The sequence below is a fragment of the Sphingomonas sp. Leaf4 genome (assembly GCF_920939515.1).
Classification (GTDB): Bacteria; Pseudomonadota; Alphaproteobacteria; order Sphingomonadales; family Sphingomonadaceae; genus Sphingomonas.
In genome coordinates this window covers 284,271-337,978 of sequence record NZ_CAKLBB010000005.1, presented here as the reverse complement: position 1 = coordinate 337,978, position 53,708 = coordinate 284,271, and the positions used below count along the sequence as shown (strand labels likewise).

38 protein-coding genes (1 of these 38 only partly in view) are annotated in these 53,708 nt (G+C 67.1%); 17 read left to right on the top strand and 21 right to left on the bottom strand.

Annotation, left to right across the window (positions count from 1 at the left end; all coding sequences use genetic code 11):
- Window positions 1-87: 87 nt before the first annotated feature.
- The 3 genes from cas3 to LRA89_RS09790 all read left to right on the top strand — a co-directional run bounded on the left by cas3 (window position 88) and on the right by LRA89_RS09790 (window position 6,308).
- A complete protein-coding gene (gene cas3, locus LRA89_RS09800) occupies window positions 88-2,307 on the top strand; it encodes a CRISPR-associated helicase Cas3' (RefSeq protein ID WP_329958511.1) in 2,220 nt (739 codons plus the stop codon).
- A 165-nt stretch (window positions 2,308-2,472) separates the two neighbouring features.
- Window positions 2,473-5,907: a S8 family serine peptidase gene (locus LRA89_RS09795; protein ID WP_230770001.1), complete on the top strand. Its 3,435-nt coding sequence runs from the start codon at window positions 2,473-2,475 to the stop codon at window positions 5,905-5,907.
- A gap of 5 nt (window positions 5,908-5,912) precedes the next feature.
- Window positions 5,913-6,308, top strand: a complete 396-nt coding sequence (locus LRA89_RS09790; protein WP_230770000.1) for a hypothetical protein — start codon at window positions 5,913-5,915, stop codon at window positions 6,306-6,308.
- Window positions 6,309-6,322: 14 nt separating this feature from the next.
- On the opposite strand, the gene LRA89_RS09785 is transcribed toward LRA89_RS09790, so the two are convergent.
- From LRA89_RS09785 to LRA89_RS09770, 4 genes are read right to left on the bottom strand one after another with little or no spacing between them, the layout of a single operon-like run.
- On the bottom strand, window positions 6,323-7,204 hold the full coding sequence (locus LRA89_RS09785) for a type 1 glutamine amidotransferase (protein ID WP_230769999.1): 882 nt from the start codon (window positions 7,202-7,204) through the stop codon (window positions 6,323-6,325).
- Complete coding sequence (locus LRA89_RS09780) at window positions 7,204-8,559, bottom strand: ABC1 kinase family protein (protein WP_230769998.1); 1,356 nt, start codon at window positions 8,557-8,559, stop codon at window positions 7,204-7,206. The genes LRA89_RS09785 and LRA89_RS09780 overlap by 1 nt, the downstream gene beginning before the upstream one ends.
- A 51-nt stretch (window positions 8,560-8,610) precedes the next feature.
- Window positions 8,611-9,357 (bottom strand): glycosyltransferase family 2 protein, encoded by a 747-nt coding sequence (locus LRA89_RS09775; RefSeq protein ID WP_230769997.1) that lies wholly within the window; start codon window positions 9,355-9,357, stop codon window positions 8,611-8,613.
- 38 nt (window positions 9,358-9,395) lie between these two features.
- On the bottom strand, window positions 9,396-12,287 hold the full coding sequence (locus LRA89_RS09770; protein WP_230769996.1) for a TonB-dependent receptor plug domain-containing protein: 2,892 nt from the start codon (window positions 12,285-12,287) through the stop codon (window positions 9,396-9,398).
- A 177-nt stretch (window positions 12,288-12,464) separates the two neighbouring features.
- On the opposite strand from LRA89_RS09770, the gene LRA89_RS09765 reads away from it, so the two are divergent.
- The 3 genes from LRA89_RS09765 to LRA89_RS09755 are packed head-to-tail and all read left to right on the top strand — an operon-like array spanning window position 12,465 to window position 15,453.
- Entirely contained in the window at window positions 12,465-13,730 is a 1,266-nt protein-coding gene (locus LRA89_RS09765) for an extracellular solute-binding protein (protein ID WP_230769995.1), read from the top strand.
- Window positions 13,727-14,608: a carbohydrate ABC transporter permease gene (locus LRA89_RS09760; RefSeq protein WP_055756087.1), complete on the top strand. Its 882-nt coding sequence runs from the start codon at window positions 13,727-13,729 to the stop codon at window positions 14,606-14,608. Before LRA89_RS09765 ends, LRA89_RS09760 begins: the two co-directional genes overlap by 4 nt.
- Window positions 14,605-15,453: a carbohydrate ABC transporter permease gene (locus LRA89_RS09755; RefSeq protein WP_230769994.1), complete on the top strand. Its 849-nt coding sequence runs from the start codon at window positions 14,605-14,607 to the stop codon at window positions 15,451-15,453. The genes LRA89_RS09760 and LRA89_RS09755 overlap by 4 nt, the downstream gene beginning before the upstream one ends.
- On the opposite strand, the gene LRA89_RS09750 is transcribed toward LRA89_RS09755, so the two are convergent.
- A complete protein-coding gene (locus LRA89_RS09750) occupies window positions 15,414-16,523 on the bottom strand; it encodes an ABC transporter ATP-binding protein (protein ID WP_268934909.1) in 1,110 nt (369 codons plus the stop codon). The genes LRA89_RS09755 and LRA89_RS09750 overlap by 40 nt on opposite strands.
- Before the next feature lie 157 nt (window positions 16,524-16,680).
- On the opposite strand from LRA89_RS09750, the gene poxB reads away from it, so the two are divergent.
- Entirely contained in the window at window positions 16,681-18,435 is a 1,755-nt protein-coding gene (gene poxB, locus LRA89_RS09745) for a ubiquinone-dependent pyruvate dehydrogenase (RefSeq protein ID WP_230769993.1), read from the top strand.
- Between the two features lies 1 nt (window position 18,436).
- On the opposite strand, the gene LRA89_RS09740 is transcribed toward poxB, so the two are convergent.
- Window positions 18,437-19,285 carry a glycoside hydrolase family 16 protein gene (locus tag LRA89_RS09740; protein WP_230769992.1) on the bottom strand — a complete coding sequence of 283 codons (849 nt, stop codon included), beginning with the start codon at window positions 19,283-19,285 and terminating at the stop codon, window positions 18,437-18,439.
- A gap of 173 nt (window positions 19,286-19,458) precedes the next feature.
- On the opposite strand from LRA89_RS09740, the gene LRA89_RS09735 reads away from it, so the two are divergent.
- The 3 genes from LRA89_RS09735 to LRA89_RS09725 are packed head-to-tail and all read left to right on the top strand — an operon-like array spanning window position 19,459 to window position 24,046.
- Window positions 19,459-20,796, top strand: a complete 1,338-nt coding sequence (locus tag LRA89_RS09735; RefSeq protein WP_230769991.1) for an MFS transporter — start codon at window positions 19,459-19,461, stop codon at window positions 20,794-20,796.
- On the top strand, window positions 20,793-22,901 hold the full coding sequence (locus LRA89_RS09730; protein WP_230769990.1) for an alpha-galactosidase: 2,109 nt from the start codon (window positions 20,793-20,795) through the stop codon (window positions 22,899-22,901). Before LRA89_RS09735 ends, LRA89_RS09730 begins: the two co-directional genes overlap by 4 nt.
- Window positions 22,898-24,046 (top strand): glycoside hydrolase family 68 protein, encoded by a 1,149-nt coding sequence (locus LRA89_RS09725; RefSeq protein ID WP_230769989.1) that lies wholly within the window; start codon window positions 22,898-22,900, stop codon window positions 24,044-24,046. The genes LRA89_RS09730 and LRA89_RS09725 overlap by 4 nt, the downstream gene beginning before the upstream one ends.
- A gap of 152 nt (window positions 24,047-24,198) precedes the next feature.
- Here the strand turns inward: LRA89_RS09725 and LRA89_RS09720 are convergent, their stop codons facing one another.
- Both LRA89_RS09720 and LRA89_RS09715 read right to left on the bottom strand, forming a co-directional pair.
- Window positions 24,199-26,739 carry a TonB-dependent receptor domain-containing protein gene (locus LRA89_RS09720; protein WP_230769988.1) on the bottom strand — a complete coding sequence of 847 codons (2,541 nt, stop codon included), beginning with the start codon at window positions 26,737-26,739 and terminating at the stop codon, window positions 24,199-24,201.
- Window positions 26,740-26,848: 109 nt separating this feature from the next.
- Window positions 26,849-28,369, bottom strand: a complete 1,521-nt coding sequence (locus LRA89_RS09715; RefSeq protein ID WP_230769987.1) for a tryptophan halogenase family protein — start codon at window positions 28,367-28,369, stop codon at window positions 26,849-26,851.
- Between the two features lie 193 nt (window positions 28,370-28,562).
- On the opposite strand from LRA89_RS09715, the gene LRA89_RS09710 reads away from it, so the two are divergent.
- From LRA89_RS09710 to LRA89_RS09700, 3 genes are all read left to right on the top strand, one after another.
- Complete coding sequence (locus tag LRA89_RS09710) at window positions 28,563-30,965, top strand: glycoside hydrolase family 2 TIM barrel-domain containing protein (protein WP_230769986.1); 2,403 nt, start codon at window positions 28,563-28,565, stop codon at window positions 30,963-30,965.
- 77 nt (window positions 30,966-31,042) lie between these two features.
- Window positions 31,043-33,469 carry a prolyl oligopeptidase family serine peptidase gene (locus LRA89_RS09705; RefSeq protein WP_230769985.1) on the top strand — a complete coding sequence of 809 codons (2,427 nt, stop codon included), beginning with the start codon at window positions 31,043-31,045 and terminating at the stop codon, window positions 33,467-33,469.
- Between the two features lie 107 nt (window positions 33,470-33,576).
- The gene (locus LRA89_RS09700) at window positions 33,577-36,084 is read left to right on the top strand and encodes a putative bifunctional diguanylate cyclase/phosphodiesterase (RefSeq protein ID WP_230769984.1); all 2,508 of its coding nucleotides are present in this window, start codon (window positions 33,577-33,579) and stop codon (window positions 36,082-36,084) included.
- 10 nt (window positions 36,085-36,094) lie between these two features.
- On the opposite strand, the gene LRA89_RS09695 is transcribed toward LRA89_RS09700, so the two are convergent.
- Complete coding sequence (locus tag LRA89_RS09695) at window positions 36,095-37,045, bottom strand: 2-hydroxyacid dehydrogenase (RefSeq protein ID WP_230769983.1); 951 nt, start codon at window positions 37,043-37,045, stop codon at window positions 36,095-36,097.
- A gap of 140 nt (window positions 37,046-37,185) precedes the next feature.
- On the opposite strand from LRA89_RS09695, the gene LRA89_RS09690 reads away from it, so the two are divergent.
- Window positions 37,186-37,929: a glycine-rich domain-containing protein gene (locus tag LRA89_RS09690; protein WP_230769982.1), complete on the top strand. Its 744-nt coding sequence runs from the start codon at window positions 37,186-37,188 to the stop codon at window positions 37,927-37,929.
- A 68-nt stretch (window positions 37,930-37,997) separates the two neighbouring features.
- Window positions 37,998-39,281, top strand: coding sequence for a serine hydrolase domain-containing protein (locus LRA89_RS09685; protein ID WP_230769981.1), 1,284 nt, complete (start codon window positions 37,998-38,000; stop codon window positions 39,279-39,281).
- Window positions 39,282-39,286: 5 nt separating this feature from the next.
- Here LRA89_RS09685 and LRA89_RS09680 read toward each other — a convergent pair whose 3' ends face one another.
- Both LRA89_RS09680 and asd read right to left on the bottom strand, forming a co-directional pair.
- A complete protein-coding gene (locus tag LRA89_RS09680; protein WP_230769980.1) occupies window positions 39,287-39,976 on the bottom strand; it encodes a hypothetical protein in 690 nt (229 codons plus the stop codon).
- Window positions 39,977-40,016: 40 nt separating this feature from the next.
- Complete coding sequence (gene asd, locus LRA89_RS09675) at window positions 40,017-40,868, bottom strand: archaetidylserine decarboxylase (RefSeq protein WP_230769979.1); 852 nt, start codon at window positions 40,866-40,868, stop codon at window positions 40,017-40,019.
- Between the two features lie 233 nt (window positions 40,869-41,101).
- On the opposite strand from asd, the gene LRA89_RS09670 reads away from it, so the two are divergent.
- Window positions 41,102-41,422 carry a hypothetical protein gene (locus LRA89_RS09670; protein ID WP_230769978.1) on the top strand — a complete coding sequence of 107 codons (321 nt, stop codon included), beginning with the start codon at window positions 41,102-41,104 and terminating at the stop codon, window positions 41,420-41,422.
- A gap of 69 nt (window positions 41,423-41,491) precedes the next feature.
- Here LRA89_RS09670 and LRA89_RS09665 read toward each other — a convergent pair whose 3' ends face one another.
- Window positions 41,492-42,226, bottom strand: coding sequence for an SDR family oxidoreductase (locus LRA89_RS09665; RefSeq protein ID WP_230769977.1), 735 nt, complete (start codon window positions 42,224-42,226; stop codon window positions 41,492-41,494).
- A 130-nt stretch (window positions 42,227-42,356) separates the two neighbouring features.
- On the opposite strand from LRA89_RS09665, the gene LRA89_RS09660 reads away from it, so the two are divergent.
- Window positions 42,357-42,668: an ArsR/SmtB family transcription factor gene (locus LRA89_RS09660; protein ID WP_230769976.1), complete on the top strand. Its 312-nt coding sequence runs from the start codon at window positions 42,357-42,359 to the stop codon at window positions 42,666-42,668.
- A 55-nt stretch (window positions 42,669-42,723) separates the two neighbouring features.
- Here the strand turns inward: LRA89_RS09660 and LRA89_RS09655 are convergent, their stop codons facing one another.
- From LRA89_RS09655 to LRA89_RS09615, 9 genes are all read right to left on the bottom strand, one after another.
- Window positions 42,724-43,779, bottom strand: coding sequence for a LacI family DNA-binding transcriptional regulator (locus tag LRA89_RS09655; RefSeq protein ID WP_230769975.1), 1,056 nt, complete (start codon window positions 43,777-43,779; stop codon window positions 42,724-42,726).
- Window positions 43,779-45,260, bottom strand: a complete 1,482-nt coding sequence (locus LRA89_RS09650) for a tryptophan halogenase family protein (RefSeq protein ID WP_230769974.1) — start codon at window positions 45,258-45,260, stop codon at window positions 43,779-43,781. The genes LRA89_RS09655 and LRA89_RS09650 overlap by 1 nt, the downstream gene beginning before the upstream one ends.
- On the bottom strand, window positions 45,257-46,264 hold the full coding sequence (locus LRA89_RS09645; RefSeq protein ID WP_230769973.1) for a cupin-like domain-containing protein: 1,008 nt from the start codon (window positions 46,262-46,264) through the stop codon (window positions 45,257-45,259). The genes LRA89_RS09650 and LRA89_RS09645 overlap by 4 nt, the downstream gene beginning before the upstream one ends.
- The gene (locus LRA89_RS09640; RefSeq protein WP_230769972.1) at window positions 46,257-46,964 is read right to left on the bottom strand and encodes a SapC family protein; all 708 of its coding nucleotides are present in this window, start codon (window positions 46,962-46,964) and stop codon (window positions 46,257-46,259) included. Before LRA89_RS09640 ends, LRA89_RS09645 begins: the two co-directional genes overlap by 8 nt.
- On the bottom strand, window positions 46,957-48,474 hold the full coding sequence (locus LRA89_RS09635; protein WP_230769971.1) for a tryptophan halogenase family protein: 1,518 nt from the start codon (window positions 48,472-48,474) through the stop codon (window positions 46,957-46,959). The genes LRA89_RS09640 and LRA89_RS09635 overlap by 8 nt, the downstream gene beginning before the upstream one ends.
- A 61-nt stretch (window positions 48,475-48,535) precedes the next feature.
- The gene (locus tag LRA89_RS09630) at window positions 48,536-51,550 is read right to left on the bottom strand and encodes a TonB-dependent receptor (protein ID WP_230769970.1); all 3,015 of its coding nucleotides are present in this window, start codon (window positions 51,548-51,550) and stop codon (window positions 48,536-48,538) included.
- A gap of 295 nt (window positions 51,551-51,845) precedes the next feature.
- On the bottom strand, window positions 51,846-52,682 hold the full coding sequence (locus LRA89_RS09625) for an alpha/beta hydrolase (RefSeq protein WP_230769969.1): 837 nt from the start codon (window positions 52,680-52,682) through the stop codon (window positions 51,846-51,848).
- 285 nt (window positions 52,683-52,967) lie between these two features.
- Entirely contained in the window at window positions 52,968-53,375 is a 408-nt protein-coding gene (locus LRA89_RS09620) for a response regulator (protein WP_055756145.1), read from the bottom strand.
- Window positions 53,376-53,573: 198 nt separating this feature from the next.
- Window positions 53,574-53,708, bottom strand: the 3' portion of a protein-coding gene (locus LRA89_RS09615; protein ID WP_056494999.1) for a hypothetical protein. The gene runs 45 nt beyond the window's last position; only the last 135 of its 180 coding nucleotides appear in the window; the start codon falls outside the window, past its right edge; it ends in the stop codon at window positions 53,574-53,576.

Below are 53,708 nucleotides of genomic sequence, written 5' to 3'. Positions count from 1 at the left end.
CGGGGTCAGTCCGCTTGCCCAGGCAATGCGGCTCGATCTTTGCCCATTGGGCGTCCGTCAGTACGTCACGATCCATCCATAGCGTGAATCACATCCGCACAACTTTGTGAATCCCCACAGACCCTAGGCCAAGGTGAAGCGGCGACGACGATCAAGGCGCTGCTCCGATCGTGGAACGCGGCCGATCTGTTCGTGGCGGCGCTGGCGCATCACGGCCGGCCGATCGAGGCGTTCTGTAAGCATGCAAGTGTCGACTCTCGGGTCGGCTTGGTCGATTATTGGCATTCCGACGCCGGCTATGATCCGATCGCGGAGCTGCTGGACGTCCTTGCCGCCATTCGCGACCGCTACCCGCAGGCATGGGCGGAAGGCCCGCCGCTTCCCGCCGCGCCGCAATTCACCGCACTGTTCGCCGGGCTGGTGACGCTGGCCGACTGGGTCGGATCGGACGCGCGCCGTTTTCCGGTCGGCGCGCCGCACGGGGCCGAACGCGAAGCGCTGCGCCGGACCTCGGCGCAGGCGGCGGTCGCGACGCGCGGCATGACCCCACGGCCGACGCCCGAAGCCGACTTCGCCCAAGCGTTCGGGAATGACCCCTATGACTTCCAGCACGCCGCAGCCGCCGACGATCTCGGCCCGATCGCCCTGATCGAAGCCGAAACCGGGTCGGGCAAGACCGAGGCGGCGCTATGGCGCTGGCTCGCACTGCGTCGGCGGGGCCTTGTCGACGGGCTGTATTTCGCGCTGCCGACGCGGTCCGCGGCGGTGCAGTTGCACGATCGGGTCGACCGGATGTTGCAGCGGGTGTGGGGCGATGGCGCGCCCGAAGCGGTGCTGGCGGTGCCCGGCTATCTGCGCTCGGGCGATGCCGAGGGGCAGCCGCTGCCCGATTTCGCCGTCCGCTGGGACAGGGGCGAACCCGATGCGGAGGTGGATGCGCGTTGGGCGGCGGAACGATCCGACCGGTATCTCGCGGCGCGGGTGGCGGTCGGCACGATCGATCAGGCGTTGTTCGGCGCGATCCCGATCCGCCACGCACTCTTCCGCGCCAGCGCGCTGTCACGCAGCCTGCTGGTCGTGGACGAGGTCCATGCGTCGGACGCTTATATGACCGGCCTGCTCAAGCAACTGCTGGCCAATCATCGCGCGGCGGGCGGTCATGCGCTGCTCCTGTCGGCCACGCTCGGCGGAACGGCGCGCGCCGACCTGTTGAACCCGGCCGGCCCCAAGCCGACGCTGGCCGAGGCCGAAGCGGCCCCCTATCCCGCGCTGACCGGTGGCGACGGCGTTCCGCGCGCGGTGCGGACCGGCGGGCGAACGAAGCAGGTCGGCATCACGACGGTCGGCTGGATCGACGATGTGGAAGCCATCGCCGCCGCCGCGATCGACGCCGCCCGTGCCGGGGCATCGGTGCTGGTCATCCGCAACAAGGTCGATGATGCGGTAGAGGTTGCGCAGGCGGTCGCGGCGTTGGCACCCGATCTTGCCTTCACGGTCGACAATGTCGCCACGGTCCATCACGGCCGGTTTGCGCCCAATGATCGCCGCAAGCTCGATCACGCGGTGGAGGGGGCTTTCGGCAAGAAGCGCGCGGCAAAGGGGCGGATACTGGTCGGCACGCAGACGCTCGAACAGTCGCTCGACATCGATGCCGATTATCTCATCACCGATCTCGCGCCGATGGACGTGCTGCTTCAGCGGATCGGCCGTCTCCATCGGCACGATCGCAACGATCGCGGCGCCTTTGGTGCGGCGCGTGTCCTGGTCCTGCGGCCGGCCGATCGCGACCTGACGCCGATGCTGCGCGGCGGCAATCCGGTCTACCGCAACGTCGTCGTGCTGGAGACGACACTCGCCCTGATCGAAGCGAATCCGACCATCGCGATTCCGCACGACAACCGCCGGCTGGTCGAGCATGCGCTGCACCCGGACGCCATCGAAGCGGCCGCGACCGCGCGAGCAAACACCTGGCAGAACCATGCCAACGAGGAAGCCGGTCGCGAAGATGCAGAAGCCAAAAGAGCCGAGGCGCTCTCGATTGATCTGACGCGGGACTATCGCCTGCTGAGCTTCGCCCCCGATGTGGAGGTCGCGGTCGCCACCCGCCTCGGCGGACGCGACCTGATCGTCGATCTTCCCGATGGTCTTGCCGGACCGTTTGGCGGATCGGTCACACGGCTCAAGATCCCCGACTGGATGGCGAAGGGGATGAAGCCCGACAGTCCGGTAACGATCGTCGACACCGCCAGCTTCACCCTCGGCGAGCACCGCTACCGCTACGATCGATGGGGATTGCGTGCGGACTAGGCGCTGCACCGATTGTCACCACCGACCAAAATCGTATCGGGTGTAACGTAAATGTCGCACTCGCCGGTTTCGTATCCGGTTCCGTCGATGGCTGATGGACAGCCACCAAACCCTTCCATAACCTTAACAGGGATTTAGATTGATCCGTCACCGGTGGGGTATCGTATGACTGTTGTTTCGCGTCGCAATCGTCTTGCAATGCTGCTGGGGGCGGCGTGGCTGGGATCGACCGCGCTGGTCGCGATGCCGGCCGCCGCGCAATCGACCAACCTGCCCGCACCCCCGGCACCGACCGGCGGTTATTTCATGGCCAACGGACAGCGGACGACCGACTATGCCGCCGCGTTAGATTCATGGCGCAAGGACGCGCAGTTCGCGGTCGATTATACCAAGAGCTATCTCGGCCTCGAATATGCCTATGTCCTCGGACTGAACGGCAACGGTCAGACGATCGGCATCAACGATTCGGGCGTCGCCTTCGGCCATCCGCTGTTCGGCGGCAGCGGTAAGATCAGCGGTATCCGCACCGTCGCCCCCGCCGGCTATGGTAACGATGGGCAGGTCAATCCCCGTCGCCCGTGGGAAATCCACGGCACCCACGTCGCCGGAACCGCCGCCGGCGCACGTGTCGCTGGGCAGCGGATGTTCGGCAATGCCTATGGCGCGAACATCCTGTCGGCGACGATCAACTTCGCGGCGGGCGATTTCCTGTGGTGGAAGGATCAGGTCCTCGACGGCACGACCGTGTCGACCCCGCGCGACAACATCGTCGACCTTGCCAATACGGGGAAGGTTCGGATCATCAACAATAGCTGGGGATCGGGCACTTCGCTGCCCTATACCGCGTCGCTCGCCACCGCGCAGGCGCAGTTCCGCCAGACGCTGAACGGCTTCTACGATCCGGTCCTGAAGAACGACGTGCTGGTCGTCTTTTCGGCCGGCAACGGCGGCGGGGTCCATGCCAGCATCGATGCGGTGACGCCGCTCAACGACATGCGGCTGCGTTCGAACTGGCTGTCGGTCGCCAATTACCAGGCGAACGGTACCGCAGCGCCGAGCACCAGCTTCTGCGGCCAGACCGCAACGTGGTGCGTCGCCGGCCCGGGCAGCTCGGTCATCTCCAGCGTCACGACCTATACGGTCGACACCGCCGCGATTCAGGCGAAATATACCCGTGCCGCCTATCCCGGCATCTATGCCGCGACCACGCTGGCCACGTTGCAGAATGCCGCGACCAACGCATGGCTGACCGTCCTCAACGGCTATCTCAACCGTCGCGCCGCCGCCGCTGCCGCCGGCACGACCTTCGACGAGGCGGCCGAGCGGACCTTCGCCGCGCAACAGGCGGTCGGCATCTCGCTTGCCTATGGCGCGCGCTTCGTCGGCGGCGATCCCGACGGCTATACCAGCACGCTCGCCAACATCCTCACCGTGCCCGGCAACGTCGCCATCATCGGCCGCGATTTCTCGGCATCGGTGCTGACGCAGGCGAACACGATTATCACTGCCGAGTTGCAGCAGTTCATCCGCTTCGGCGGTCCGGGCTATGGCGCGCTGACCGGCACGTCGATGGCCGCGCCCAACGTGTCGGGCTTCGCCGCGCTGCTGATGCAGGCGTTTCCCGAATATAATACCGGGCTGATCGCCGACATCCTCGTGTCCAGCTCGCGCGATCTGGACACGCCGGGCGTCGATCTGAAGTCCGGCTGGGGCGCGCCGCAGATGGGCGTGGCGCTGGCCGGGCCGACCGCGCTGCGCCAGACCCGCGAGGTGACGGTCGCGTCGGGCACGGTCGATGTCTGGACCAACGGCATCACCGACGCGCGCGACCGCTATTCGGCGGAAGTGCTCGCCGGCTTCGGCAACGACATCGGCGGCCTGACCAAGCGCGGCGGCGGCGAACTGATCCTCGCCGGGGTCAGCAGCTACAGCGGTCCGACCCGGGTCGAACAGGGCCTGCTGACCGTCAACGGGCAGCTCACCCGGTCGGCACTGACCGCCGCCGGTGGCGGCACCATTGGCGGCAACGGCACGCTTGCCACGCTGACCGCCGCATCGGGTGGCATCGTGTCGCCCGGCAGCGCGAATGCGATCGGCACGCTCTCCGTCGCCGGGGCGGCGGCATTCGGCAGCGGCAGCCAGTTGCTGATCGACATCGGCGCCAGCGGCACGTCGGACCGGCTGGTCGCCGGCACCGCATCGCTCGGCGGCACGCTGACGCTGCGTCCGCTCGACCGGCTGCCGCGCTTCGGCGATGCCTATACGGTGCTCAGCGCCAATGGCGGTGTCACCGGCACCTTCGCTGCCGCGACCTCGTTCAGCGCGATCCTGTTCCCCGAACTGCGCTATTCGGCGACGCAGGTCGCCGCGACCGTCGCCGCGCGCCCCTATGCCAGCGTGGTCGCGGCCACGCCGGTGCAGACGTCCTACGCCCGCCTGCTCGACAACAACCGCGCGGCCTATGCCTCGCTGCGCGGGACCTATGACCTGCTCGACCTGCAGGATGTCGCGACGATCCGCGCCTCGCTCGAAGGGCTCGCCCCGCGCGCCGAAACCGCGCGCCGGGCGATCGGGACGGTCAGCCTCGACAATATGGCGCGCTTCTATCGCGAGCGGACGGCGGCGATGCAGCCGGGCAACTTCGCCGGCGGATCGGTCGCGATGATCGGCAAGCCACTGGAATTCGCCGCGACCGCCGTGGTCGCGCCGGGGCAGGCGATGAGCGTCGGCGATACGCCGATCACCAACGTCCGCGAAAACGTGTTGCCCGATACCGTTTCCGCCTATCTGGCGGGCGGCTATCTCAAGGGATCGGGTGCGTCGATGCCCGGCACCTTCGGCAGCGACACGCGCGATCCGTTCGACGGCTTCTATATCGCCGGCGGCGTGGAAGCGGCGGTGACCGACACCGCGATGCTCGGCTTCGGCCTGTCCTATTCGGACATCGACGGCGAGCGCCGCTTCGGTCAGGTCGCGAACGGCGAACTGATCCTCGGCACGCTGTACGGCAAGATCGGGACCGTCACCGGGCCGGCGCTCGACGCGCAGTTCGGCGCGGGCGTGTTCCAGTCGCAGACGCGGCGTGCCGGCACGCTGGTCGGCACGGCGGTCGACCTGCGCGGGCGCGACAATGCGCTGGCGCTGTCGAGCGAGGTCGGCGCGAGCTATAGCCTCGGTAGCGAGGCGCTGCGCATCGGGCCGCGCGTCGCGATCCGCGCGAGCCGGATCGACTTCACGCCGATCGCCGAGCGTGGCACCGGGCCGGCATTGCTGATCGCCGAGGACCGCTTCACCAGCGTGCAGGGTCGCGCCGGACTGTCGTTCGACGGACAGGCGAACGGGCTGCGGCCATTCGGTTCGGCATATTTCGTCCATGACTTTCACGACCGGCCGGGCGTGTTCGACGCCGGCTTCGTCGGCGGCACCGGGGTGCGCGCACCGTTCGCGGTGGCGGGGCAGGACCAGAACTGGGGTGAGATCGGCGCGGGGCTTGCCTATGGCAGTGAGCGTGTCGAATTCTCGATCGCGGCCGATGCCTCGGTCGGGCGCGACGATGTGCGCAACCAGTCGTACCGTGCCGGCGTGAAGGTGCGCTTCTGATCGCGTTGCTGCTGATGTTGGCGGGACCGGAAGCGGTTCCGCCGACGTTTCTCAACCGGCCGGGTGCGTCCGCCGCCTTGCTCGATCGCGAGACGGCAATGTGTCGGGTGATCGCCACCGGCCCGGCGGCGACGATCGACGGGAGGCAGTTGACGCCCGCTGTGCCGGAAGCGTTGCCACGCGCGATCGAACCGGTCCGGTCATCGACCGACGCCTGCATGATCGCGCGCGGTTGGCGGCGCTTCGTCCTGTCCTCCGGCGAACGTCGCGCGTTGGCGCGAATGTCCGCAGCGCGGCGGATGCGGACCTTGGCAGCATTGCGCAGTGCAAGGCAGCCTGCGATGGGGCGACTGGTCGACGCTGGTAAACCGATTCTCCGTTCGCCATCTGCCCCGGACTGAAGCCGCTGTGCCGATCAGTCCGCTGCGACCGCGATCGGCAAACGCGGACTCGCCTCGGCCTTCAGTCTCGGCGCATGGGTCAGGAAGTTGCGCAACTCGGTCCGGCGGAGGTGCTCGTCGGCGAACTGATCGTCGACGCCCAGCATCCATCGCGGTGCCAGTCGCTCCGGCGTGCGATGCAGCGCGGTCAACTGCTCGGCGCGATCACGCACCGCAGCGGTGTCGTCCGCCAGCCCGGCGTCAACCAACTGGTCGGCCTGCCGCTCCAGCGCGACGGCGATCTCGCCGGGGGCCAGTTCGGGGTGATATTGCACGCCCCAGAACACGCCGCGATCATGGCGGATTTCCGCTGCCTGCACCCGCGTCGCGGCATTGCCGGCCAGCAGCATCGCGCCATCGGGCAGGGTTTCGACCTCGTCGCCATGGATCGCCGGCGCGTCCCAGCAGCAGGGCCGCCCGTCGAGCAGCGGATGATCGCGGCCATCGGCGGTCGCGGCGATCCTGCGCGCGATGCCGGCCTCCATCCGTTCCGGCATCTTGCGGACCGTGCCCCCCGCTGCCGCCACCGCGACCTGTAGCCCGGCGCATGATCCGAACGCCGGCGTGCCCGAGGCGAAGACCGCGCGCATGAACGCGATCTGCCGTTCGACCTCCGGGGTCGGGTCATAGACGTGCAACGGCGATCCGGTCAGGAACACCGCATCGAAACGCTCCAGCGCGTCGATCCCGATCGGTTCGGCATCGGCATCGGCGGGCGCGACGATCGTGATGTCGGCATGCGGTGCCAGTTGCCGCAAGGTCGCGGCATAGCTTTCGCCCGAACTCTTGCCGGCATGGTCGCGGCGGGCATCGCGTTCTTCCCGCGTTTCGCTCTCGGCGATCAGGAAACGGGGCATCACGATCCTTCGGCAAGCGCGGGGGAAGCCCCGATCGCCCGGCTGGCGAGGCCGCGGACGTCGACCCGCGCCTTCAGTCGGGCGGCAAGCAGCGCGGTGCCGCTGACCTTGCGCTGGACGAACAGCGTTTCGACGTCGGGGACGTGCCATGTCGCACGATCGGCAACCAGCGCCTTTGCTTCCTCGCGCACGACCGGTGCGAAAGCGCGATCGCCGAAGTCGAACGGGCCGGAGCGGTTCATCGCATCGTCGATCGCCGCGATCATCCGGTCGACGGCGGGACGATGCGCCTCGGCCGCCGCTGCTCCCAGAAACCCGGTCGCGACCGCCGTTTCGCGAATGCGGTTGCGGTCGCGCGCCAGCCCGGCCTCGATCAGCGAACGATAGGCATCGGCGGTCGTCGCCGGCACAGTTCGCGCCGCGCCGAAATCGAGCAGCACAATCGCGCCGGTCGCCGGCTGCCAGCGATAATTGGCGAAGTTCGGATCGGTCTGCATCACCCCGAATTCGAAGATCTCGCGCAGCACCAGTTCGATCAGCGCGGTCGTCACCGCGTCGCGGCGCTCCTGCGGCGCATCGCTCAGGCTCTCGACCGGCTCGCCCTCGACATAGGACATCGCCAGCACCTCTCCGGTCGTCAGCGGTTCGTACAGATCGGGCACGACGAACCGCGCGTCTCCGTTCAACCGCGCGGCATAGGCCTGCATCTGCGTGCCCTCGCGCCGGTAATCCGCTTCCTCGGCCAGTTGCCGTTTCGCTTCGCCGAGCAGCGGCTTCAGGTCGAGCGTCGATGGCAGGAGGTTGGAGATGCGCAACAGCGTCGCGACATTGTCGACATCGGCATCGATGCTGTCGCGGACGCCGGGATACTGCACCTTGATCGCCAGCAGCCTGCCGTCGGGCAGCGTGGCGCGGTGGACCTGCCCGATCGAGGCGGCGGCGATCGGGGTCGCGTCGAACTGGCGGAAGCGGCGACGCCAGTCGTTGCCCCATTCGCCGCGCAGCACCCGGTCGAGCTGCTGTGGCGGCATTCGGTATCCCTGATTGCGCAGGCGCGACAGGATCGTCGACAATTCGGGCGGCAGCACGTCGCCGGCATCCATCGAGATCATCTGGCCCAGCTTCATCGCCGCGCCGCGCATGTGCGACAGCCGGTCGGCGACCCGCGTCGCATTGGCGGGGGTGAGGACGAGGTCGCTCAGTTGCGGCCGTTCGCCGCTTGCCAGTCGCCGTGCGCCCTCGGCCAGCATGCCACCGGCGACGCCACCGGCAAGGCGGCCGAAGCCGCTCAGCCGCGCGAAGCGTCCGGTGGGTACGGCACGGCCGCGTGCGGCGGGGAAATCATCGTTTGCCATGCGCGCATAGCTCCCGCCGGCCCGATCGGGTTCCGTGCGGTACGCAGTGGATCAGTGAGCGACCGGCAGCAGCTCCGCCAGATAGGGATGGGCGAGCACTCGAGCGGCGTTGCGCGCACCGATCGCGGTATCGTTGACCAGCCGGCTGCCGGCGACGGTGCGGTACAGCGCGACACAGGCATCGATCCGCGCGAAGCGGGCACCGGCCGCGCCGGCGCGGGTGTAGAAATCCCAGTCGTTGCAATTGTGGAAGCTCGGGTCGAACCCGCAGACCGTCTCGACCATCGCCCGGCGGACCACCGACCAGCTTGGCCCGATGACGCCGCCGCTGGCCAGACCCCGCCGGATACAGTCGCCGTCCCAGCCGCATTCCGGCGCCTGCGGTGCGGCATCGCCCTCGACGCGGGCGAAATGACCGACGATGATGTCGTGATCGTGCGCAACCTTGGGGTCGAGCAGCGTCCGGGCGGCACCCGGCAACCAGATGTCGTCGCTGTCGAGGAAGGCGATCCAGTCGGCACGGGCGAGCGCCGCGCCGGTGTTGCGCGCCTGCGATGCGCCGACGTTGCGCGGCAGGATGAGGGCAGTCACCTGCGGATGGACATCGGCCAGCGCGCGAATCACGCCCGCGCTGTCGTCGCGCGACCCGTCGTCGACGACGATGACGTGATTGGGCGCATGATCCTGTGCCAGCACGCTTTCCACCGCGTCGGCGACGACATGGGCGCGGTTATGGCACGGGATGACGACGTCGTAGCGCCCAAGCGGCGAGAACAGCGGAACGGGGCGATGCAGCATGCACGCCCCATGCCGGATTTCCGCGACGGATCATAGGCTCAGCGTGGACCGTAGCGCAGCTTGGCGCCGACGTAGAAGAAGCGCCCGACCGGGGAGATCGGCACGTTCGTCTCGAAGCCAATATCGGGCTTCTGGTCGGCCAGATTGTTGACGCCGCCGTAGAAGGAGAAATCGTCGCCCGCCGCCACTTCCGCCTGAAGGTCATGCTGCCACAACTCCTTGTACCGGAAATATTGCGGGGCGACGAGCGTCGGGTTGGTGTCGGTATCGATCCGCGCGAAACGGCGGACGCCGTTCTGCCAGCGCAGATTGTACGACAGCGTCAGCGGTCCGGCGATCCAGCTTGGCGAGAACACGAAGTTGTACTGCGGGCGGAACGGCTGATCGACGTTGTTCTCGGTCACGGCCCCCGGCGTCGCGATCTGTTCCAGCCGGTCGAGATAGCCGCCGACGAAGCGGAGGTCGAACGTCCCCGCGCTCGCCGTGGTGAAGCGATAGGCGATATTCAGTTCGGCACCGGCGGTGCGGAAGGCGGCGACATTCTGCGGCTGGACGATGAAGCCGTTGATGAAGCCGCTGCCCGGTGCGCGGGTGATCGAGCGGCAATAGGCGTTGTCGAGGGTCGGCTGGTCGACACAAAGTTCGGCGACGGTGTTGGCGTCGGGGGTGTTGATCGCGTTCCTGAGGTCGATGTCGTACCAGTCGACCGCGATCGACAGGCCGGGAACGAAGTCGGGGCGCAGCACCACGCCCGCCGTCCAAGTGCGGGCGGTTTCGGGTCGCAGGTCGGGATTGCCCTCCTGCGTGCCGGGGATGAAGATGGTGGCGTTGGGGTTGTTGGCGGCGGTGAAATTGCCGAAATTGCCCCCTGCGGCGGCGATCAGTGCGCGGCAGTTTTCCGACCGGAACGATGTGCCCAGATTGCGGTTGGCGACGTAGCAGGGGTCGGAGAAGAAGTTGCTGGTCCCGGTGCGCGGGCGGAAGATTTCGCCGATATTGGGTGCACGAACCGACCGGCCATAGGAGCCGCGCACCGTGATCGCCCGGATCGGCGCATAGATGCCGTTGAACTGATAGGTGCGGGTGGAACCGATCGTCGAATAGTCCGACAGACGACCTGCCGCGCCGACCGACAGGAGGTGCGCGAACGGCACATCCTTCAGCAGCGGTGCGTTGAGTTCGCCGAACGCTTCCCACACGTCGAACGCGCCCGACGACGGGGTCGGGATGATATATTCGTCAAATTGATAGAAGCGGTTGTCGATCAGTTCCTGCGCGGGATCGAAGCGGCTGGATTCGCGCCGATATTCGCCACCGACGGCAAAGGCGACCGGACCGCCGGGCAGGGTGAACGCCTGACCGAAATCGCCGGTCAGCGCCGCATTGGCGACATGCTGTTCGACGCGGGCGTTGCTGACCGGATCGAACAGGAAATATCCGAACGAGCGCCCGTCGACGGTGTTGCCGCCAAAGGTGTTGACCGGCAGGCAGCCCGCCGAGCGCGCCGCCGCCGACCGGCACACGATCGCCCCCGAAACCGGGTCACGTACCGCGTCCAGGGCATCGATGAACCGGTCGTTCAGCCGGTCGTTCAGCTTGGTCGCGCGAATGTCGGTCCGGCCGTAGGTGTAGGACACGTCGTAGCTGGCATGATCGCTGATCGCCCCGGTCACGTCGACCACGCCGCGCCACGTCCGGCGGCGGTCGCGTTCGCCGCGACGGGGAATGTCGAAGTTGTTGCGGCTGACGTCGACGGAGGTAAGGCCGGCGGCGCGTGCGGCGTTCAGGATCGACAGCGGAATGAACGGATTGTCCAGCGCGATCGTGGCGGGATAATTGCCGCCATAGCCGCCGAAGGTCGTCACCTCGGTCTGGACGAACTTGCCCTCGAGGCTGAGCTTGAACGCATCCGAGAAATCGAAATGGGTCAGCGCGTTGACGGCATGACGCTCGGTGCGCGGAAAGATGTCGCCGATATAACCCGCGACGGGGGTATCGTCGCCGCCGACCGAATAGCCGTCGTTCACCAGGTTGCGGCCCGGCGTGTAGCGCGCGCCATCCCCCCGGAATATCTGATCGCCGATGACGATATACCCCTGGTTCGAGCCATAGGGATAGCGCAGGTCGCGGACCGGTTCGACCTTGTAACTGCCTGTGCGGTTCGGGTCGTAACTGTCGCTGTTCACGAAATATTGCCGCTGCGCGAGCGACAGGTAATCGCGGTCGTCGTTGGCCAGCGGATCGTCGGCGTTATATTCATAGGCCAGCGTCAAATTGCCGCGACCATCGGCAAAGTTGCGCCCGGCGATGACCGAGGCGAAACGGTTGCCCGCATCGCCCCGTTCGGAAATGCCAACCTGACCCCGTGCGGCAACCCCGTCGAAATCGCGGCGCAGGACGAAATTGACGACGCCCGATACGCCGTCCGCGCCGTAGATCGCCGAGACGGCACCGGTCAGCACGTCGACGCGCTGGATCAGGTCGGTGGGGATGGTGTTGATATCGACGGCGGCGGTATCGGTCTGCCCCGCGACATGGCGACGGCCGTTGACCAGCACCAGCGTGCGCGACGGCCCCAGGCCGCGCAGGTCGAGCAGGTTCAGCCCGACCTGTCCCACCGCACCATCGGCCTGCGAATTGCCGGCGGTGCGGGTGGAATCGCGTGAGTTGGTGAGCGCCGGCACGCGCTGGAGGAAGGTCGTTACGTTGGTGTTGCCCGACTGCTGCAGATCCTCCGCGCCGAACGATACGACCGGGTTGGGGGCGGCATAGTCCGGCCGGACGATGCGCGATCCGGTGACGACGATTTCGGCACTTTCGTCATTTTCGGCGGTCGGGGCCGGCACTCGTTCCTGCGCATTGGCGCTTGCCGCGAATAGAACGAACAGCGCAGCGCCGCACGAAAGGCGACGACGACCGGAAACCGACATGAATTTTCCCCTGACGGCGCCCGCCAAATTCCCCCGGCCGACGCAAAACTGACCGGTATCAACCGTCGAAAGTCGTTGCGGTTCAAATGTGTACGGAGTGGACGCTGAACATGCCGGGGACGGGGAAAGTGCCGCCAGCCACTGGCGCGGCGCGCGGCATTGCGCCATCGTGCCGCAGTGAGGGCGCGTGCCAACTTCGAACGCCCGAGCAGGCGCAGCGTCCTGAAGGCGGTGCCGGCACTGGCGATCGGCGGCTGCGCGCGGACAACGGCCGTCGAACCGCTCAAGCTGTGGGCGATGAGTTACGAAGGCGATTATTCGCCGATGCTGATGCCGCGTTTCACCGCCGCTACCGGCATCGCGGTCGACGTCCAGTCGTTGCCGAGCACCGCGAGCCATGAAAAGCTGCTTACCGCATTCGCCGGTGGCGCGCTGCCCGACGTGTTCATGCTGTTCAATGGCTGGATCCGCGAATTCGCGCTGATCGGCGCAATCGCGCCGGTAGTGTCGCCAGCACTCGTCGCCCCGCTGTTTCCCGAAACACGCGCGGGGGTCGCGGTCGATGGACGCGACTTCGCGATTCCGTGGTCGGTCGCGCCGCAGGTCCAGTATTTCCGCCGCGATCTCATTGCCCGCGCGGGCTATGCCACGCCACCGCTCGACTGGACGGGATGGCGCGCGATGGGCCGCGCGATCAAGCGACGGCGGCCGGACGATTATGTTTTCCTGATGCTGCTCAACTGGCCCGGCGCGCTGGTGACGATGCTGCACCAGAACCGGGCGGAGCCGTTGCGTGACCGGTCGACGCGCGGCAACTTCCGCTCGCCCGCCGCACGCGAAGCGTTCGCCTTTTACAAGTCGCTGTTCGACGAGGGGCTGGCCCCGCGCGCGTTGTCGACCGAGGTGCAGGACCCGCTGGCGGCGTTCGCGCAAGGGTATTTCGCGATCTGGCCGAGTGCGCCGACGACGCTGCGCGACCTGACGCGACGTGCAAAGGAAATTCCGGCGGACCGATGGGGCACCGCACGCCTCGCCGGTCCGCACGGACCGGGGCCGGTGTCGGGCGACAGCGCCAGCCTCTGCGTCGCGACGACGACGACCCGCCCGGCCGAGGCATGGGCGCTGGTGCGCCACCTGACATCGGTGCAAAGCGAATTGCGGTTTCAGGACCTGATCGGCAACCTGCCCGCGCGGGTCGATGCGTGGTCCTCGCCCCAGCTCGACCAATCGGTACTGGTGCCGTTCCGCGAGCAGATGCGCCAGCCCGCCCCAATCCCGCCGGTGATCGAATGGGAGCGTATCCAGACCGAGATCCAGTTGGCCGCCGAACGGGTGGTGCGCGGCACGCTGACGATCGACGAGACACTGGTGGCACTCGACGAACGGGTCGACCGGTTGCTGGCCAAGCGGCGTGCGCTGGTGGATGCGGGGCGGCTGGCATGACCCGTCAGGAACGGACCGCATGGGGCTTCACCCTGCCGGTGCTGGCGATCATCCTGCTGGTGTTCGTGGTGCCGACGCTGCTGGCGCTGGCGCTCTCGCTGACCGATTATTCGGTCTATGCGCTGATCGATCGGGCGAACCTGAAGTTCGTCGGGCTCGACAATTTCACCGGACTGCTCACCACCCCGCTGTTCTGGCGGGCGCTGGGCAATACCATATTGTTCGCCGTGCTGGGCGTGCCGATGGCGATCGGCGCGTCGCTGGCCGCCGCGCTGCTGCTGAACGATGCGACCGTCCGGTGGAAGCCGCTGTGGCGGGTGGCGCTGTTCGCCCCCTATGTCACCAGCGTGGTTGCCACGGCGGTGGTGTGGCGGTTCCTGTTCAACGAACGCTTCGGGCTCATCAACCAGGGGCTGGCGATCATCGGGCTGGGGCCGGTCGACTGGCTGGGCAATCCGGCGACGTCGATTCCCGCGATCCTGATCTTCGTGACGTGGAAGATCTTTGGCTACAACATGATCGTGTTCACCGCCGCGCTGTCGGCGGTGCCGCAGGATCTGATGGAGGCGGCGCGGCTCGACGGGGCGGGGCGCTGGACCCGGTTCCGCCATGTGACGCTGCCGGCGATCGGGCCGACGCTGATGCTGGCGGCGGTGATGAGCGTCGCCGGCTTCCTCCAGATCTTCGCCGAACCCTATGTGATGACGATGGGCGGGCCGGCGCAGAGCACGACGACGGTGCTGTATTTCATGTTCGACGAAGGCTTCAAATGGTGGAATCTGGGGCAGGCGAGCGCGGTAGCCTTCATCCTGTTCCTGATGATTCTGGCGGTAACGCTCGTCCAGACGCGGCTGGCACGCCGGGCGGAGTGGTTGTGACGAAGCCGCTGCGGACCACCCTGATGACCACGCTGGTCGCGGCCCTCACGCTGCTGACGGTTGCGCCGCTGCTCTACATGCTGATCGTGTCGTTCATGCCGCGCGGGGAATCGACGATGCTGCCGATCCCGCTGTGGCCCTCGCGCTGGTCGCTGGAGAATTATCACGAACTGCTGGTGCGCCGCCGGATCGACGATGCGTGGTTCGATTATCGCATCCTGCCCGCGCTCAGGAACAGCATCGGCATCGCCGCGCTGTCGACGTTGCTCGGTCTGCTGCTGACGGTGCCGGCGGGCTATGCCTTCGCCAAGCTGCGGTTTCGCGGGCGGGACCGGTTGCTGAAACTGCTGATCGCGTCGCTGATCGTGCCGGGGCAGGTCGCGATGCTGCCGCTGTTCCTGATCTTTCGCCAACTGGGGCTGGTGAACAGCTATGCCGGGGTGATCCTGCCGGGGCTGGCGGGCATCTTCGCCATCCTGTTCGTGCGGCAGGCGACACTGTCGATCCCCGACGAACTGATCGACGCCGCGCGGATGGACGGGGCGAGCGAGCGGCGCATCTTTGGCGTCATCGTCCTGCCGCTGCTGACGCCGGTGGTCGTCACGCTGGCGTTGTTCCTGTTTCTGGGAAGCTGGAACGATTTCCTGTGGCCGCTGATCGTGCTGGCGGACCAGCATCGCTACACGCTGCCGGTCGCGGTGGCGGCAATCGCGCGCGAACATGCGGCGGACGGCGAACTGATGATGGCGGCATCGGTGGTGACGACGATGCCGATATTGCTGCTGTTCCTGTTGCTCCAACGCTATTATCTGACCGGGCTGCTCGGCGGATCGGTGAAGGGATAGGCGCGACCGTCGGGCGCGAACAGGTGCGTTTCGGCCGGGTCGGCGGCGAAGCACAAGGTCTGGCCGAGCGTCACATGGCGGTCGGGGGGAAGCTGGGCGACGATGGTATCGGTCGCGCCGCGCCGGCCAAGATGCGCGAACGATAGCGGCCCGAGCCGCTCGAACAGCTCCACCGCGCCGCAGAACGCGCCATCGTCCGCCGCGCGCAGATGTTCGGGGCGGATGCCAAGGGTGGCCTGACTGCCGATCGCGGAGGGCGGGACCTGCGCGGCGGTCGACAGCAGCGTGCCGTCGGGCAGCCGTACCTGCGTGCCCGAGGGGCCAGCGGCGATAATGGTCACGGGCAGCAGGTTCATCCCCGGTGATCCGATCGCGGCGGCGACCGCGAGGCTGGCGGGGCGGTGATACACCTCGATCGGCTGCCCCACTTGTTCGATGCGGCCGGCGCTCATCACCACGATGCGTTCGGCCAGCGTCATCGCCTCCAACTGGTCGTGCGTCACATAGATCATCGTCGCGCCGAGTTGCTGGTGCAGCCGGGCGAATTCATGCCGCATCCGCGCGCGCAGCGACGAATCGAGATTGGACAGCGGCTCGTCGAGCAGCAGCACCTGCGGGCGGCGCACGATCGCGCGGGCGATCGAGACGCGCTGGCGCTGCCCGCCCGACAAGGCGCGGGGGCGGCGGTCGAGCAGGTCGGTAAGGTCGAGCATCGCCGCCGCTTCCTCGACCCGGCGGGCAATCTCCGCTTTGGGCAGGCGGGCGACCTTGAGCGGAAAGGCGATATTCCCGGCGACGCTCAGGTGCGGGTAGAGCGCATAGGACTGGAACACCATCGCCACGCCGCGATCGGCGGGGGCGGCGTGGGTGACGTCGCGTCCGCCGATGGTGATGCGGCCGTCGCTCGGGCTTTCGAGGCCGGCGATCATCCGCAACAGCGTCGACTTGCCGCACCCCGATGGGCCGACCAGCACGACGAATTCCCCGTCGGCGATGGTCAGGTCGCTGGGGTGAAGGACCGTCGTGTCGCCGAAGCGCTTGGACAGCCCCCTGATGTCGACCGCCGCCATCGTTCCTCCTTCACGTTTCGGACCGAAGCAACGACCGTGCCCTATCAAACAGGAACCGGCGGCAGCGTCAAACCGGCGCGGCGTACCGAACCCTTGGGGCGCCTGAGCGTTCAGCGCACACCGGCACCACCGGCCGGTTCGTTCCCCGGAGTCATTCATGCCCAAGACCAGCGTCGCCGATCTCTTTGCCGAAACCCTGCATCTGGCCGGGGTCGAGCGCATCTATGGCGTGGTCGGCGACAGCCTGAACGGCCTGACCGACAGCTTGCGCCGGCAGGGCAAGATCGAATGGGTCCATGTCCGCAACGAAGAGGCGGGCGCGTTCGCTGCCGCCGCCGAGGCACAGTTGACCGGCAAGCTGGCGGTGTGCGCGGGATCGTGCGGGCCGGGCAATATGCACCTCATCAACGGGCTGTACGACGCGCATCGCAGCCGCGTGCCGGTGCTGGCGATCGCCGCGCAGATCCCCAGCGGCGAGATAGGATCGAATTATTTCCAGGAAACCCGGCCCGAGGCACTGTTCCGCGAATGCAGCGTCTTTTGCGAGACGATCACGACCGGCGAGCAGATGCCGCGCACGCTCGACACCGCGATCCGCGCGGCGACGGGGCATCGCGGGGTCGCGGTGGTGGCGATGCCGGGCGACGTGGCGCTGACCTCGACCGATGGCGTATTGGCGCGCAATGGCGGTGCGCTGTTGCCGGCCGCGCCGGTGGTGGTGCCGGGCGAGGGCGAACTGGCGAAGCTGGCGGCGTTGCTGAACGATGCGGGCAAGGTGACGATCCTCGCCGGGCGTGGTTGTCGCGGGGCGCATGCGCAGTTGATCGCCATCGCCGAGCGGTTGCAGGCGCCGGTCGTCCATGCGCTGGGCGGCAAGGAGTTCGTCGAATACGACAATCCCTATGACGTCGGCATGACCGGGCTGATCGGCTTTTCGAGCGGCTATGACGCGATGATGGGTTGCGACACGCTGCTGATGCTCGGCACCGACTTTCCCTACCGGCAATTCTACCCGGAAAAGGCGAAGGTCGTGCAGATCGACCTGCGCCCGGAGAATCTGGGGCGGCGGACCGCGATCGATCTGGGCATCGTCGGCGATGTCGCGGTGACGATCGATGCGGTGCTGCCACGGCTGACGACCGGGCGGGACGGCGCGTTCCTCGCCGATGCGCGCGAGAATTACGCCAAGGCGCGCAAGGGGCTGGACGAACTGGCGCACGGCAAGCCGGGGAGCGGCATTCTTCACCCGCAGGAAGTGGCGCGGGTGGTCAGCGACCTCGCGAGCGACGATGCGGTCTTTACCGCCGATGTCGGCACGCCGACGATCTGGGCGGCGCGCTACCTGAAGATGAACGGGCGGCGGCGATTGATCGGGTCGTGGAACCACGGATCGATGGCCAATGCGCTGCCCCATGCCATCGGCGTGCAGGCGAGCGCGCCCGGCCGGCAGGTCGTCAGCCTGTCGGGCGACGGCGGCCTCGCGATGCTGATGGGCGAGTTGCTGACGGTGCGACAGTCGGGGTTGCCGGTGAAGATCATCGTCTTCAACAACGGCACGCTGGGCTTCGTCGAACTGGAAATGAAGGCGGCGGGCATGATCGAGACGGGCGTCGCGCTCGACAATCCCGATTTTGCCGCCGTCGCGCGGGCGATGGGCATTCACGGCGTGCGCGTGACTGATCCGGCGCACGTACAGGCAGGCGTGGCCGAGGTGCTGGCGCATCCCGGCCCCGCCCTGCTCGACGCGGTGACGGCGCGGACCGAATTGTCGATGCCGCCCAAGCTGACGCTCGAACAGATGACAGGCTTCACCCTTTATGCCGCCAAGGCGATCCTGAGCGGACGCGGCGATGCGGTGGTCGAACTGGGGCGGACCAATATCGGGCTGATCGGTAGCCTGCTGGGGCGTTGAGTCAGCGTGCCCAGTAGCGGACGTAATCGACCCGCATCGCCTGTGGAAAGGCGGTGTCGTCGATTCCGCGCGCGCCGGCCCAGTCGCCGCCGACCGCGACATTGAGGATCAGGTCGTAGGGCCGGGTGAACGGCCATGCCGCTTGCCCGCCCGGCCGGTCGTTGCGGACCCGCATATAGCCCCCCCCGTCGATGCCGATGGTGATCGTGTCGGGGGTCCATTCGAGCTGATAGCGGTGCATCGAATCGCAGGCGCGGGGCAGGGTGGTTTCGGCGCCGCGCTGCGTCCCCTTCACATGGTTGAACGCACCGCTATGAACGGTGCCAAGCACCACGCCGGGATTCGAGCCGACCATTTCCATGACGTCGATCTCGCCCGCGTCGGGCCATTTGCCGTCGGGCGGCAACAACCAGATCGCCGGCCAGATGCCGCGCCCGCACGGCAGTTGCGCGCGGATTTCATAGAAGCCGTAGCCCAGCGGCTGGCGGGTCACGAGCTTCGCCGAGCTATACGCCTGTCCGCCCCAGTCGGCCCGGTCACGCAGCCGTTCGGCCCGCGCCTCGATCACCAGCGTGCCGCGCTCGATCCGGGCGTTCTCTGGTCGGTCGGCGGCGTAATATTGCCGTTCGTTGTTGTACCACCCGGCCTTGTTGCGCGCCGTGTCGTAGCGCCAGCGGGTGGTGTCGATCGCAGGCGCATCGAACTCGTCGGCGAAGCGCGGGGTGCCGGCGGGGGCCGCCATCGGCACGTCCACCCGGTAATTGTCCGCGCCCAGCGACGGCGAGGTCTGGACGGGACCGCCCATGGCCGGAGCCGATGCCGCCAGCAGGATGAATGCCAACCGTTTCATCATCTTCTCCCGTTGCGGACCTTGTGGTCCGCTTGCGACACGAATGGCATGCGTCGGGTATCCAAGGCAACGTCGACTATCCTGCAATCGATTGTTGCAATGATCCCGGCGGCTGCGTATCATATCCACAAGCTCGCGCCAGACGGGCTTGTCCGCGACTGTGAGGATGTCCGATGCGTCTGCCCGCCACCAAGCCCCGCCTGTCCCTGCCCCGTATCCTCGAGATGAACCTCGGGTTCCTCGGGCTGCAATTCTCGTTCGGGTTGCAGCAGGGGAATATGGCGCCGATCTACAGCTATCTCGGCGCATCGGAGGCGACGTTGCCGTTGCTGGGGCTGGCCGGGCCGATCACCGGGCTGCTGGTCCAGCCGGTCATCGGTGCCTTGAGCGACCGGACCGACAGCCGCTTCGGACGGCGCACCCCCTATTTCATCGCCGGCGCGGTGCTGTGCGCGCTGGGGCTGTTCTTCATGCCGCTCAGCTCGTCGCTGCTGATGGCGGTGTCGCTGCTGTGGATCCTCGATGCCGGCAACAACATCACGATGGAGCCGTACCGCGCCTATGTATCGGACCGGCTGAACGAAGACCAGCACCAGATCGGCTTCCTGTCGCAGAGCGCCTTCACCGGCTTGGCCCAGATGCTGGCGTTCCTCACCCCGTCGCTGCTGGTGTGGGCGGGGATGAACCAGGACTGGGTGGACGCCCACAACATCCCCTATACCGCGCGGATCACCTTCATGCTCGGCGCGATCCTCAGCTTCTCGACGATCCTGTGGTCGATCTGGCGCGTGCCCGAACTGCCGCTGGCTCCGCAAGAGCGCGCGCGGATCGCCGCCGAGCCGAAAGGGTTCGGCGCGATGCTGGCGGAGATCGGATCGGCGATCCGCGACATGCCGCAGGCGATGCGCAAACTGGCGCTGATGAGCCTGTTCCAATGGTATGCGATGGCGGCCTATTGGGGCTATGTCATGTATTCGATCGGCCGGTCGGTCTACGGCACGTCGGTCGCCACCTCGTCGGGCTTTCATTCGGCGGTGCTGACCAACGGCGAGATGGCGGCGTTCTACAACGGCATCGCCTTCCTCGCCGCCTTCGCGATGGTGCCGCTCGCTAGGCGGATGGGGGCGGCCTCGCTCCATGCGCTGTGCCTAATGCTGGCGGGGGCGGGGATGCTGTGGTTGCCGCATATCACCGACAAATGGATGCTGTTTCTGCCCGCGATCGGCATCGGCATCGGCTGGGCCAGCATCATGGGCAACCCCTATGTCATCCTCGCCGGATCGATCCCGCCGGAGCGGACCGGGGTCTACATGGGCATCTTCAACATGATGATCGTTATCCCGATGCTGATCTTCTCGGGCACGATGTGGCTGTTCTATGACCGGTTGCTGGGCGGTGATCCACGCAACGTGCTGACATTGTGCGGCGTGCTGATGTTCGCCGCCGCCGCCGCGGTGTGGAGCGTGCGCGAGCGCAACGCCGCCGGGCTGCCGGTCGGAGCGACCGCATGATCGCCGCGCTCCATGCCGGCGACGCCTGCGTCGTGATCGAACAGCGCGGCGTGTTGCCGCCGGTGTGGCGCTGGTGGGGGCCGCGCGTCGGGACCGACCGACTGCCGCCGATCGCCGACGTCCGCCCGCCGGCCTCCTTCTCGCTCGACGTGGATCAGCCGTTGCCGGTGGTGCCGGCGCGCGGAACCGGGTGGTTCGGCCCCGCCGCGCTCGACGCTCACCGCGCGGGACGATCGTTCGCCCACTGGTTCGAAACGCAGTCGGTCGAGGCGGATGACGATGCGATCACCGTGACGCTGGTCGATCGCATAGCGCGGATCACTATCGTCCAGCGGATCGCCCGGACCGACGGCGCGCTCGTCCTGTCGGCATCGGTGGTGAACGACGGCGACGACCTGCTCGACATCGCATGGCTGGCGGCGGGGACGCTGCCGCTGCCCGCCGACTGCGCGGCGATCCATAGCTTCACCGGGCGGCACAATGCCGAATTCGTGCCCCATGCAGAAGCGATGCCGGCGCATGGCTGGGTACGCGAAAACCGGCGCGGGCTGACCGGCCATGCCGGGCCGCCGGGGCTGTTCGTGACCGGACCGGCGGCGGGGTGGCATGCCGGGCGGGTGCATGGCGCGCAACTGGCGTGGTCGGGCAACCACCGGCTGGCGATCGAGCGCGACGACGACGGCGTCTGGGTGTTGCAGATGGGCGAGGCGCTGGCGCCGGGCGAAGTGCGGCTGGCCCCGGGCGAGCGCCATGACAGCCCGGAAATGCTGGCGGTATGTTCCGCCGATGGCATCAACGGCGCGATCCACGGCTTTCACGCGGCGGTCCGCGCCCGCGCGCCATGGCCCGCCGCCGGCGCGCCGCCGCGCCCGGTGCATGTCAACAGTTGGGAAGGCTTCTACTTCGATCACGACGAAGCGGCGTTGATGGCGCTGGCCGACCGGTCGGCCGCGCTCGGCGTCGAACGGTTCGTGCTCGACGACGGCTGGTTCACAGGGCGCGACGACGATACCGCCGCGCTCGGCGACTGGACCACCGATCCGGTCAAATATCCGCGCGGGCTGAAACCGCTGGCGGACCATGTCGTCGCGCTGGGCATGGAATTCGGGCTGTGGGTCGAACCGGAAATGGTCAACCCCGACAGCGACCTCGCCCGCGCCCATCCCGACTGGGCGTTGCAGGTGGCCGGCGTGCCCAGGCTTACGTCGCGCAACCAGTGGGTGCTCGATCTCGGGCGCCCGGCAGTGCGTGACTATCTGTTCGATGCGATCGACCGGCTGCTGCGCGACCTGCCGATCGCCTATCTCAAATGGGATCACAACCGCGATCTGGCCCCCGCCGGCGGGGCCGACGGACGCGCGGGCTATCATGCGCAGGTGCTGGGTGCCTATGCGCTGTTCGACCGGTTGCGCGTGGCGCACCCGGCGGTCGAGATCGAGGCGTGCGCCGGTGGTGGCGGGCGGATCGACGCTGGCATCGCCACGCGCAGCCACCGGTTCTGGACCAGCGACTGTATCGATGCGGTCAGCCGGGTCAGGATGCAGCGCGGCTTCCTCCATTTCCTGCCGCCCGAGATGATGGGCGCGCATGTCGGCGCCAGCCTGGCGCATTCGACCGGCCGCCGCCAGGGGATGGCGTTCCGCGCCGCCGTGGCGCTGCCGGGGCATCTCGGCGTCGAACTCGACCCCGCGACGATCCGCGATCGCGAGGCAGAAATCCTGGCAACGGCGATCGCGCGCTACAAGGCGCTGCGCGGCCGGCTCCACCATGGCCGGCTGTGGCTGGGCGAGGGTGCGGACGGGCTGGTGTGGCAGTTGCACGGCGAACCGGGCGACTGGCTGCTCAGCGTCACCCGGACCGATCCGACCACCATCCGCCGTCCGCCGGCGATCCCGCTGCCGCCGCTGAATGGAGCGGGCGCGGTGCGCGTCCGCCTGATCGATCTGGCGAGCGAGGACGGCCATCCGCCCCCCGACGCCCCGCTGTTCGCCGCGATGCGGGGGGAGGGCGTGGCGTTCGATGGCGACTGGCTGGCGCAGGCCGGCCTGCCGATGCCCGCAATGAAGGCGGAGAGCGTCGCGCTCTTCGCGCTGGAGACGCTATGACGACGACTGCCCGCTCCCCGGCCATGACCCGGACCACCCCGACCCACTGGTCGAACGAGGCCGCGCGGCTGGCGGCGGATCAACCCGCCGCCGCGCTGCCGGTGTTCACGCAAGCGGACGTTTCCGCGATCCTGCCCGGTCACGACCTGTGGGACATGTGGCAGATCGCCGATGCCGCCGGGCGTACCACGATCGTCGACGGGCGGAGCTGGTGGTTCTTCCTCGCCACGCCGCGCTTCGCCGATCCCGACGATCGCCACGATGCCGCGCGCATCCGCCTAACCAGCCATGGCGCGGATGGCTGGCGCGATCATGGTGATGCCTTTCCCGACGGCTTCGCGCCGGGCAGCCGCGAATGGTCCGGGTCAGCGGTACTCGCCGACGACGGTGAGACGTTGACGATGTATTTCACCGCTTCTGGCCGGCGGGGGCAGGCACGTACCTTCGAACAGCGCCTGTTCGAAACGGTCGGGCGGTTCGCCGAAGGCCGCGTCGGCGACTGGTCGCCATCGGTCGAATCGGTCGCGGCGGACGGCGTCACCTATCTGCGCGCCGATCAGGGCGATGCGGTCGACGGCCGAATCAAGGGATTCCGCGATCCCGGCTATTTCCGCGATCCCGCGAGCGGCATCGAGTATCTGTTGTTCGTCGGATCGGCCGGCTGGGTCGACGATGTGCATGACGGCATCATCGGCGTCGCCGAACGCGCGTCGCCCGATACACCATGGCAGCTCAGCCCCCCGCTGGTCGAGGCGATCGGCGTCAACAGCGAACTCGAACGGCCGCATATCGTGCTTCGCGACGGTCGTTATTATCTGTTCTGGTCGACGCAGGGGAAGCGGTTCGCCCCCGGCACCGGCGCGCCGACCGGGCTGTACGGAATGGTCGCCGACGCCATGACCGGGCCGTGGTCGCCGCTCAACGGATCGGGGCTGGTCGCCGCCAATCCGGCCGCCGAACCGTATCAGGCCTATTGCTGGTGGGTGACGGGCGAGCTGGACGTCATCAGTTTCGTCGATAGCTGGGGCCTCGCCGGTGCGGAGCCGACCGACGCCGCTACCCGCCGCGCGCATTTCGGCGGAACGGCCGCGCCGTTCTTCCGCCTCGACCTCGACGGTACGACCGCCCGGATCGTCACCGCCTGACCAAATATATCATGTGAAGTGCCGACGCCCGGCCGGGACTGCCCCGGTCGGGCGTTTTGTTGTGCGTGGCCTGCCTCCCGGCAAACAATGAACAAAAAAAGGGCGGCGGGACCGAAGTCCTGCCGCCCATGGTCAGGCTGGGGAGAAAATGGTCAGAAGCGGTAGCGCACCGACGCCGTCACCGTCCGGCCATAGAGCGCGGTGTTGTTGAACACTGCGCTGGTCGACGACAGGATCGGGTTCAGGCTGCCGCCGCCACGGAAGCCGAGCTTGTCGAACAGGTTGTTGACGTTCAGCCCTAGTTCGACCCGCTCGATCGGCCGCACGGTCACAAAGCCGTTGACGAAGGTCGACCCCTTGATCGTGTAGAGGTTGAAATCGTCCGACGGCGTGGCGGTCTGCCCGTTCACGCTGACGCCGAAGGCGACGATCCCCGCGTCATAGGACGGCGACACTACATAGAGGAACTCAGGGAGTCCGCCGGGGCGGTTGCCGACGAGCGCCGGGGTCACGCTGCTGACGATCTTCGAGTTGGAATAGGTCGCATCGACCGACAGGTGGAACCCGCCGCTGTTGAGCCGGCTGGAGAATTCCACGCCGAACGAGCGATAGCCATTCGAGATGTTCGGGTCGTTGTTCGGTGCCGGATTGTTGATCCGGGTGAAGTCATAATTGTTCTCGGTCAGCGTCGAGCGGAAACCGGTGACTTCGACCGAATAGGACCCGCCGAACACCTGCCCGCGCTGCTTCAGGCCGATTTCCTGTTGGTTGAGGAAGTTGACCGAGGTCGACTGCCCCTGCGCGTTGAGCGAGCCATCGGCATTGAAGTTGCCCGACAGCACCCGGCGATCGGCGTTGAAGCGGCCGCCCCGGCTGACGCGACCGAACACGCTGGTATTGCCGCTGAAGGCATAGAGCGCGCCCAGCGACCAACTCACATAGCTGTCGCTATAGTCGATCTTCTCGATCGTCCGGCTGAGCACTAGCGACGGGATCAGCGCCGATCCCAGCGCGTCCGACACCCGCGTCGTCGGCCCGGCGACGCCGCCCTGCGCGGTGCCGTTACCGCTGACAGTATCGTAGCGGACGCTGGCGTCGAGGTTCAGCCCGCCGGTCTCGTAGCCGACCTGCAGGAACGGGGCGACGTCGGTGTAGCTGAGATCGACGCGACGGGCGCAGCAGCTTCCCCAGTTATCGTTGAACCCGGCCTGTCCGGCGGCGGTAAGCTGCGTGCCGGTGGTCGAGAACAGGTCGAGCGGTGCCGCATTCTCGCCGTTCAGCTCGGCGAAGTTGCGGTTGACGTGCCAGTCCTGCTCGATGTTCTGCTTCATCACGAACACGCCGGTCGACACCGTCGCCTTGCCGCCGCCGACGTCGAACTTGCCGTTCAACGCCAGATTGTTGGCGAAGTTGTTCATGTTCTTCATCAACGTGTTGATGTTCGGATTGTTGTTCACATAGGCGCCGGTATAGACCTGCCCCTGGTTCGGCCCGGCGGCATAGCGCAGCGAACCGACGACCTGTCCGTTGACGGTCGATCCGATTACCCCGCCGGCACCGGTACGCGACGCGACATTGATGAACTGGGTGGTGAAGTTGCCGCTGATCCACTGGTAGCGCGCGACGTTGTCGAGCGTCAGCCAGTCGTTGACCTCATAATGGAACTGCGCGCCGAGCCCGGTGACGCGCGGATGAATGCCTTCCACCTCGGCGTTGCGGATGCCGCGGCCGTCGTAATCCAGATACTGGAAACTGCGGTTGTAGATCGAATAGGACGATCCGTCGCGCCCGTCGAAGGTTGGCAGCGGCTTGAAGTCCGTCACCTTGTTGCCGTCGAGCGTGGCGATCGACGGGGTCGTGGTGTTGGTCGGTGCCTGTTCGTCGAGCCGCTTGAAATACAGCCGCACGAAACCGCGCCCGTCGGGCAGGTCCTTGGTGACGTTGGCCTTGATCTGGTAGCCGCGCAGGATGTTGAATCGCTCGTTGGTCAGGCCGCCGCCGTTGCGGGCATAGCCACCGACATGGAAGCGCAGCGTATCGTCGATCGGCGCGCCGTAATCGAAATCGACGCGGTGTTCGCGGAAGCCGACGCCGTTCGAATAGGCGATCTGTCCGCCGGCCTTGTCGCCGGTCTTGCTCAGATAGTTGATGACCGCGCCGGGCGCCTGGCTGGAAAAGGTCGATGCCGACCCGCCGCGCACCGCTTCCACCCGCTGCACGTTCTGGTCGAAGCGCAGCCAGTAATCGTTGTTGCCGAAGTTCATGTCGCCGAACAGAACGGTGGGCAGGCCGTCTTCCTGAAGCGCGACATATTCCGAACCGCCGGTCGACACCGGGATGCCGCGCACGCCGATGTTGGCGTTGCCGCCCGGACCGGCGGTGTCGGAGGGCTGGAGGCCGGGGATGTTGCGCAGCACTTCGGCTTCGGAACGCGGCGTGAAATTCTGGATCGCTTCGTTGCTGATCTGGCTGACCGAGATCGAGCTGCGGAAGCGCGAGCGTTCGCCGCTGCTGGCGGTGACGACGATCTCGTCGCTCTGCGCGGCGGCGTCGGGAATGTCGCCGGCCTGCACGGTCGCGTCGGCGACGGCGGCCGGGGCGGTGGGCGCGGCAGGATCGGTCTGGGCGAGCGCCGGGGCGGCGACGAGCAAGGCGATCGTCGAGGTGCAGGCGAGCAGAAGCGTGGGTTTCATGGCAATCCCTCCTGATTCGTCCCACTGGCGGGGACGCTGTCGAGTGTTGGAATAGCACCTCAGCAATCGTTTGCAATACAAATTGCAAAGGATTGCATTTATGTGTTCGCTACGGCTGGATCGCGCCGATCCGTTGCAGATAGGCGGCATGACCCGGCATCGACCGCGCCATCGCATCGATCGCGCCGGCCAGCCGGTCGACGAAGCCGCTGCTGGCCTGCGGTCCTGCGGCATAGGCCAGCAACGGATCGCTCCCGCGCGGATCATTGCCCTGGCCGATGTGGACCGCGAGCCAGCTTGCCGGGCCGAACAGGTCCATGTCGCGCGCGATCAGCCGCCCGGTGCTGCGGAAATGGTCGATCTTCATTGCCAGCGTGTCGGGGATCGCCATCGCCGCGCAGTCGCGCCACAGCGGCGCATCGCTCCGCTGCGTCAGCTTGTAATGCAGAATCAGGAAGTCGCGGATACGTTCGCATTCGGTGATCGCGACGCGGTTATATTCGTCGACGACCGCCGGATCGAAGTCGCGCGTCGGAAAGAACGCGAGCAGCTTGGCGATCGCCGCCTGGATCAGATGGATGCTGGTCGACTCCAGCGGCTCCATGAACCCGCTGGCCAGCCCCACCGCCACGACATTGCGGTTCCAGAATTTGGTGCGACGTCCGGTCGTGAAACGCAGGAAGCGCGGGTCGCCCAGCGCCGGCCCGTCGAGGTTGGCCAGCAACGTCGCGGCGGCCTCGTCATCCGACAGGTGACGGCTGCAATAGACATAGCCGTTGCCGGTGCGATGCTGGAGCGGGATGCGCCATTGCCACCCCGCCGCCCGCGCGGTCGACCGGGTATAGGGGGTCATGCCCTCACCCCCGGTGGCGCACGGCACCGCCACCGCGCGGTCGCACGGCAGCCAGTGCGTCCAGTCCTCATACCCGGTCCCGAGTGCCTGTTCGATCAGCAACCCGCGAAACCCCGAGCAGTCGACGAACAGGTCCGCCGCCACCTGCCGCCCGTCGGCAAGCGCGACGCTGGCGACATGGCCGTTGTCGCCGTGCAGCGTGACGTCGACGACCGCGCCCTCGATCCGCTCGACTCGCCGCGCCTCGGCATAGCGGCGCAGGAACGCGGCATAGAGGCCGGCATCGAAATGATAGGCATAGTCGAACGTCGAGGCGACGCTGCGCGGATCGCCGACCGGCGGCGCGAACCGGCCGTGGCGCGCCGCTCCCCACGCCATCGACAGTTCGTCGAGCGGAACGCGCGATCCACCGGCCCGCGCCGCCAGCCAGTGCTGATGCACCGCCAGCAGGTCGAACGGCTTGCCGAACGTCCCGAACGGATGAAAATAGCGCTGCCCGGTCCGCGCCCAGTCGACAAATTCGATGCCCAGCTTGAAACTGCCCTTCGTCTCGCGAAGGAACTCGGCCTCGTCGATGCCGAGCGTCTGGTTAAAGACGCGGATCGGCGGAATGGTCGCCTCACCGACCCCGACCGTGCCGATCGCATCGGATTCGATCAGCGTGATCGTGCAGCCGCGCGGGATGGCATGGGCGAGCGCTGCCGCCGTCATCCAGCCAGCGGTGCCGCCGCCGACGATCGCTATCGACCGGATCGCAGTATCGGCGGCCTGTTCCATCGTGCATCCCCTTCCCGTCGCTCCGATGCTTTCCGCATCGTTTCCAGCAACCTATGCCGGCACGTCTGGCGTTGCAATCGATCGCAGCGGCGATGATCCGAACGGCTGAATCGAGCATTGCACTGTCCCTGAATGTGGATCATCATCCCATATATAGATTCGGTTGGACGAACCGAGGTATGGAGAGGCAAGGATGACCCGATCGGGATGGCTGCTTGCGGCGGCGGCGACCATGGCGCTGACCACGCCGATGGCACATGGCGCGCCACGGACCGTGACGCCATTGGCCAACGACTGGCGCTTCGTTCAGGCCGATCCGGCCGGCGCGGAAACGCCCGAACTCGATGACAGCCGCTGGGCAACGGTATCGGTGCCGCACGACTGGGCGATCGCCGGTCCGTTCGACGCGAACGCCAAGGCGGCGGGCGAGAACGGCTTCCTGCCGAGCGGCGTTGCCTGGTATCGTAGGGCGCTATCGCTGACGCCAAAGGCGGGGCGACGCTATTTCGTCGAATTCGACGGGATCATGGAACGCAGCGGCGTGTGGGTGAACGGCCATCATGTCGGCTATCGCCCGATGGGCTATGTCGGCCAGCGTTACGACATCACCCGCCACCTGCGCGCCGATGGCCGCAATATGATCGCGGTGCGTGCCGATACGTCGGCGGCACCGTCGTCGCGCTGGTACACTGGGTCGGGCATCTATCGCCATGTCCGGCTGATCGAAACCGACGACGTGCATATTCCGCAGGGCGGGGCGTTCGTGCGGACCGGCGCGCTTGCCGCCGATCGCGCGGCGATGACCGTCGGCAGCGACGTCGAGAACCTGACGGCGCAGGATGCGACCGTCCGGCTGGCGATCGTGCTGCGCGACCCGAACGGTCGCGAAGTCGCCCGCACGACGACCGCGCCGGTAACGGTCGCTGCCGGGCGTACCGCGCTGGTGCAGGGCGACTTGACCCTCACCGATCCACGCCGCTGGGATATTCGCGATCCCGCGCTCTATCGCGCAAGCGTGCAGGTGCTGACCGGCGACAACGCGGTGCGCGACGACGAGACGGTTCGCTTCGGCATCCGCGAGGCGCGGTTCGATCCCGCGACCGGCTTCTGGCTCAACGGCCGCAACTTCAAGCTGAAGGGCGTGGCGCTGCATCACGACGGCGGCGCGGTCGGCGCGGCGGTGCCGCTGGCGGTGTGGCGGCAGCGGCTGGGCGCGCTCAAGGCGCAGGGGGTGAACGCCATCCGCACCGCGCACAACGTGCCGGCCCCCGAGTTTCTCGACCTGACCGACGAGCTGGGCCTGATCGTGATGGACGAGCTGTTCGACCAGTGGAACGTCGCCAAGACGCCCGAGGACTATCACCTGTTCTTCGGCGACTGGCACAAGCGCGACACGCTCGACATGGTCCGCCGCGACCGTAACCATCCGAGTATCGTGCTGTGGAGCGCGGGCAACGAAATCCACGATACCGCCTATCCGGCGCAGGCCAAGGCGGCGCTGCGCAGCATCCTCGACATCGTCCATGCGACCGATCCGACCCGCCCCGTCACCATGGCGCTGTTCCGGCCGAACGTGACCAAGGATTATGACAACGGCCTTGCCGACATGCTCGACGTGGTCGGGCAGAATTATCGCGAGAACGAACTGATCGCCGCCAGCCGGCAGAACCCGAAACGCAGCATCGTCGGCACCGAGAATGCGCTCAACCGCAGCAACTGGCTGCCGGTGCGCGGCTATGCTCCGTTTTCAGGCATGTTCCTGTGGACCGGCGCGGATTATCTGGGCGAGGCGAACCGCTCGGGCTGGCCCAACATCCAGAACCCGGCCGGGCTGCTCGACCGGACCGGCCGACAGAAGATCGCCGGCATGGAGCGCGAAAGCTGGTGGTCCGAACGGCCGGTTGTCCATGTCGTGCGCAATGCCGATCCGGGCGCGGCGGGACCGGCGACCGATGGCGCGGGCGGCCCCAACCAGCCGGCGCTGCCGACGATGATCGCCGTCGCGACACCGAAGCCCAAGGTCGCGTTGTTCGACGACTGGACCCCGGCCGACCGGAGCCCGCATGACGAGACGATCGAGGTCTACAGCAACTGCACCCGGGTCGAGGCGCTGCTGAACGGCCGTTCGCTCGGCACGCTGCCGACCAACGCCGATGCGTCGCCGCGCCGTTGGCGGGTACGTTATGCGCCCGGCGAGGTTCGCGCGGTGTGCCGCGATGCCGGGCAGGGCCATGTCGCCGACAGGCTGCGGACCGCCGGGCCGGCGGCGCGGATCGATCTCGTCGCGGATATGCCCTCGGTCGGCTCGACCTTCGACGATCTGAGCTATGTCCGCGCTCGGGTGGTCGATGCGAAGGGGACGACCGTGCCCGACGCCGCACACCGCCTGCACTTCGCGGTCGAGGGGAGCGGCACGCTGGTCGCAACCGATAATGGTTCGTCGGTCGATCATACGCCGTTCGCCTCGCCCGATCGCGCCGTGCTCGACGGCATGGCGGTGGCACTGGTGCGCGGTGCCGGACGCGGCCGGCTGCGCGTGACGGCCAGCGCCGACGGGCTGGCCAGCGGCGCGGTCACGCTTCGGACACAGGAGTAAAGGTGCGAACAACAAGGGCTTGCCCCCGTCCACGCTAACGGACACCATGCACGCATCGTCAGTATCGGGAGTTGTTCATGGTTCGGAAAACGGCATTTCTGCTGTCGCTGCTTGCATCGGGCGCGGCATGGGCGGCGGACCCGGCACCGGCCTATCACCGCGCGCCCGATGCGATCGCGCGCATCCTCGACGCAGCCCCGACGCCGTCGGTCGCGGTCAGCCCGGATCATGCGACGCTGGCGATCCTCGGGCGGGAGAATCTGCCGTCGATCGCCAATCTGGCGAAACCGATTTTGCGGCTGGCGGGCTATCGTATCGATCCGTCGACCAACGGCCCGGCGGAGGTCCGCGTCCAGTGGCTGAACGCGCTGTCGTTCAAGAATATTGCTAGCGGCCGCACCGCCCGGGTGACGCTGCCGGCGGGAACGCGGTTCACCTCGCCCGACTGGTCGCCGGATGGCCGGTATCTGGCGTTCGTCGTGCAGGAAAGCGACGGGCTGGCGCTGTGGATCGCGGGACGCGATGGCACAGCGCGGCGGCTGGTGCGCGGGCTGAACGCGGCGTTCGGTTCGTCGTTCGCATGGACGCCCGACAGCGCATCGATCGTCGCACGGCTGGTGCCGGCCGATCGCGGCGCGCGTCCGGCGGCTATCGATACGCCGACCGGGCCGGTGGTGCAGGAGAGCATGGGCCGCACTTCGGCGGCGCGCACCTATGAGGACCTCCTCAAGAACGCGGCCGACGAGGCACTGTTCGATTATTATTTCACCGGCGTGCTCGGCCGGATCGACATCGCCAGCGGCACGCTCCAGCCGCTGGCGGCCAAGGGGATGTGGCGCAGCTTCGCCGTGTCGCCCGATGGCCGCTATCTGCTGACCGAACGGCTGAAACGCCCTTACAGCTATCTGCTCCCGGCCGGTTTCTTCCCGACCGAAGTGGCAGTCCAGCCGATGGCCGGCGGGGCAGGGGGCCGGGTGATCGTCGATCGCCCGCTTGCCGACGATCTGCCGGTCGATTTCGACGCGGTGGTGAAGGGGCCGCGCGAGGTGGAATGGCGCAGCGACGCACCCGCCACGCTGCTGTGGGCCGAAGCGCTCGACGATGGCGACCCCAAGGCGAACGTGCCGTTCCACGACCGGCTGGTGACGCAGGCCGCGCCGTTCGACGCCGCACCGGTCGAACTCGCCAAGACGGTCAAGCGCTACGCGGGGACGCTATGGGGCGACGACGGCTTCGCGATGATCGTCGATCGCGAATGGCGCACCCGGACCGAGCGGCGCTACGCCGTCGCCCCGTCGCAGCCGGGGACCGTGCGATTGGTGGCGACGCGCAACTATCAGGATCAATATGGCGATCCCGGCATGCCGATGGTCGAGGAGAATGCGGCCGGCAAGCCGGTGATGCGCTTCACCCCCGATCGCAAGGCGGTGTTCGTCACCGGCGACGGCGCGACCAAGGAAGGGGCGTTTCCGTTCCTCGCGCGGATGCCGGTGGCGGGCGGCGAACAGACCCGGTTGTGGACCGCCAGGGCCCCCTATTACGAAAGCGTCGTGTCGCTGCTCGACGACAGTGGCCGCCGTATCCTGACGCGGCGTGAAAGCGCGAAGCTTGCCCCCAACTATGTCATCCGCAGCGTGCGCGGTGGCGGTGCGAAGCCGATCACCGATTTCGCCGATCCTGCTCCGACCTTCGCGAACGTGACCCAGCGGACGATCACCTACAACCGGGCCGACGGCCTGCCGCTGTCCGGCACGCTGTATCTGCCCGCCGGCTATGACGCGAAGCGCGACGGGCCGCTGCCGACGCTGCTCTGGGCCTATCCGTCCGAATATACCGATGCCAAGGTCGCCGGGCAGACGGTCGATCAGGGCAACCGCTTCACCCGTCCGCGCGGCATCAGCCACCTGTTCCTGCTGACGCAGGGCTATGCCGTGCTCGACGATCCGGCGATGCCGATCATCGGCGAAGGCGCCGCCGAAGCGAACGACACCTACATCAAACAGTTGCGCGAGGATGCCGAGGCCGCGGTCGAGGCGGTGGTGAAGCTGGGCGTCGCCGATCGCGACCGGATCGCGGTCGGCGGGCACAGCTATGGCGCGTTCATGACCGCCAACCTGCTGGCGCACACCGACCTGTTCCGCGCCGGAATCGCCCGGTCGGGCGCGTACAACCGCACGCTCACCCCGTTCGGCTTCCAGGCGGAGCAGCGGACCTATTGGCAAGCGACGCCGACCTATACCGAAATGTCGCCCTTCACCTATGCCAACAAGATCAAGGAGCCGATCCTGCTGATCCATGGCGCGGCCGACGATAATTCGGGCACTTTCCCGATCCAGTCGGAACGGATGTACGCTGCGCTGAAGGGTAATGGCGCGACGGTGCGCTATGTCGTGCTGCCCAACGAACCGCACGGCTATCGCGCGCTGGAATCCACCGGTGAGACATTGTGGCAGATGACCGACTGGCTCGACCGTTACGTAAAGCCCGCCCGACCGGTTAAATAACGGGTCACGCTACCCATTTTGCCGATCATACTTTCGGTGGTGAACCCCTGTTAACGTCTTTCCAATATGCTGCTCGTCGAACGGAAGGCGGCAGCGGCGGACAGGACGTGAAGCGCAAGATTATCTGGATCCTCGCGCTGCTCCTGCTGGCGTTCGGCGCATTGGCCGAACGCCCGACGACCACGGCGATCGCGCTGCACCACCCGCTGTGCAGCGCGGTGCTGGGGGACGGCGCGGGCGACCGCGCGGTGATGACCGCCTCCTATCGCTGCGGCGCGCAGGCCCCGACCGACAGCGAGGACTGGCTGTGGCTGCGGCTCGATACGCGCGGGCTGGGCGCGCTTCCGGCCGGCTGGCAGTTGCTCGTCGACCAGACGCGCTTCGACGAACTGGCGATCCTGAGCGTCGGGCAGGGCGGGGCATCCCGGTCGACCTGGCGGGCCGATGCGCTGGCCGGGCACTGGGCGCCGGGCGGCATGCTGCGCTTCGACATGGCCCCGCCGGGGCGCGAGGTGCGCGCGCTCTACCTCGGCTTTCGCCGGATCGACGACCTGTCGCTGATGCGCAAGGTCGGCGCGGTCGCGGCACCGGCGCAGGCGGGGGCCGACACCCGCTGGCTGCTGCTGATGGGCATCTTCGCCGGCACGATGCTGTCGGCATTGCTCTACAACGTCGTCATCAACACCGGCCGGCGCCACGCCTTTCAGCGCTGGTATCTGCTGTGGGTCGCGGTGTCGTTCGCCTATGGCATGACATGGACCAACATGTCGGCGCTGCTGCTGCCCGATCTGGTCGGGCCATGGGCGGTGCGGGTCGATTTCGTACTCGTCGGGCTGATGGTCGCGGCGGGCAACATGTTTTTCTATGCAGTGATCGAACGCGGCATGGTGCCGCGCGGGTTGATGCGGACCGGGCGGACGCTCGCCGTGCTGGGGGCGGCGCTGGGGGTCATGGCGGCGCTCGACCATGTGTTCCCGCCGGTGCCGGCCGATCGCTGGCTGAACTATGTGATCGCCGCGACGGCGGTGACGGTCGCCCTGTCGTGCGTCATCGCGGTCCGCCGCGGCAGCCGGGTGGTGTGGTTCTACCTGCTCGGCTGGGGGCCGGTGATCTTCGTGTTCGTCGCACGGCTGGTCCGCAACCTCGGCCTTACCGCGCAGAACGACCTGATCGACATGGCGACCTTCGCCGCGCTCGCCTTCGAGGCGCTGGTGCTCTCGCTCGCGATCGCCGACCGGTTCCGCCGGGTCCAGCGCGAGCTGGACGACGCGCGGCAGCGGCGCGCGGTGGACCATGCGGAGGCGCGGACGCTGCGCCATGCCGCGCAGACCGATTTCCTGACCGGTCTGGGCAACCGCGCCGCGTTCCACGACGCGGCGGGAACGCTTGCCGACCGGGGGACCGCGTTCGACCTGTATCTGATCGACGTCGATTTCCTGAAGGACGTCAACGACCGGCTGGGGCATGGCGGCGGCGATGCGCTGCTCCGGCTGGTCGGCGAACACCTCGCCGCGCTGCGTACCGTGCTGCCCGACCTGCATTGCTCGCGGATCGGCGGCGACGAATTCGCCATTCTCTGCCCCGGCGGTCCGGCGGAGGCGGAACTGCTGACCGCGCGGCTGGACGCGCTGCAAGGCATCGCGTGGCGCTTTCAGGGACGCGAGCGTAGCCTGTCGCTCAGCATCGGGCGTGCCGATTTCCCCGCCGACGCCGCCGATGTCGATCAGCTCTACCAGAACGCCGATCTCGCGCTCTACAGCGCGAAACGGCTCGGCCGGGCGCAGCTCTATCGCTACGATCCGCTGCAACGCATCCTGCGCGACCTTCAGACCGAATTCGTTCGCGATGCCGATGCGGCGTTGCGGCGCGACGAATTCTGCCTGCACTATCAGCCGATCGTCGACATCGGCACGGGCGCGGTGCGCGGCTATGCCGCGCTGCTGCGCTGGGACCATCCGCGCCATGGCCTGTTGCCGCCCGATCGCTTTGCCGACGTACTGGTCGCCGAACGGATCGGGCTGCGGGTGCAGGAGCATGTCCTCGACCTCGCGTTGCGCCGGTTGCAGGCCGATGGCGACCGCATCGGTCAGGTCGCGCTGACCTTCACCGCCGCGCAACTGGCCGGGTCACGCTCGGCGGAGGCCGTGCTCGATCGTCTTGCCCGCTACGGCGTGCCGCCCGCCCGGCTGTGTATCGAGATTACCGAAAGCGTTCTGCTCGACCGCGCCGCCGACGTCATCGCGGCGACATTGCAGCGGCTTCATGCCGCCGGCGTCTGCATCACGCTGGACGGCTTCGGAACGGGCGCGGCGTCGCTCGCCCATCTGCGCCGCCTGCCGATCGACCGGATCAAGCTCGACCGGTCGTTCGTCGCCGGACTCGACAGCGATGGCGGGGGCACGCTGGAGATCGTGCGCGCCATCGTCGGGCTGGGCAGGGGACTGCGCAAGACCGTCGTGGCGGAGGGGGTCGAAACCCGGGCGCAGGCGCTGGTGCTGCGCGACCTCGGCTGCGATCTGGCGCAGGGGCTCCGCTATGGACGGCCCGCGCTGCTGCCCGATGCAGTTGTCGCGCAGGAGGATCGCGCGCCGCCGCGACAGGTCGGCGCGCGCTGAGCGCTCCGGCCTACTGCCCCCGGTTCAGGTCCGCCGTTTCGGGCACCGGGGTCAACGCCGGTTTGCCGTCGAACCACGCGATCAGATTGTCGACCACCAACTGCCCCATCGCTGCGCGCGTCGCCTGCGACGCCGAGCCGACATGCGGCAGCAGCACGACATTGTCGAACGCGAGCAGGGCGTCGGGCACGTTCGGCTCGTCCGCGAACACGTCCAGCCCCGCCCCGCCGATCGTTCCGGCGTCGAGCGCGGCGATCAGCGCCGCCTCGTCGACCACGCTCCCGCGCGCGACGTTGATAAGCACACCGTCCGGCCCCAGCGCCGCCAGCACCGCGCCGTCGATCATATGGCGCGTCTCCGCCCCGCCGGGGACGATCGCAATCAGCACGTCGCACGCCGTCGCCAGCGCGACCGGGCTGTCATAATAGGGATAGGCGACCCCCGCCTGCTGCGAGCGGCCATGATAGGCGACCGATACCGCGAACGCATCGAGTCGCCGCGCGATCGCCTTGCCGATCGCCCCCAGCCCGATGATGCCGACCCGTCGGCCACGCAGCGTCGGCGACAGCGGAAACGGCGCATCGCCCCAGCGCCCGGCGCGCAGATAGCGATCGGCCTGCGGAATCCGTCGTAGCGTGGCGAGCAGCAGGCCGATGGCAAGGTCGGCGACTTCTTCATCCAGCACGCCCGGCGTATTTGTGACGACGACCCCGCGCGCTGCCGCCGCCGCCGCATCGACATTGTCATAGCCGACACCGAAACTGGAGACGATCTTTAGCGCGGGCAACCGGTCGAGCCACGCCGCGTCGATCATGCCCGACAGCGTGCTGACCGCCATGCCGGCGATCTGCGGTCCGCGTTCGGCGAGAAAGGCGTCGGGATCGCCCTGTTCCCACAGGCGGTGGAGCGTGAAGTGGCGATCGAGCGCGTCCATGACGTTCGCCGGCATCGGTGCGGGCATGAGAAGCTCTATTCCGGTCAAACGATCCTCCTTGGCGGGCGCGGTGGGTCGGAAAGAGGTACGAACGGGCGGCGGGGAGGTTTCGTCGGCGCGACCGGGTTTCACACAGCCGTAACAATATCCCACTAATATGATGGGACATGGAAACGAACAGCTCCGCGCATCGGGCGCGAAGGGTCCTCATCGGGAGGATCGAAACCCTGGCCATCGGCCGGAACGACGCGGCGCTCGGCTTTGAAGGGAGGCTGGCCGCAGAGAATGGATGGACGGCAACCTTCGCCGACCGGGTCGCCACCGAATATCGCCGGTTCCTCGTGCTGATTGCGACCAGCGACGAAACGCTCACGCCATCGGATGCGGTCGATCAGGCATGGCACCTGCACATGGCCTATACCCGCGACTATTGGCACGGCCTGTGTCGCGACATCGTCGGGCGCGAGCTGCATCACGAACCGACCTCGGGTGGCCCCGACCAGCGCGACTATTATCGCGACCGCTATGCCCGGACCCTCGACCGGTATCGCGCGACGTTCGAGGCCGAACCGCCCGGCGACATCTGGCCCGATCCTTCCGAACGTTTTGCGGGCGAGTTCGAACGGGTCGATCGTGCCGTAACGATCCTGCTGGGGGTCGAGGCGACGACAGGGCTGGGCATCGTTGCGGTCGGGCTGGTCTTCCTGATCGCGCAGGGCATGGCCGCGTTTGCTGCCGTCCTGCTCGCCGTCGTCGCGATCGGCGCGTTCATCGCGGGCGTTGCCTTGCGAACCCGAAGCTTCCGCCGCCGCTTCCAGTGGAACTTCGATGGCGGTGACGGCACCGGATCGGACGGATGTGGCGGCGGTGATGGCGGCTGCGGCGGGGGGTGCGGTGGCGGTTGCGGATGACACCGCGTCGATTCCGGCTTCCCGCACGCGGCCGATCGGGCAAGATGCGGGGATAAAGGGGAGAGTCGATGCGATATATCTTGGGCCGGATCACAACGGGCGTGGTGCTCGCGGCGACGTCGCTCGCGCCCGCACAGGCGCAGCGGCCGCGTGCGGTCGTTCAGCCCGCCGCCGCGGTATCGGCCGAACGGCTGGCCCGGCTCGACCGGGTCTTGCAGGCCTATGTCGATCAGGGGCGGATCGCCGGAGCGGTGGTGCAGATCCAGCGCGACGGGCGCACCATTCATAGCAAGGCGGTCGGCTGGCGCGACAAGGAGGCACGCGATGCGATGCGCACCGATTCGCTGTTCCGCATCGCATCGCAGACGAAAGCGCTGACCAGCGTCGCGGTGATGATGCTGATGGAGGAGGGCAAGCTGGTCCTGTCCGATCCGGTCGGCAAATATCTGCCCGAATGGAAGGCAACCACCGTCGCGGTCGCGAAAGCCGGTGGCGGCTACGACGTGGTGCCGGCCAAGCGCCCGATCACCATCCGCGATCTGCTGACGCACACCGCCGGTATATCCTATGGCGCGGGGCCGGCGGAAAAGGCGTGGCGCGACGCGGGCATCTTCGGCTGGTATTTCGCCGATCGCGACGAACCGGTGGCAACGGTCGTCGCGCGCATGGCGGCGCTGCCGATGGCCGAGCAGCCGGGCGAGAAGTTCGTCTATGGCTACAATACCGACATTCTGGGCGTACTGGTCGAAAAGCTGAGCGGGCAGACGCTGGAGCAGTTCCTGCGCGAACGGCTGATCGATCCGTTGGGGATGAAGGACACCGGCTTCTATGTCCCGCCGGCCAAGGCGAACCGGCTGACCACGGTCTATGCCGCCGATCCGAACGGCGTGCGGCGCGTCCCCGACCCCGGCGCATGGCAGGGCGGCGGGCATGTCGGGCAGGGGCATTATCTGCGCGGGCCGCGCGTGGCGTTCTCGGGCGGGGCAGGGCTGGTGTCGACCGCGCCGGACTATGCCCGGTTCCTCGAAATGCTTAGGCGCGGCGGCGAACTGGACGGGCGGCGGTATCTCGGGCGCAAGACCGTCGAACTGATGGTCGCCGATCAGCTCGGCGACATTCCCTATCAGCCGGGCATGGGGTTCGGGCTGGGCTTCAGCATCCGCACCGATCTGGGCAAGGCGGGCCAGCCGGGGTCGGTCGGCGACTATGGCTGGGGCGGGGCCTATCACAGCACCTATTGGGTCGATCCGCACGAGCGGCTGACCGTCGTCTACATGACCCAGCTTCTGCCGGCGGGCGACATCGACGATCATGCCAAGCTTCGGGCGCTGGTGTATCAGGCACTGAACTGAAGCGGTTATTTCGATACGCGCTTCAGCTTTGCCTGCGCGGTGCCGACCTCGACCTCGATCGTATCGGCGCGGGGATCGAGCGCGATGGCGGCAAGGTCGAACGGCTCCTGATCGCTGGGATGATAGGTGAAGCGGAAGCTGTTCGGCCCGCCGGGCCGGACGTTCACCGTCTGCAATATCTTGCGGTCCGATGCTCGCACGATCTCCACCACCGCTGCGCCAGCCGGCTCGCCGGAACGGGTCGTGTGCCGGCCGTCGGACAGCATGTAGAGCCCGTTCGCATCGGCCCATGTCACGCCCAGACCCTCGGCCGGGCTGCCATCCGCGTTCATCGCCGTGACCGACAATCCCACCGACGGATCGCGTGTCGGAGCGCCCGCCGCCACCAGCCGGACCGGTCCGGGCTTGTTGTGGATATGGATATGTGGATTGTCGAGCGTCCAGAACCCCGTCAGACGGATGAACTCCGCCTGATCCTTGCCCGTCGTGATCCGGTAAAGCGCGGTATGATCGGCGTTCAGGTGAACGTCCATTTTGAAGTCGTCGCTCGTTTCCTCATAATGATATTTGCCGATCAGCACGCGCTCGTCGGCGATGAACGCCGGCCGGCTGTTGGACGGCAGTTGCGCGCCGGCCGTTCCCGCCCCCGCGACGAGGAACAGCAGCGGGCAGGTCATTCGTATCATGCGCTTCATGTCGCACTCCCGTTCATCGCCTCCGGTCGGTCCGAAATGGTCAGGCCGGGCGATCGCCCATGGCCTCGCCCAGACGAACCTTCGCTTCCGGTGCCCAGTCCTTGTTGAACGCGATGGTTCCTTGCCCGAACAGCATCACGATCGTCGACCCGAGGAGAAAGCGGCCCATCTCCTCACCTTTCTTCAACACGATCTCCTGATCGGCATAGCGCCATTCGGCGGTCCGGCCGGTCCGCCGCGGATTGACGACGCCGTGCCACACGGTCGCCATGCTCCCGACGATGGTAGCGCCGACCAGCACTATGACGAACGGGCCATGATCCGCCGACTCAAAAATGCAGACCACCCGTTCGTTGCGCGCGAACAGGCTGGGCACGCCGCGCGCCGTGACCGGGTTCACCGAAAACAGTTTTCCCGGCACATAGATCATGCGGGTCAACCGGCCGTCGCAGGGCATGTGCAGACGGTGGTAGTCGCTGGGCGACAGATAGAGGTTGGCGAAACTGCCGTGACGAAAGCGCGCGGCCAGTGCAATATCGCCGCCGACCAGTTCGGTCGTGGTGAAGCGATGTCCCTTTGCCTGCACCATATGATGGTCGTCGATCGGCCCGAACTGGCTGATCGCGCCATCGACCGGACAGACGAAATCGGCGGTGGCTATCGGGCGCACCCCGGCCCTGAGCGGGCGGGTGAAGAAGTCGTTGAAGCTCTGGTAGCTGGCGATGTCGCTGTCGGCGGCCTCGCCCATGTCGACGGCATATCTGCCGACGAACCAGCGGATCAGCCGCGTCGTCATCGCGCCGCCCCGTGCCCGGGCGATGCGGCCGGCGAAAACGGTCAGGCCCTGCTTGGGCAGCACATGTTGGAACAGGACTTTCAAACGATCGGACATCGGAACCTCGAAACGTCGCCGCTGTCGGGCAAGGGCGTGATCCGACAGCTTGGCCTGTAAAAATGCGGGGCAACGACGCGGTCCGTCGATACGCTTGCGGACAGGCTATCAGCACAAGGCGACAATGATAACCGAATACGCATCCGGTTGGGGGAAGCCCCGCAACGGCCGCGCCCATAGCGCGTTCACCCTGATGATCGCCACACGGGCGTTGCCGTGCTAACCCCGCCGATATGTCGAAATCCAGAAGCAATGCCGGAACCATCGAAGTGGACGGGGTCAAATATGACTGGCAACTGCAGCGCGAGCCGCATCTGTCGGATGACGAAGGGTGGAAGGGGATGACCGTCGCGCTGGTCCAGCGCGATGCCAAGCGCGAGGCATGGGTGGAATTTCCCGCGCCCAAGCGACTCCTGAAGGGATTGCCGCGCGGGCGTCTTCAGCTCGATGATGCGACGATCTCGCGCTGCACGCGCGCGGCCCTGTCGGCAGGGTGGGACCCGATGTCGCGTGGAAAGCCGGTCGTCATGATGGTCGACGCCGAAGGCAATTGAGCCGCTCCGACGGTCGCGTCAGGCGCCAACGGCCCGTCCTGGTTCATCGGACGGGCCGGTAGCGGTTCGTCAGGCCGCCGCGCCGCCGTCGACGTTGAGCGTGGTGCCGGTGATATAGCCTGCATCCGGTCCGGCAAGGAATGCGACCGCGCCTGCGATGTCCTCGACGCTGCCATACCGGCCAAGCGGGATGGCACTCATCATCTGCTGGGCGAACTCGCCGTCAGCGGGATTCATGTCGGTGTCGATCGGTCCCGGCTGCACGGTATTGACGAGGATATTGCGCGAGGCGAGATCCTTTGCCCAGCCGCGCGCCAGCGCGGCCACCGCCGCTTTGGTCGCGCTGTAGACCGCGGTCGCGGGGAACGCGACTTCACCCGAAATGCTGCCGATCAGGATGATCCGTCCGCCATCGCGAAGATGTGGCAGGGCAGCGCGCGTGCCGACATGCAGGCCCTTCACGTTGACGCCGAACTGACGGTCGAACATCGCGTCGGTATCGTCGGCGACGGTGGCGAATTCCGCCACGCCGGCATTGTGGACCAGGATGTCGATCCCGCCCAATGCGGCGGCGGCCTGTTCGACACCGGCACGCTGCGATGCGGGATCGGCGGCATCGGCCTGAAAGGCGAAGGCGGTGCCGCCCGCGCGCTCGATCGCCGCCACGGTAGCGTCCGCCGCGGCCTTGTTTCCGGCATAGGTGATCGCAACCGCCGCGCCATCGGCCGCCAGTCGTTTGGCAATGGCCGATCCGATGCCGCGCGATCCACCGGTGACGAGCGCATTCCTACCCTGAAGCGACATAGATATTCTCCGAGATATGGTCCGCGATCACGGCGTCGTGCGCGGCTGGCATAACGAAAGATGGCGTGATATTTCGATAGTTCAATATTCCCGAACTATTAAATTGACAGCATCGCCTTATATTCCGTCCATGCCTCGCTTTACCCATCCCCGGCTGGAGGACGTCCCGCTCGATCTGGCGCTGCACGCGCTGGCCGATCCCAATCGGCTGGGCATGGTCGCTCGCCTCGCCGCTACCGAGCGGCTGAGCTGCGCCGGTGCGGCACCGTGCGACTCGATTCCCAAAAGCACGCTGTCTAACCACCTCAAGCTGCTGCGTGCGGCGGGGCTGATCGAAACGACGCAGGTCGGGCGGGAGATGATTAACACATTGCGGCGATCCGAATTCGATCGGCGCTTTCCGGGCCTGCTCGACGCGGTACTCGCCAACCGGGCGGCCTGACGGCCAATCATGCCGCTCCTCGTTCTGGCGTGGGTAGCTGGTGCCGCTTCTAGGCTTAGCCGATGCTGCGCGGGGGTGAAGTCGAAGCCCTTACCGTCAGTTGGGCCGGCACCGACTTCGGTTCGATCGACAGCCTGGCGCCATGTTGCTCGGCGATGATGCGTTCCACCGCCTCGGCGACGACGGCAGCGATCGGTTGCGTCACGGCCGTCAGCGGCGGCGAAGCATAGCGGGCGATCGGCGTGTCGTCGAAGCTGATGATCGACAGGTCGTGCGGCACGGCCAGCCCGCGTTCGAGCGCGACGTCCAGCGTCGCGATCGCCATCTGGTCGCTGCTGGCGATAATGGCGGTCGGCGGATCGGCGGCATCGAGCAGCGCACCCGCCGCCGTTCGGCCCGATGCGTAATCGAAATCGCCGGGTTCGATCAGATCGGCCGCCAGACCCGCCGCGTCCATCGCCGCGCGCCAGCCGGTGACGCGCCAGCCGCTCAGTTCATAATCGTCCGAGCCCTTGATGAAACCGATCCGGCGATGGCCGAGGTCGAGCAGATGGCCGGTCGCGAGGCGCGCCGCGGCCTCGTCGTCCATCGTCAGGCAGAATCCGGGACCCGGGGTCAGCGAACCGATACGGGCGATGCTGATCCCGCGCTTCGCCAGCAGGTTGAGGATCACCAGATCCTGCGAATGCGGCGGGGTCAGGATGACGCCATCGGGTTGCAGCGCGCCGATCGTCGCCGACAATTCGCGTTCGATATGGTCGCTGTGGGTGTCGACCAGTTCGAGGATGAGGCGATAGCCATGCGCGCCGCAGGTCAGCATGCCGCCCAGCAGCATCTGATCGACCCAGTCGGTCCCTTCGCGGTTGCGCCACCCCGCGATCGTCCGGTCGCGATCGTTGAGTGCCAGGATCAGCCGCGATTTCGATCCGCCCATGCGCTGCGCCGCGATCAGCGGGACATAGCCCAGCCGGTCGATCGCCGCCTGCACCCGCTCCGCCATTTCGGGGCGGACATTGGGTTCGTTGTTGATGACGCGACTGACGGTCTGCAATGACACGCCGGCATCGGCGGCGACATGCTTGATCGTCACGCCCCCCCGGCGACGTGGCATCAGGGGCGGTCCGCCGGGCAGTAGCGCGCGAGATAGTCGCCATGCGGCGGCATCGTCGCGACGGTGTCGGCCACCTGCCGCCGGACCATCGACAACAGCCGGTCGAGTTCGTCATCGGTCAGCCTGGCCGCGATCGGATGGTGACGTTCCGGCACGATCCCCTGACCCATCATCACCTGCACCCAGCTATTCTCACCGAATAATTCCTCGTTGCGGCGGAATACCCGCCCGGTCTGGCGGAACAAGTCGATTTTCTGCGCGAGGCTGTTTGGTACGTCCATTGCGGCGCATTGCCGCCAGAAGGGGGAGTCACGGCGATCGGTGGCCTTGTAATGCAGGATCAGGAAGTCGCGGATCTGCTCCATGTCCTGCAATTGCTGGTCGTTGAATTCGGCGACGTCGGCGGGGCTGACCCGCGCTTGCGGGAACAGCCGCAACAGGCGGAGGACGGCGCGCTGGATCAGGTGGATGCTGGTCGATTCCAGCGGTTCCATGAACCCGCCCGACAGGCCGATCGCCACGCAGTTGCGATGCCATTGCCGCCGCCTGGCTCCGGTGGTGAAGCGCAGGAAATTGGGATCGGTCCGCACCTTGCCCTCGACATTGTTCACCAGCCGGTCGAGCGCGGCATCGCGATCGAGATAGCGGCTGCAATAGACGATGCCGTTGCCGACCCGGTGCTGGAGCGGGATACGCCATTGCCAGCCGGCGTCATGTGCCATGGCGCGGGTATAGGGCACCGGCGGAGCGACGCTGTCGGTCTGAAGCGCGATCGCGGCGTCGCACGGCAGCCAGTGGGTCCAGTCGTCATAACCGGCATGGAGCGCGCCTTCGATCAGCAGCGCCCGGAAACCGGTGCAGTCGAGGAACAGGTCGCCGGGAATCCGCCGGTCGCCGTCGAGCTGCAGCGCGGCGATGTCGCCGGTTTCCGTGTCCAGTTCGACCCGCGCGATCCGCCCCTCGATCCGCCGCGTGCCGTCGCGCTCCGCCATCGCGCGCAGGAATTGCGCATAACGGCCGGAATCGAGCTGATAGGCATAATTGGTGGCATCACCCGGCAAGTGCGCGAACCGGCCCTGCAACGCCGCGACCAGTTCGGTGCAATAGTCGTCATACGGCTGCGCGTGACCGCGAGTCAGGCCGTTCAGCCAGTAATGCTGGAACCCCGCCGCCCAGTGATCGCGGCCGGTGGTGCCGAACGAGTGGAAATAGCGGCTGTCGGCGGTTTTCCAGCCGTCGAACAGGATGCCGAGTTTGAAGGTCGCGGCGGTCGCGGCCATGAATTCGGCTTCGTTGATGCCGAGCAGCCGGTTGTAGGTGACGAGTGGCGGAATGGTCGATTCGCCGACGCCGACGGTGCCGATCGCCTCGGATTCGACCAACGTCACCTCGACCATGCGGCCCATCGTCCGCGCGATGGCGGCGGCGGCCATCCAGCCGGCGGTGCCGCCCCCGGCGATCACGACGCGGGTGACGCTCATTTCGCCAACTGCCGGAGCAGGAAGTTGCGCAGGCGATCGGCGCTCGCGGCGGTCAGCGGGTCGAGCACGCCGCGCCCGCCCGGCGGGATATGCGCGGTGACGCCGTCGTCAGCGTCGAACACATAATGGTCGAACAGCGCCCGCCAATAGCGCTTCTGGTCATCGGGCAGATCGCGGACGGCAAGGATCGCATGGTGCAGCGCGTCCTGCGGCTGGCCGAGCCAGCGCGGCTGGTCGCGCCACCAATAGTTCACGAGGATGTTGAACGGTGCCAGCCCCTCGACATGATGCCACCACAGCGCCGGGATATGGATCGCGTCGCCCGGCGCCAGTTCGGCGACCTGGGCATGGGCCAGCGCCTCGGCGAAACGGGGAAAGCGGGTGGGGTCGGGGTCGTCGAAATCGACCATCGACACCGCCCGGCCGGCCGGCGTGTTGTCGAGCGGCCCCAGGTGCAGGTTGCGGAACTGGTCCGGCGGGAACAGCGTGAAGCGGCGACGGCCCGCCGCGACGCAGGCGAGATTGTCGGGCTGGTCGTTATGCGCGGCGATGCGGGTGCGCGTGCCGATCCAGATGCTGGCGAGCGGTTCGCGGGTGCCGAGATCGACGCGGTTCGCCTCGTCCAGCCCGTCGAAGAAGCCGCGCATGTCGATCGAGGCAAGATAGATCGGGCGCGGATCGTCGCTCGTTTCGCCCCGGTCGATTTCGCCGAGCACGTCGGGCAATCTGGCGCGGACTGTCGCGAAGTTCATCGCCATCGCATCGTCGTAGAACAGCCGACCGCCGCTGCCGGGTCGTCCGACCGACACGGTGAACGGCACGTCGCGGTGATGGTCGACCAGATAGTCGCGGGCGGCCTGTGACGATCGCTTCGCCGCCTGCACCAGCGGCCAGTCGGCGACAAGGCCGCGCACCACGAACGGCCCGGTCGCGGTACGCAACAGATGGTCGAGCGCGGCGGCGTCGGGTGCCGTCACCTCGGCGATGGGCGGCAGGTCAGCCACGCCGGTTCTTGCGCGCGATCAGGGCGGGGAAATTGGCGAGCGAGGCGACCGCCATGTAGATCGGCAGCAGATGCCCTTCCGCGTTCAATTTGCCGAGCGTCGCCGCATCGAGTTCGGCCAGCCGTTCCTCGGCGATGGCATGGAAGCCGACCAGCCGGTTGGTCGCGCCATCGTCGAGCGTGACCTCCAGCGTGAAGGGTTCGAGCAACCCGTAGCGATCGAGCGCGTCGAGGAACGCGGCCGACCCGCGATAGCCGGCGTCGAGCGCGCCGAGACGTTCGAGCACGACTTCGAGATAGGGGGAGGGGCGGCCCTCGCGATCGAAGATGCGGACGCCGTCGTTTGTGGCGATGCGCGGGCTGGCAAGGTCGATCACCGCCTTGGGCGTCGCATCGGCACCGGGCGCGCCGCCGATCAGGAACGGCTGAATATCGATCGACAGCGGCAGATAGGGGGCGTCCCAGCGACCGCCCTCGAGGAACAGGTTCTCGCCCGCATCGAAGCCGAACAGCGCCAGCGCGGCAAAGCCGGTCCGTTCGCGGTTCTGGCGGAACAGGATCGGGTAGCTCGCCTGCACCTGCCGGAATTCGTCGGGAACGATCAGCGCGGTCATGACCGCATCGCCAAGGTCGGCCAAGCGTTCGCGGCGGACGCGCAGGTCGCGGTGTGCGGCCACGTTCAGCAGTTGATGGTCAGACATGGGTAATTCCGTTCAGATAGGCGCGATTGGTCGGCAGGCTGGCGGTCAGCGTCCGGGCACGCTGGCGCACCTGATGCAGCACCGATGCGGTCTCGGGGCGGGGGCGCAGCGGGCCGGCGGGCGGGGGCGTCACGCCCATGCCGTACAGGACATATTGGTAGCTGGCCGCCGGAAAGATTTCGCCGGCCTGCGCGAAGTCGGCCGGCGAGGGCGGCTGGGTCCGCCACAAGGCCAGCAGGTCGCACAGCGAGGGCGGGATCGAGGCGGGATCGCGGTGCGCCCGCCAATAGGGGGTGTCGCGACGGCTCGGCACGTAATGCAGCTTCAGGAAATCGATGATCCGGTCCCAGCGATAGCGGAACAGCGCGTCGAACCGCCGGGCATGCAGGTCCATCGCCGCGCGATCGGCCGGAAAACCGTCGAGCAGCGCATCCAGCGACAATTCGATCAGCACGATCGCCGATGCTTCCAGCGGTTCGAGGAACCCCGCCGACAAGCCGATGGCAAGGCAGTTGCCGACCCAGAACCGTTCGCGATGCGCCGAGCGGAAGCGAAGCTGGCGGAACGACAGGTCGGCCGGATCGACGCCGGGCGCGGTCCGGGCGAGATAGGCGGTGAGCGTCGCCGCCGCGGCATCGTCGTCGAGAAAGTCGCTGGCATAGACGCAGCCGATCCCGCGCCGGGCGGGCAGGCCGATGTCCCAGATCCAGCCGGCGTCGTGCGCGGTGGCGTTGGTCTGCGACGCGATCGGACTGTCGGAGGCGACCGGCACCTGCACCGCGATCGCGCGGTCGTTGAACAGGGTCGCGGTGCGATCGATCGTGCCGATGCGACAGTGACCGCCGATCAGCAGCGCGGCCTGGCCGGTGCAGTCGAGGAACAGGTCGCCGGTGATCCTGCCGGTGTCGCGGGCGACGACGGCGGCAATATCGCCGTTCGCGGCCGGCTCGACGCCGGTCACATGATCGCGGATGTGGGTGACGTTCAGCCGGTCGACCGCGGTTTCGCGCAGCAGCGCGGCGAATTTGGTGGCGTCGAGGTGATAGGCATAGTTGAGCGCGCCGGCATAGGGCGGCATCGCCGGCTGGCGCGGGGCAAGGTCGTCGGCGCAGACATTGGGCTGGGCGCAGACATGGTCGGCGAACCCTCCGCGTCGCCAGTCGCGCAGCAGATCGGCGGCGGGCAGGTCGGCCGGGGCGGTGAAGGGATGATAATAGCGGTCGTCGGCCGCGCCCGTCCGCCAGCCGTCGAAACGCGATCCCTGTTTGAAGCTGGCGTCGGTGGCACGCAGGAAGGTCGCTTCGTCGATGCCGATCCGGGCGAGCGTCCCGCGCATCGTCGGCCAGGTGCCCTCGCCGACGCCGATCGTCGCGATGTCAGGCGATTCGATCAACGTCACCGACAGCGGTTGTTGCGCCGAGGGGTCGGCGGCGGCGGCGATGCGGCACGCCGCCAGCCATCCGGCGGTCCCCCCGCCGACGACCACGACCCGCCTGATCCGACCGCTCACCGCTTCCCTGTCCTTGTTCGGGTTCCGGGCGGAGAGGCTCCGCCCGGAACGTTCGTGCGTATCAGAAGCTGAAGCGCATGCCGCCGGTATAGCGCGCGAAGCCCGGCTGCGCGAAGGTCACGAAGTTGTCGTTGCGGCGGTGGCCGCGCCGCCCTTCGCCGGTCAGGTTGATCGCTTCGGCGAACACGGTCAGGCCCTTGCGGAACTCATAGCTGATGCTCGCGTCGATCTGTCCGTACGCCTCGACATAGGTCGGGTTGGGGTTACCCCCGGCATAGAATTTGTCACGCCAGTTGTACGCGACGCGCCCCTGCAACCCGGCCTTGTCATAGAACAGCACCGCATTGGCGCTGTCGCTGAGCCCCGCCAGCGCGAACTGGCCGACATTGGGGTCGAGCGCATTGTCGAACTGCGCATCGCCGCGCACGATCGTATAGTTCAGGATCGCGCCGAACCCGGTTTCCCAAAAGCTGTGCTGGATCGCGAATTCAAACCCGTCGATAGTGGCGGTCTGGTCCGAATTGAACGGCGTGCCGACGCGGAAGTCGACCAGTCCGTCTTCGGGCAGGCCCAGCACCCGGCCGGTGTAATAGCCGTTCACGTCGAGGATCGGGGCTCCGGCCGCATTGCGCGCGACCTCGACGCCCTGCGTGAAATTGCGCAGGATATAGTCGCGGATGCGCGCGGTGTCGGTGGTGCCGGCCAGCGCCGCCTGCGCCGCGCGGAAACGCGGGCCGTCAGCCGGGTTGCGCAGATCGAACGCCGACCGCTCGACTTCCTGCGAATTGATGAAATTGCTCACCTTCTTGCGGAAATAGCCGGCCGACACATAGCTGGTCGGTGAATAATACCATTCGGCCGACACATCGATATTCTTCGACAGGAACGGCACAAGGTTTGGATTGCCCTGCAAACCTCCGCCACCGGCGATGCCGAACTGCCGGTTGAGCGTCAGCCCGCCCTGCAGGCTGTTATAGTCGGCGCGGGTGATGGTGTGGCTGTACGACGCGCGCAGCTTGACGTTGTCGAGCGCCTCGATGTCGAAATCGACTGCCGGCAACCAGTTGTCGTAGCTGCCCTTGTTGGGCAGAAAGTCGCTGTTCGCCGAATAGACGACGTTGAACTCGCCCGTGGCAACCCATGCCGTGCCGACCGGAATCGGCGTCAGCGAGGCGGAATTGACTGTCGTCTGGTCATAGCGGACGCCGGCGATCAGGTGCGAGCGACGGCCGAGCAGGTCGAACGTATTGTTGACCTGGACGAAGGGCGAGATCGTCTTTTCGGTGATGCGCCGGTCGGTGTCGAACCCGGCGAGGCAGTTGCCGTCCCGGCCGCAGATGCCGAAGCGGCTGTCGAGCAGGTCGACCATCCGTTCGAAATCGAACCGGTAATAGGCGGGGATGATCCCGTCCTTCGCGCCGTCCAGCCCGCGGAACTTGTCGGGCAGCGATACGCGCTCGAACAGGTCGTCGGGCAGGTCGGCCGGCGTGCCGACGCCGCCCCACGTATCGTTCTGCACGAAGCCATAGGCCGAGCGGACCTGATTGTTGACGTAGGAGAAGCCGAAATCGATCGAATCGAGGAAGCTGCCGTCATGGTCGTAATGACCGTTCAACTGCACCTGATTGATCTCGTCGCGGAAATAGGCGTTGCGGAACGAATTGCCGGTCGCGTTGATGAGCGCCGGGTTCAGCGCATCGACACCCGGCTGCATTGTGTAGAACAGGACCGGCAGCTCCTTGGTAAAATCGACCGTCTGCGACGCGACGCCGAAGATCGCCGATCCGACCGAGGTACTGGTGCCGAAGCGGTTGGTCGGCTTCGATTCCGCGGTCGAATGATGCGCGTCGAGGGTCACGGTGACGCCGCCCGGCGCGTCCCAGCGCAGATTGCCGCCGAGCGACTTGTTCTCGGACAGGTTGGCGGTCAGCGACCCGCTGTACGACAGGTCCTTACCCGGCCCGAAGCGTTCGGTGTAGAAGACCGGCCCGGCGGCGGGGCCGTCGGTCCATTCGGTCGAGGTGTCGCCGAAGTTGAACCAGATGCCGACGCTGCTGTCGCGCGCCTCGATCTTGTTGCGCGAATAGGTGAAGTCGACGGTCGCGGTCAGCGAATCGACCGGGCGATATTGCAGCACGACCTGCCCGTTGATCCGCTCGCGGCGAATGTCGGTCAGGTTGTACGCCGCGCTCTGCGGCACTTCGTACACGTCGGTGGGGCCGGGACGATTGACCACGTTCGGCCCTTCGGCGCCCAGCGTCCCCCAGTCGTTCTCGGTACCGAGGAACGCATTGCCGAACCCGACCGAGCCGGTGTTCACGCTGGCGTTGCGCTTCTGATAGACGCCCGACACGAGGAAGCCGAACTGGTCGTCGCTGCCGAAGGTGGTGCTGAACACGCCCGAGACTTCCGGCGTGATCTGATCCTTGCCGTTCTGCGACGTGTCCAGGACGCCGCGCGCCGCGACCGATCCGCGCATGCCGGGACGGTCGAGCGGGCGGGGCGTCTTGATGTTGATCGTCGAGCCGATGCCACCCGAGGGCACGGCGGCGCGTCCGGTCTTGTACACCTCGACGCCGGCGATCCCTTCGGACGCGAGATTGGCGAAATCGAACGAGCGCGAGGCCGGCGCGCTGGCGCCGTCGCCCAGCGTCGAGGTCGGCAACTGGCGACCGTTCAGCACGACGAGGTTATATTCGGGGCCGAAACCGCGCACGGTGACGGTCGATCCTTCGCCGTTCTGACGATCGATCGACACGCCGGTGATCCGCTGGAGCGATTCGGCGAGGTTGGTGTCGGGAAACTTGCCAATATCCTCGGCCGAGATCGCGTCGACGACGCCCTGCGCATTGCGCTTGATGTTCAGCGCGTCGCGAAGGCTGGCGCGGATGCCGGTGACGAGGATTTCATCGCCTTCTCCCTCGGCCGCCGGCGCGTCCTGAACCTCGGACGGTCCCGGCGCACCCAGTGTCGCGGCGGCGTCCTGTGCCCATGCCGGGCTGGCAATGGCGCTCAGTGCGATGGTCGATGCCCCGATCGCAAGACGCGACACGGTGCGGACGGCGGTTCCGCGCATGGTATTCCTCCCCTTGTTATCAGCGCTTATTCTGGCGTGCGCATATTGATAACGTTCACTCAGCCATGTGAACATCGCTGTCAAGATGTTCGGACATCAATTGTGAACGTTCCCATTGTTGCGCGAACGACAGTAATCAGCCCAGCGGCAGCCCATCATCGCTCGCGTCGAGAGTGCTGCTGGGTGTGACGGCGGCGGCGCGGTGGTACATCGGCTGAAACGCCGTGACGGGTCCTCACCGCGATGCGACGCCCGAGATCGTTTTCCCGGCGCCACGCATTTCCGATCGACCGGTCTAGAAACCGAGCTGCCGCAACCACGCCGCGCATAGTTGCGGCCAGAGCGTTACCGGCCCCGACGGGGTATCGAGCGCGAAGCCATGCGGTGCATCGGCGAACACATGCAGCTCGGACACGCCGCCATTGTCCTGCACGGCGGCATGCAGGCGACGAGCGTTCTCGACGGGAACTACCGGATCGTTGCCGGAATAGACAAGGAACGTCGGCGGCGGGGCAGGGATCAGCATCGCATCGGGTTGCAGCGCGTCGTACATCGCCTGTTTCTCGACCGGCGGCAGCGGCGGCTTGTCCATGATGACGGTCCGCCCCTTCGCATTGGTCGAGATCGGACCATAGCCGACGACCAGCACGTCCGGCCGGCTCGACTCGCCGGGAAAGCGCGACGGCGGCGGCGTCCATCCGGCAGGGTAGGAAGCGGCAAGACACGCTGCCAGATGCCCACCGGACGACAGCCCGATAACGCCCAGTCCTTCCGGTGCCCAGCCGCTGCCACGGATCAGGCGCATGGCTTCGATCGCATCGTCCAGCGCAGCGCCCGGGCCATGTTCGGCGTCGGGGAAACGATGGACCAGGACGAACGCCCGGTAGCCAAGACCGGTCAACCATCCGGCGACCGCCACGCCTTCGCGTCCGACCATCAACTGCGTGTAGCCGCCGCCAGCGAGAACCAGCATCGCCTTGCCGTTCGGTTGGCTGGAGTCGTAGCGCAACAGGCAGGCATGGTTCACGCTGGTGACGACGGCGGCGCCTGGTTCGCTCGCCGGATCGCCAAGGTCAAACGCTTCGCCGTCGTTCGCTTCCCGGACTGGAACCGTTTCGTCCGCGTTCAGCATATCAGCTCCTGACAATGGCCCCGCCTCGCAACAAGAACGTCGGGTAGACGACCGGCCGGTCCATGGCCATGCGGCATCATCGAAACCGGGAAGTGCCGGGTGTACTGCCCGCCCTTGTAACCCTGTACCAGAACATGGGTCGGGTCCTGACGGGTTTGCGACTAGGGCCGATCCACATTCATTCGCGCGTCGTTACCCCGGACTCGTTCCAGGGTGACGAAAGAGGGCGGCTGTGTCGGCCGAAACTGACGAAGACTGGCCGGAAATGGCGAATGTCGATCGGCCCTAGATCGCCTTCGCCAGCGGTTCGGGCTTTTTTTCGTCGGGCAGCATCTGCGCCAGATGGTGATGGACGGTGCGCTTGTTGAACGGCTTGGAGATGAAGGTCGCCCGTTCCGGCATGTCGCCGTCCCGGGGCAAGACGTGACCGGATGCGATCACGATCTCGATGTGCGGCCAATGGCGATCGGCATGTTGCGCCAGCTCGAAGCCGTTGGTCGATCCCGGCATGTCGACGTCCGAAAAAAGCAGGACGATGCTTTCCCAGTGTTCGGCCAGAACCGCCTTGGCCTGATCGCCGTCCATCGCTTCATGAATTCGGAACCCGGCGTCTTCGAGGATGCCCGATGTATCCATCAGGATCATCGGGTCGTCATCGACGACCAGCGCGAAGGGGATTGTTGAGGTTGGCATGGTGTCTCAACCGGCTGTCTGGCCACAGGTTGCGACAGAACCGACATAAATCAGCAATGCTTTCCGGCCGGATGCCGGCGTACGGCGAAAGATCCCCTGGTTCCCGCCGACTGCGCCGCCCGGATCGGCCGGCGCTGCAACCATCATGGCAGGCAACGCGGGTCGACGGGAGCGGCATGCCTGCCGGGCGGGTCGGTGTCAGCCCTTGGGCGTGACCCATACCGAAATCGGCGTGACCGCCTTTCCGGGTGCCGGCTTGCCAATGTCGACACGGTCCGCCTTCACCATCTCGCCGGTCTGCAGCGTGAAGGACTCCCACGGCTTCGGCATCCG

Coding starts and splice junctions, on each gene's coding strand:
- LRA89_RS09795 (WP_230770001.1), top strand. CDS start 2,473: ATGACTGTTGTTTCGCGTCGCAATCGTCTTGCAATGCTGCTGGGGGCG.
- LRA89_RS09785 (WP_230769999.1), bottom strand. CDS start 7,204: ATGCCCCGTTTCCTGATCGCCGAGAGCGAAACGCGGGAAGAACGCGAT.
- LRA89_RS09780 (WP_230769998.1), bottom strand. CDS start 8,559: ATGGCAAACGATGATTTCCCCGCCGCACGCGGCCGTGCCGTACCCACC.
- LRA89_RS09775 (WP_230769997.1), bottom strand. CDS start 9,357: ATGCTGCATCGCCCCGTTCCGCTGTTCTCGCCGCTTGGGCGCTACGAC.
- LRA89_RS09770 (WP_230769996.1), bottom strand. CDS start 12,287: ATGTCGGTTTCCGGTCGTCGTCGCCTTTCGTGCGGCGCTGCGCTGTTC.
- LRA89_RS09760 (WP_055756087.1), top strand. CDS start 13,727: ATGACCCGTCAGGAACGGACCGCATGGGGCTTCACCCTGCCGGTGCTG.
- LRA89_RS09750 (WP_268934909.1), bottom strand. CDS start 16,523: ATGGCGGCGGTCGACATCAGGGGGCTGTCCAAGCGCTTCGGCGACACG.
- poxB (WP_230769993.1), top strand. CDS start 16,681: ATGCCCAAGACCAGCGTCGCCGATCTCTTTGCCGAAACCCTGCATCTG.
- LRA89_RS09740 (WP_230769992.1), bottom strand. CDS start 19,285: ATGAAACGGTTGGCATTCATCCTGCTGGCGGCATCGGCTCCGGCCATG.
- LRA89_RS09735 (WP_230769991.1), top strand. CDS start 19,459: ATGCGTCTGCCCGCCACCAAGCCCCGCCTGTCCCTGCCCCGTATCCTC.
- LRA89_RS09730 (WP_230769990.1), top strand. CDS start 20,793: ATGATCGCCGCGCTCCATGCCGGCGACGCCTGCGTCGTGATCGAACAG.
- LRA89_RS09725 (WP_230769989.1), top strand. CDS start 22,898: ATGACGACGACTGCCCGCTCCCCGGCCATGACCCGGACCACCCCGACC.
- LRA89_RS09720 (WP_230769988.1), bottom strand. CDS start 26,739: ATGAAACCCACGCTTCTGCTCGCCTGCACCTCGACGATCGCCTTGCTC.
- LRA89_RS09715 (WP_230769987.1), bottom strand. CDS start 28,369: ATGGAACAGGCCGCCGATACTGCGATCCGGTCGATAGCGATCGTCGGC.
- LRA89_RS09710 (WP_230769986.1), top strand. CDS start 28,563: ATGACCCGATCGGGATGGCTGCTTGCGGCGGCGGCGACCATGGCGCTG.
- LRA89_RS09705 (WP_230769985.1), top strand. CDS start 31,043: ATGGTTCGGAAAACGGCATTTCTGCTGTCGCTGCTTGCATCGGGCGCG.
- LRA89_RS09695 (WP_230769983.1), bottom strand. CDS start 37,045: ATGCCCGCACCGATGCCGGCGAACGTCATGGACGCGCTCGATCGCCAC.
- LRA89_RS09690 (WP_230769982.1), top strand. CDS start 37,186: ATGGAAACGAACAGCTCCGCGCATCGGGCGCGAAGGGTCCTCATCGGG.
- LRA89_RS09685 (WP_230769981.1), top strand. CDS start 37,998: ATGCGATATATCTTGGGCCGGATCACAACGGGCGTGGTGCTCGCGGCG.
- LRA89_RS09680 (WP_230769980.1), bottom strand. CDS start 39,976: ATGAAGCGCATGATACGAATGACCTGCCCGCTGCTGTTCCTCGTCGCG.
- asd (WP_230769979.1), bottom strand. CDS start 40,868: ATGTCCGATCGTTTGAAAGTCCTGTTCCAACATGTGCTGCCCAAGCAG.
- LRA89_RS09670 (WP_230769978.1), top strand. CDS start 41,102: ATGTCGAAATCCAGAAGCAATGCCGGAACCATCGAAGTGGACGGGGTC.
- LRA89_RS09665 (WP_230769977.1), bottom strand. CDS start 42,226: ATGTCGCTTCAGGGTAGGAATGCGCTCGTCACCGGTGGATCGCGCGGC.
- LRA89_RS09660 (WP_230769976.1), top strand. CDS start 42,357: ATGCCTCGCTTTACCCATCCCCGGCTGGAGGACGTCCCGCTCGATCTG.
- LRA89_RS09655 (WP_230769975.1), bottom strand. CDS start 43,779: ATGCCACGTCGCCGGGGGGGCGTGACGATCAAGCATGTCGCCGCCGAT.
- LRA89_RS09650 (WP_230769974.1), bottom strand. CDS start 45,260: ATGAGCGTCACCCGCGTCGTGATCGCCGGGGGCGGCACCGCCGGCTGG.
- LRA89_RS09640 (WP_230769972.1), bottom strand. CDS start 46,964: ATGTCTGACCATCAACTGCTGAACGTGGCCGCACACCGCGACCTGCGC.
- LRA89_RS09630 (WP_230769970.1), bottom strand. CDS start 51,550: ATGCGCGGAACCGCCGTCCGCACCGTGTCGCGTCTTGCGATCGGGGCA.
- LRA89_RS09625 (WP_230769969.1), bottom strand. CDS start 52,682: ATGCTGAACGCGGACGAAACGGTTCCAGTCCGGGAAGCGAACGACGGC.
- LRA89_RS09620 (WP_055756145.1), bottom strand. CDS start 53,375: ATGCCAACCTCAACAATCCCCTTCGCGCTGGTCGTCGATGACGACCCG.